Annotated in this window: 44 protein-coding genes, 1 tRNA gene and 1 pseudogene; 15 read left to right on the top strand and 31 right to left on the bottom strand. The window is 68.3% G+C overall.

From position 1 onward, the window contains the following. Nucleotides 1-176: 176 nt before the first annotated feature. The 3 genes from A5648_RS07210 to eccB form a co-directional block, all read right to left on the bottom strand. Nucleotides 177-476 carry a PE family protein gene (locus A5648_RS07210; protein WP_064854056.1) on the bottom strand — a complete coding sequence of 100 codons (300 nt, stop codon included), beginning with the start codon at nucleotides 474-476 and terminating at the stop codon, nucleotides 177-179. 361 nt (nucleotides 477-837) lie between these two features. Further along, nucleotides 838-5037, bottom strand: coding sequence for a type VII secretion protein EccCa (gene eccCa / locus A5648_RS07205; RefSeq protein ID WP_065023880.1), 4200 nt, complete (start codon nucleotides 5035-5037; stop codon nucleotides 838-840). Beyond that, entirely contained in the window at nucleotides 5034-6551 is a 1518-nt protein-coding gene (gene eccB, locus A5648_RS07200) for a type VII secretion protein EccB (protein WP_065023879.1), read from the bottom strand. Before eccB ends, eccCa begins: the two co-directional genes overlap by 4 nt. Nucleotides 6552-6992: 441 nt before the next feature. On the opposite strand from eccB, the gene A5648_RS07195 reads away from it, so the two are divergent. The 3 genes and pseudogenes from A5648_RS07195 (at nucleotide 6993) to A5648_RS07185 (ending at nucleotide 9856) form a co-directional block, all read left to right on the top strand. Then, a complete protein-coding gene (locus tag A5648_RS07195; protein ID WP_428844316.1) occupies nucleotides 6993-8882 on the top strand; it encodes a molybdopterin-dependent oxidoreductase in 1890 nt (629 codons plus the stop codon). 83 nt (nucleotides 8883-8965) lie between these two features. Then, nucleotides 8966-9403: pseudogene (locus A5648_RS22500) on the top strand (molybdopterin-dependent oxidoreductase); the annotation flags it as partial. 60 nt (nucleotides 9404-9463) lie between these two features. Next, entirely contained in the window at nucleotides 9464-9856 is a 393-nt protein-coding gene (locus tag A5648_RS07185; protein WP_131810533.1) for a hypothetical protein, read from the top strand. Nucleotides 9857-9883: 27 nt separating this feature from the next. On the opposite strand, the gene A5648_RS07180 is transcribed toward A5648_RS07185, so the two are convergent. Continuing rightward, nucleotides 9884-10447, bottom strand: coding sequence for a hypothetical protein (locus tag A5648_RS07180; protein WP_065023876.1), 564 nt, complete (start codon nucleotides 10445-10447; stop codon nucleotides 9884-9886). Nucleotides 10448-11089: 642 nt separating this feature from the next. Here A5648_RS07180 and A5648_RS25030 point away from each other — a divergent pair. Beyond that, nucleotides 11090-11743, top strand: coding sequence for a glycoside hydrolase (locus A5648_RS25030; RefSeq protein ID WP_065023892.1), 654 nt, complete (start codon nucleotides 11090-11092; stop codon nucleotides 11741-11743). Here the strand turns inward: A5648_RS25030 and A5648_RS07170 are convergent. Next, nucleotides 11740-12312, bottom strand: coding sequence for a class I SAM-dependent methyltransferase (locus A5648_RS07170; RefSeq protein WP_065023875.1), 573 nt, complete (start codon nucleotides 12310-12312; stop codon nucleotides 11740-11742). The genes A5648_RS25030 and A5648_RS07170 overlap by 4 nt on opposite strands. 22 nt (nucleotides 12313-12334) lie before the next feature. On the opposite strand from A5648_RS07170, the gene A5648_RS07165 reads away from it, so the two are divergent. Then, a complete protein-coding gene (locus tag A5648_RS07165) occupies nucleotides 12335-13993 on the top strand; it encodes a recombinase RecB (protein ID WP_065023891.1) in 1659 nt (552 codons plus the stop codon). Between the two features lie 6 nt (nucleotides 13994-13999). Here A5648_RS07165 and A5648_RS07160 read toward each other — a convergent pair whose 3' ends face one another. After that, nucleotides 14000-14395 (bottom strand): hypothetical protein, encoded by a 396-nt coding sequence (locus A5648_RS07160; protein WP_065023874.1) that lies wholly within the window; start codon nucleotides 14393-14395, stop codon nucleotides 14000-14002. A gap of 125 nt (nucleotides 14396-14520) precedes the next feature. Between A5648_RS07160 and A5648_RS07155 the strand changes: the two genes are divergently transcribed. The 5 genes from A5648_RS07155 to A5648_RS07135 all read left to right on the top strand — a co-directional run bounded on the left by A5648_RS07155 (nucleotide 14521) and on the right by A5648_RS07135 (nucleotide 18474). Then, complete coding sequence (locus tag A5648_RS07155; protein WP_065023873.1) at nucleotides 14521-14832, top strand: DUF732 domain-containing protein; 312 nt, start codon at nucleotides 14521-14523, stop codon at nucleotides 14830-14832. A gap of 44 nt (nucleotides 14833-14876) precedes the next feature. Continuing rightward, complete coding sequence (locus tag A5648_RS07150; protein WP_065023872.1) at nucleotides 14877-15890, top strand: DNA topoisomerase IB; 1014 nt, start codon at nucleotides 14877-14879, stop codon at nucleotides 15888-15890. 2 nt (nucleotides 15891-15892) lie between these two features. Then, nucleotides 15893-17152 (top strand): amidohydrolase family protein, encoded by a 1260-nt coding sequence (locus A5648_RS07145; RefSeq protein ID WP_165607303.1) that lies wholly within the window; start codon nucleotides 15893-15895, stop codon nucleotides 17150-17152. Between the two features lie 83 nt (nucleotides 17153-17235). After that, nucleotides 17236-17943 (top strand): glycoside hydrolase, encoded by a 708-nt coding sequence (locus A5648_RS07140; RefSeq protein WP_428844317.1) that lies wholly within the window; start codon nucleotides 17236-17238, stop codon nucleotides 17941-17943. A gap of 114 nt (nucleotides 17944-18057) precedes the next feature. Continuing rightward, nucleotides 18058-18474, top strand: a complete 417-nt coding sequence (locus A5648_RS07135) for a DUF6319 family protein (RefSeq protein ID WP_065023889.1) — start codon at nucleotides 18058-18060, stop codon at nucleotides 18472-18474. A gap of 27 nt (nucleotides 18475-18501) precedes the next feature. Here the strand turns inward: A5648_RS07135 and A5648_RS07130 are convergent, their stop codons facing one another. The 3 genes from A5648_RS07130 to A5648_RS07120 are packed head-to-tail and all read right to left on the bottom strand — an operon-like array spanning nucleotide 18502 to nucleotide 22651. Continuing rightward, a complete protein-coding gene (locus tag A5648_RS07130; RefSeq protein WP_234787339.1) occupies nucleotides 18502-20868 on the bottom strand; it encodes an AAA family ATPase in 2367 nt (788 codons plus the stop codon). Nucleotides 20869-20909: 41 nt separating this feature from the next. After that, nucleotides 20910-21599 (bottom strand): type 1 glutamine amidotransferase domain-containing protein, encoded by a 690-nt coding sequence (locus A5648_RS07125; protein WP_065023870.1) that lies wholly within the window; start codon nucleotides 21597-21599, stop codon nucleotides 20910-20912. Nucleotides 21600-21655: 56 nt separating this feature from the next. Then, nucleotides 21656-22651: an oxygenase MpaB family protein gene (locus A5648_RS07120; RefSeq protein WP_207511613.1), complete on the bottom strand. Its 996-nt coding sequence runs from the start codon at nucleotides 22649-22651 to the stop codon at nucleotides 21656-21658. A 267-nt stretch (nucleotides 22652-22918) separates the two neighbouring features. Here A5648_RS07120 and A5648_RS07115 point away from each other — a divergent pair, with 267 nt between their 5' ends. Beyond that, nucleotides 22919-24052 (top strand): TIGR03857 family LLM class F420-dependent oxidoreductase, encoded by a 1134-nt coding sequence (locus A5648_RS07115; RefSeq protein ID WP_065023868.1) that lies wholly within the window; start codon nucleotides 22919-22921, stop codon nucleotides 24050-24052. A 70-nt stretch (nucleotides 24053-24122) separates the two neighbouring features. Here A5648_RS07115 and A5648_RS07110 read toward each other — a convergent pair whose 3' ends face one another. Next, a complete protein-coding gene (locus tag A5648_RS07110) occupies nucleotides 24123-25487 on the bottom strand; it encodes an ATP-binding protein (RefSeq protein ID WP_065023867.1) in 1365 nt (454 codons plus the stop codon). Between the two features lie 230 nt (nucleotides 25488-25717). Then, nucleotides 25718-26089 (bottom strand): hypothetical protein, encoded by a 372-nt coding sequence (locus tag A5648_RS23670; protein WP_131810532.1) that lies wholly within the window; start codon nucleotides 26087-26089, stop codon nucleotides 25718-25720. A gap of 619 nt (nucleotides 26090-26708) precedes the next feature. Between A5648_RS23670 and A5648_RS07105 the strand changes: the two genes are divergently transcribed. Then, the gene (locus A5648_RS07105; protein WP_234787337.1) at nucleotides 26709-27383 is read left to right on the top strand and encodes a hypothetical protein; all 675 of its coding nucleotides are present in this window, start codon (nucleotides 26709-26711) and stop codon (nucleotides 27381-27383) included. A 164-nt stretch (nucleotides 27384-27547) separates the two neighbouring features. On the opposite strand, the gene A5648_RS07100 is transcribed toward A5648_RS07105, so the two are convergent. After that, a tRNA-Pro gene (locus A5648_RS07100) sits at nucleotides 27548-27621 on the bottom strand. A gap of 158 nt (nucleotides 27622-27779) precedes the next feature. Here A5648_RS07100 and A5648_RS07095 point away from each other — a divergent pair. After that, entirely contained in the window at nucleotides 27780-29456 is a 1677-nt protein-coding gene (locus tag A5648_RS07095) for a patatin-like phospholipase family protein (protein ID WP_065023866.1), read from the top strand. Between the two features lie 5 nt (nucleotides 29457-29461). Here the strand turns inward: A5648_RS07095 and A5648_RS07090 are convergent, their stop codons facing one another. Further along, complete coding sequence (locus A5648_RS07090) at nucleotides 29462-30244, bottom strand: sulfite exporter TauE/SafE family protein (RefSeq protein WP_082966359.1); 783 nt, start codon at nucleotides 30242-30244, stop codon at nucleotides 29462-29464. Between the two features lie 61 nt (nucleotides 30245-30305). On the opposite strand from A5648_RS07090, the gene A5648_RS07085 reads away from it, so the two are divergent. Further along, nucleotides 30306-30740: a hypothetical protein gene (locus A5648_RS07085; protein WP_131810531.1), complete on the top strand. Its 435-nt coding sequence runs from the start codon at nucleotides 30306-30308 to the stop codon at nucleotides 30738-30740. A gap of 6 nt (nucleotides 30741-30746) precedes the next feature. Here the strand turns inward: A5648_RS07085 and der are convergent, their stop codons facing one another. From der to A5648_RS07055, 6 genes are read right to left on the bottom strand one after another with little or no spacing between them, the layout of a single operon-like run. Then, on the bottom strand, nucleotides 30747-32159 hold the full coding sequence (der, locus tag A5648_RS07080; RefSeq protein ID WP_065023864.1) for a ribosome biogenesis GTPase Der: 1413 nt from the start codon (nucleotides 32157-32159) through the stop codon (nucleotides 30747-30749). Continuing rightward, nucleotides 32156-32827, bottom strand: a complete 672-nt coding sequence (gene cmk / locus A5648_RS07075; protein WP_065023885.1) for a (d)CMP kinase — start codon at nucleotides 32825-32827, stop codon at nucleotides 32156-32158. Before cmk ends, der begins: the two co-directional genes overlap by 4 nt. 17 nt (nucleotides 32828-32844) lie before the next feature. Further along, entirely contained in the window at nucleotides 32845-33594 is a 750-nt protein-coding gene (locus A5648_RS07070; RefSeq protein WP_065023863.1) for a pseudouridine synthase, read from the bottom strand. After that, complete coding sequence (gene scpB, locus A5648_RS07065; RefSeq protein ID WP_082966358.1) at nucleotides 33594-34322, bottom strand: SMC-Scp complex subunit ScpB; 729 nt, start codon at nucleotides 34320-34322, stop codon at nucleotides 33594-33596. Before scpB ends, A5648_RS07070 begins: the two co-directional genes overlap by 1 nt. Before the next feature lie 14 nt (nucleotides 34323-34336). Continuing rightward, the gene (locus A5648_RS07060; RefSeq protein WP_065023862.1) at nucleotides 34337-35158 is read right to left on the bottom strand and encodes a segregation/condensation protein A; all 822 of its coding nucleotides are present in this window, start codon (nucleotides 35156-35158) and stop codon (nucleotides 34337-34339) included. Next, the gene (locus A5648_RS07055) at nucleotides 35155-36012 is read right to left on the bottom strand and encodes a ParA family protein (protein ID WP_065023861.1); all 858 of its coding nucleotides are present in this window, start codon (nucleotides 36010-36012) and stop codon (nucleotides 35155-35157) included. The genes A5648_RS07060 and A5648_RS07055 overlap by 4 nt, the downstream gene beginning before the upstream one ends. Nucleotides 36013-36125: 113 nt before the next feature. Here A5648_RS07055 and A5648_RS07050 point away from each other — a divergent pair, with 113 nt between their 5' ends. Continuing rightward, complete coding sequence (locus A5648_RS07050; protein WP_065023860.1) at nucleotides 36126-36878, top strand: O-methyltransferase; 753 nt, start codon at nucleotides 36126-36128, stop codon at nucleotides 36876-36878. Nucleotides 36879-36882: 4 nt separating this feature from the next. Here A5648_RS07050 and A5648_RS07045 read toward each other — a convergent pair whose 3' ends face one another. The 12 genes from A5648_RS07045 to A5648_RS25070 all read right to left on the bottom strand — a co-directional run bounded on the left by A5648_RS07045 (nucleotide 36883) and on the right by A5648_RS25070 (nucleotide 50708). Further along, nucleotides 36883-37701: an alpha/beta hydrolase gene (locus A5648_RS07045; protein ID WP_065023859.1), complete on the bottom strand. Its 819-nt coding sequence runs from the start codon at nucleotides 37699-37701 to the stop codon at nucleotides 36883-36885. Continuing rightward, nucleotides 37694-39073, bottom strand: coding sequence for an FAD-dependent oxidoreductase (locus A5648_RS07040; RefSeq protein ID WP_065023858.1), 1380 nt, complete (start codon nucleotides 39071-39073; stop codon nucleotides 37694-37696). Before A5648_RS07040 ends, A5648_RS07045 begins: the two co-directional genes overlap by 8 nt. A gap of 190 nt (nucleotides 39074-39263) precedes the next feature. Continuing rightward, nucleotides 39264-40220, bottom strand: coding sequence for a site-specific tyrosine recombinase XerD (gene xerD / locus A5648_RS07035; RefSeq protein WP_065023883.1), 957 nt, complete (start codon nucleotides 40218-40220; stop codon nucleotides 39264-39266). After that, complete coding sequence (locus A5648_RS07030; protein ID WP_065023857.1) at nucleotides 40217-40840, bottom strand: NUDIX domain-containing protein; 624 nt, start codon at nucleotides 40838-40840, stop codon at nucleotides 40217-40219. Before A5648_RS07030 ends, xerD begins: the two co-directional genes overlap by 4 nt. Beyond that, on the bottom strand, nucleotides 40833-42635 hold the full coding sequence (locus A5648_RS07025) for a CTP synthase (RefSeq protein WP_065023856.1): 1803 nt from the start codon (nucleotides 42633-42635) through the stop codon (nucleotides 40833-40835). The genes A5648_RS07030 and A5648_RS07025 overlap by 8 nt, the downstream gene beginning before the upstream one ends. A 155-nt stretch (nucleotides 42636-42790) precedes the next feature. Then, nucleotides 42791-43732 (bottom strand): copper transporter, encoded by a 942-nt coding sequence (locus A5648_RS07020; protein WP_065023855.1) that lies wholly within the window; start codon nucleotides 43730-43732, stop codon nucleotides 42791-42793. A gap of 21 nt (nucleotides 43733-43753) precedes the next feature. After that, nucleotides 43754-44935: a putative cytokinetic ring protein SteA gene (steA, locus tag A5648_RS07015; RefSeq protein ID WP_065023854.1), complete on the bottom strand. Its 1182-nt coding sequence runs from the start codon at nucleotides 44933-44935 to the stop codon at nucleotides 43754-43756. Between the two features lie 101 nt (nucleotides 44936-45036). Continuing rightward, on the bottom strand, nucleotides 45037-46827 hold the full coding sequence (gene recN, locus A5648_RS07010) for a DNA repair protein RecN (protein ID WP_065023853.1): 1791 nt from the start codon (nucleotides 46825-46827) through the stop codon (nucleotides 45037-45039). Nucleotides 46828-46831: 4 nt separating this feature from the next. After that, nucleotides 46832-47758 (bottom strand): NAD kinase, encoded by a 927-nt coding sequence (locus A5648_RS07005; protein WP_065023882.1) that lies wholly within the window; start codon nucleotides 47756-47758, stop codon nucleotides 46832-46834. Nucleotides 47759-47760: 2 nt separating this feature from the next. Continuing rightward, nucleotides 47761-48567 carry a TlyA family RNA methyltransferase gene (locus tag A5648_RS07000; protein ID WP_065023852.1) on the bottom strand — a complete coding sequence of 269 codons (807 nt, stop codon included), beginning with the start codon at nucleotides 48565-48567 and terminating at the stop codon, nucleotides 47761-47763. Nucleotides 48568-48573: 6 nt separating this feature from the next. Then, the gene (locus A5648_RS23945; protein WP_165606148.1) at nucleotides 48574-48750 is read right to left on the bottom strand and encodes a hypothetical protein; all 177 of its coding nucleotides are present in this window, start codon (nucleotides 48748-48750) and stop codon (nucleotides 48574-48576) included. A 14-nt stretch (nucleotides 48751-48764) separates the two neighbouring features. Then, nucleotides 48765-50708 (bottom strand): HAD-IIA family hydrolase, encoded by a 1944-nt coding sequence (locus A5648_RS25070; RefSeq protein ID WP_428844315.1) that lies wholly within the window; start codon nucleotides 50706-50708, stop codon nucleotides 48765-48767. Nucleotides 50709-51076: the final 368 nt, after the last annotated feature.

Genomic DNA, 51076 nt, shown 5'->3' with positions numbered 1-51076 from the left:
ACATCGAAACGCCCCGCCATGCTGCGCATCGCGTCCGGATCGGTCATAAAACGTGTTGCCACTGTTGTCTCTCCTTGTCTTGAAGTTCGTTGGTTGTTGTTTCTCGTAGTTACCTGGTCACCGGATAGAGCCGCCGGTCATGTCCGGCTGTGCACAAAAGAACGGCTCTCCTCCCATCAGCCCGCCGAAGCCGCGTTGGCGGCCTCGGTGGCGGCGTAGGAGGTGGCACTGCTGTTGAGGGTGGCTACGAACATCTCGTGGATCGCCGCGGCCTGCGCGCTCACCTGCTGGTACATCGTCGCGTGGGCGGCGAACTGTGCGGCGGTCAACGCGGAGACCTCATCGGCGGCAGCCGGAACCACGCCGGTGGTCGGGGCGGCGGCCGCGGCGTTCTGCGCGTTCAGCGCCGCACCGATTCCGCTCAAGTTCCCGGCCGCGGCGGCCAGCGCTTCCGGTTGCGCGTTCACGAACGACATTGGATTTCCTCCTCGGATCGCCGTCAGCAATCGTTCTGCCACTGAGCGTAAGCGCTGAAAACGGCCGATACGGCCCATGATGCCTACTGTTCATCTGGCCGAAGCAACTGTTCACCTGGGGTAACGAAGGGGTAACCCGGGGCCGGTGTCGCCACCCCTGAAACGAAGCGGACCTGCTGAAACACAATCTTGCAATTCCGCGCCGCAGGCGCCCGCGCCACGCCGCGCCGGCGCGCCCGCAACGGCCCCCGCGATTTAAATCTGGTCGCGGCGAAATGCCGCCGGCCGCGCCGCGCGTGACCCCGCCAGCAACTGCTCGACGCTGTTACAGGCGTCACAGCGGTGACTGGCGGGACACGGCTCAGCGAACCGGGGTGGCCGTTCGTTCCTGCGCCGGCGCGCGCCGCAGCTCGGTCGCGGCGACCTGCACGAACACCCCGGTGTCCTCGGCCATCAGCAGGCCGCGGCCGCGGGGCAGCGGGCCGCCCTTCATCTTGCCGCGGATAAAGCCTTCGTCCGGGTCGGCGTCCATCACCAGCAGTGGCGCGTTGGCCTGGTGCAGGGCCCGCAGCAGCGGGTCGCTGCCCGCCGAGGACCAACCGCCGAAAGTCCGGGTGGCGATCACGTGCAGGCCCACATCCGCCGACCGGGTCACCCAGGGGGCGGCCTTCTGGAACGGCGAGTCGAACCCGGGCGGGAACTGCTGGATGTCGTCGATGATCAAGAAGATCTCCGGTCCGCTCCACCAGGTGCGGGACAGCAACTCCTCGGCCGACAGGCCCGGCGGTGGCTCACGGTTGGCCAGCGTGGCCGCCAACTCGTTGATCAACGCGACCGCCCCGTCCATGTTGTAGGCGAACTTCTCCACGTAGTCCGAGCCCAGGGTGGTCAACAGCTGCCGACGGGGGTCGATCAGCCACACCTGCGCAGACGGCTGCCCGGTGGGCGGCGCGGTGCTGGAACCGGGTGCGTACAGCCGCTCGATCTCGCTCATGATGGTGGCCAGCGTGGTGGTGCGACCGCTTTCCCGGCGACCGGTCACCATCAGGTGCCCGTTCTCGGCGAAGTTCAGATAGACCGGCTGCAGGTCGAGTTCGGAGATCGCCCACGCGATGCCCCCGGCGCCCACACCTTCGCGCTTGTCGTTGGCCGCGACCGCCCGCACCTCGTCCAGCCCGAACCGCGCCGGCAGGCGCCGCACCGGGCGCACCCGGCCCACCGCGACCTGGCTGACCGCGGCGCCGACGCTGTCGGATTCGAAGACCCGCTCGTCGGTGCCGGCCATCGCCGGCCGGGCGATGAGCGTGTGCAGACCGGACTGGGGATCGCTGTCCAGTCGCACGTAGTTGACCGCGACCATGCCCCGGCCCGGCTTGACCGGGACATCCTTGGCGAACCGGGAACGCACCAGCTTGGCGTCCTCCACCGCGGCCAGGCGCAGCTCGACCCGGGATCCGAAGCCGCTGCGGACCGGCGGGCGCAACTCCGACTCGCGGTCGGCGGTCACCACCACGTGCACGCCGAACGACGGTCCCTGGTTGATGATCTGGTTGACCTGCTCGACGAGCACCTCGTTGTCTTCGGACAGCGCCCGGTAATTGTCGACCACCAGGTAGACGTCGCCGAACCCGTCGTTGGGCACTTTGCCGGGGGCACCGGCGAACTTGCGCCGGCGGAAGACGTCCATCGAGGCCACGTCGTTCTCCAGGAAGCTGCGCTTGCGGGTCCGCACCAGCGCCAGCAGTTCGGCGACCGTGCGGCGCACGCCGTCGGGGTCGGTCGGCCCGCAGACGCTGCCCACGTGAGGCAGGCTGGCGACCGTGGTCAGCGAGGTACCGCTGTAGGCCAGGCAGTAGAACTGGACCTGTTCGGGGGTGTGCGTCAACGCCGCCGAGGAGATCAGCGTCTGAAGCGCAGTCGTCTTGCCGGCACCGCCAGCGCCCAGGATCAGCACGTTGGCGCCCGGCCCGGAGGTGTCCACCGTCCACGGCGGCTGGTCGTGCTTGTACGGCCGGTCGATGACACCGATCGGGAACACCAGGTCCCGGCGGGTGCCGTAGTCCTGCTGCCACGGGTGCCCGAGGTAGCGGTTCACCAACTCGTCGACGGCCACCGGGACGTCCAACGGGGGCTGCCACAGCCGGTAGGGCTCGAAGTCGATCTGGCGCAGCTGGTCGATGATGACCGTGCCGACCTTGGGCGTCCGGATGAAGTCCTCGTCCTCGGCGGGGGGCTCCTCGGCCGGGGTGGCGGTGATGGCCGGGGTCTCCTCGGCCGCCTCGAGCTCAGTCCCGCTGACGCTGACCTCCAGCGGAGTGAAGGCGGTGGTGAACAGCTGCGGCCGGATGTAGTCGATGGAGTGCACCTGCGGCAACGCCTCGTCGTCGAGGATCCCGCCGCGGTGGTAGTCGCGCCACAGGAACTCGGCCTGGAAACGGATGACCTCTTCGCCGCTCTTGCGGAAGTAGCCCAGGCCGGCCTTGCCCGGCAGGTTCACCGCGTTCGGCACGCCGGCAGCCTGTGCCGCACCGGCCGTCTGCGCCTTGAGCACCAGCCGGTAGCCCATGTTCTCCATCAGCTTCTCGGCGCGGCTCTCGATGGTCTGCGACGCCATCATCAGGTGCACCCAGTAGGCGCGGCCCTGCCGGCCGATCGAGTCGAGCACCTCTACCGCCGTCGGCATGATGCGGAACCACTCGTAGAACTCGTCGATCACCACGACCAGCATCGGCAGCGGCGGCAGGCTGTGGTCGCCGCGCGCCCGCATCCGGGACCGAATCTCGTTGTACTCCTTGGCGCCGTCGACGCCCGCGCTGTCGCACATCGACTTGCGGCGCGCGATCTCGCCCCACATCGCCTCCAGGAAGCGTTCCATCAGCGCCTGGTCGTCTTCCAGGTCGGTGATGATGCGCGACACGTGCGGTACCCCGGAGAACGGCTTGACCGCCGACCCGCCCTTGAGGTCGGCCAGCACGAACTGCAGCTCGTCCGGCGGGTGGGCCAGCAGCAGCGATTCGATCACCGTGCGCACCAGCGTCGACTTACCCGAGCCGGTGGTTCCGGACATGACGCCGTGCGGGCCGTCGCCGCCCTCGTCCAGCGACTTCATGTCGAGGAACAACAGCTCACCGTTGTCGGAGCGGTTGCCGAACGGCACCCGCAACCGGGCCCGGGTGCCCTCCTGCTGCCGGCTGGTCCACAGCTGGGCGAAGTCGATCCGCCCGGCGTCCTCGATGCCGTAGTAGGACAGGATGTCGCGGGCCCCGATGTGGTGGGTCACCCGCTGACCGATCTCCTCGTAGGCCTCGGCCAGCCGCCAGTGCGCCATCCGCTGCGCGAACTGCTCGGCGTCGGTCGGACTGACCTGGTCGGCCAGGGCGAAGAACCACTCGTTGTCGTCGATGACCATCCAGGTGTCCCGGTCGCGCGGCAGCGCGTTGATGATGCCCCTGTCGTCGAAGCGCAGCACCCGCTGCGAAACGCCCCGCCACTCGGGTGCGCCGGTCAAGTCGAAGAACGTCACCCCGTCGATGCCCTCGGTGGTGTTGACGTACTCCCACTGCGGATCATCGCCGTCGACGATGATCAGGTGGTGCGGCGTCGGCGTCTCCGCCGACGAGCTGGCGTGCCGCGGCATGAACGATCCGCGCCCGGAGAACAGCTCGGCGTGTTCGGTGGCGAAGTCGCGCACCGAGCCGTACACCATGCGGGCGTTACCGGCGGCGTCTTGGCGGCGCGGGTCGCCGAAGTGCGGCAGCCACTTCACCCAATCCCATTGCTCCACATCGGAAGTGACGACAACCATGCGGAGGTGGTCAGGTCCGTGCGAGAACGCCAACTGGCAGATGATCGCGCGCATCAGCCCGAGCACGTGCTCGCGATCGCCGACCAGCGAATACCACGGCTCGACCAGCAGCGAGACCATCTTGGGCAGGTTGTAGACCACACTCTGATAGCGCCCGAACTCCTGCAGCGCCTTGCCGGTCACCGGTTCGAGCTCGATGTCGGTGGGCATGTTCTGCGGCTCGCCCCAGGTGACCTCGGGCCGCGTCATGCCGACCCCGACCCGAGCCAGCCCGAAGTTGAGGTCCTTGCCGTTGGGCTGGCGCTCCCACATCCGCGATGATCCGACCGCGGCGGCCAGCGTGGACGGCGCCGGGTGGTACCACCGGTAGTTGGCGTCCATGCTGTCGGCGGACTCCGCGGCCGACTCCCGCAGCCGGTCCAGCATGAGCATGAACTGGGCACGCATCGCGTCGAGTTTGGGCCGGCTCAACTGCTGGGCGCCGCCGCCGAAGCGGCCGCCGAACATCATCATCGCGATGCCGCCGATCATGAAGATCGGGAAGATGGCGCCGGCGCCCAGGAACATCCGGGAGCCGTTGGCCACCGTCATCGACACCATGCCGACCAGCAGGCCGACGACCAGCACGCCGACCACCACCAGCCACCACGGCTTGCCCTCCGGCGGCGGGACGCTCAGCGGCGTCGGCAAGACGATGTTCTCCGGCTTGACCACCGGAGCGCGTTCCGGCGTCGGCCGGGCGTATCCACGTTTCACTTGGGCACCGCCAATTCTGCAGGGTTCATATCGGTTGGCAGGGTGTCGTGGCGTACCAGCGCATCCTGGCGGGACAGCGTCGGGCCATGCGCGAGCAGCCGCAATGCCACCGACGGTGCCAATGCGGGCTCACCGACCAGCCCCAGTGCCTTGCGCTCGTCGTCGCCGGGGACGCCGAATCGCACACCGGAGGCGGACAACCACCACAACGATTCCCGGGTGGAGGCGTCCGGGTCGTTGCCGGTCACCGCGACGAAGTTGCCGTAGCCCGGACCGAAGTAGACCCGGTCGGCCTGCGGCATGCTTTTATCGTTGGTCTTCACCAGTGACACCACGCGGCTGATCTGCTTCTGCGGCACCGGGATCGTGGGGCCGGACACCACCTGCACCCGGGCCCGGCTTTCGCCGTTGGAACGCTCCCACCACCAGCAGGTGGACGGGTTCTCCTTCATGTCCACGACCTTGAGCGGCCCCTCCGGGTAGGCCGACAGGTCCAGCCCGGTGACCACCGGCATCTTGGCCAGCGCCGGCGGTGCCACCACGGCCGGCGCACCGCCCGCGGTCGCCCCGGCGTTCTGCAGAATGCGGGCCACCACCGACGACACCGTCTGCACACCGTTCATCAGGACCACCGAATACTGTTGCGGCCCAGCCAATTGTGGAGTGGTGAAGACGGTTCCCACCGGCCCAGGCGCGTTGGGGAAGGCCGGCGGACGACCGGCGTCGGGCACGAACGGCACCGCCAGCTCCGGCCCCACCGGCAAAGCGTCGAACAGCGCCTGGCTCATCGGCCGGGCATGCTCGACCTGTTCGGGCGTGAGACCCAGCGGCAACAGCACCGCCCGGTCGGCGGCGTCGATGCGCGAGCGCCGGCCCTGCCGCACGACCCACGATTCGTCGCCGTAGCGCAGCACCACGGAGTCCGGGCCGTCGAGCACCCGGCGCCGGGAATCGCGGTCGAGGTCGGGGCTGCCGTCGATCACGGTGACCGTCACCGGTGACGTCACTCCGACACCCTGGACATTGGCGACGGTGTCGCAGATCAGCCACGACGAGGACGTCGGTGAGGTCGGCTGAATGTCCGAGGGCGCCCCGGGGATGCCGACGAGCGGGCCGTGCGGCTGTTCGGCGATCTGCGTGGCGCGCACTTTGTGGGGATTGTCGGCCCGACCGGCAATCAGCCGGGCCGAGGCCAAATTCAGCGCCGGATATAAGGTGCCGCCGACCCGCACGTAGAGGGCACCCGAATCACGGTCGGCGATTATCGGCGATTCGTTCAGCTGGCCCGACGGGCTCAGAAACGACCACAGCAGCGCTCCGAGGCAGATGACCGAGGCCGCCGAGACCGAGGCGACCACGGCCAGCGCCTGCCGCCGGCCCGGTTCCACCTCCATCCGAACCTGCCAGCGGGTCAAGGCCATCGCGGTGCGTCGCGCCAGGAATTGGTACCCGGTCATCTGGGTGCGCGTCGACAACCCCAGGCCGTAGCCGGGCCCCCGCTGTTCGTCAGCCACGGTGTGTCCCAACCCCCGCCCGTTGCACTGCTTTATTGGTGGTCATCTACCCCTGCCTGATCACACGTTTCTCCTCTGCGCATGCTAGCCCTGTTGCGCAGCGGCCGCCTGTTGCGCAGATTGCAATCCGGCAGCGATGGCGAATTCGGTTCGCCGGTTCTCCCCCGAATTATGGACGCATCAGGTAAACGGTCAGTTACGCGCGAGATTCGCACGAGTGCGCCGGCGCGCCGGCCAGGGTCAACCCCGGTGCTCGCCGGGAAAAAATCGCGCCGATCACAAGGCCGTCGCGGCCCGAAACACGCCGACGGCTCGAGACCGCAATGACGGCAGCCGTTAGGGTCACGATCCGCATCTGCGATATCTGAACTTCCTGCCAGAAGCCTGTGCATTTGGTGTCAGACCGGCAGAGCGAGAGGTTCCCGGCTGTACTGTCGCGGCGTGACAACGATCGACGGACAGGGCGCTGAAGGGCAGCTCGACCCACGGGGTCCTGCCACCTCACCAGCAGCGGAAGAGACAACCCACCACGTCAAGTACTCCACCGACGTCGTCGACGTCGAGTTGGAGCTGGAACAGGGCTACCGCACCGAGATTCATAAGAATCACGACGACACCGTCGACGTCGAGACCTATGGCGGCGGCTTCGACCTTTCCCGTCGCGCGGTTGCCCCGCATCTGCGCGTCGGCAAAGACAGGTGGTTAAACCTGCTGTGGCTGATCCCGATCGGTTTCGTCGGGATGATAGCGATGATCGCGATCGGCAAAGGGGTCCGCAATATCCCCGGCGTCGAAGACTTCATCGCTCAATACCCGGGCAGCACTCCCTCGTCTGCGGTCGAAGAGGGCCTGCCCGCGTGGGCCGGCTGGACGCACTTCTTCAACCTGTTCATGATGATCTTCATCATCCGGGCAGGCATCCAGATCCTCTGTGACCACCCGCGCCTGTACTTCAGCCGCAACTCCACCCCCGGTAAAGACGAATGGCTGCGGGTCGGGCCGCCGGTTCCCGACGACCCGTACTGGACCGCCAACGCCGACACCGTGGCGCTGCCGGCACAGTTCGGCCTGCCCGGCTTCCGGCACTCGATCGGCCTGGCCCGGTGGTGGCACATGGGCACCGGCGTGCTGTGGCTGCTCAACGGCGCGATCTTCTACGTGCTGCTGTTCACCACCGGGCAGTGGCGGCGCATCGTGCCGACCAGCTGGGACATCTTCCCGCACGCCGCCTCGGTGATGATCCAGTACGCATCGCTGGACTGGCCCGACGACCACACCTGGACCAACTACAACGCGCTGCAGTTGATCTCGTACTTCGTCACGGTGTTCATCGCCGCCCCGGCCGCGTTGATCACCGCGCTGGGCATGTCCCCGGCGCTGTCACAGCGACTCGGGCTGATCAGCAAGCACATGCGGCTGAACCTGCAGATCGCCCGGTCCCTGCACTTCGTGGTGCTGGTCTACTTCCTGATGTTCATCCTGGTGCACGTCACGATGGTGTTCGCCACCGACGCCTTCGACAACCTCAACCACATGTTCGCCGCTCGCGGTTGCGCCCCGGGCGCCGGGCCCGAATGCCACAGCGCCACCGGGTTCTATGTGTTCTGCGTGGCCGCGGTGGTGTGCACCATCGGCTGGGTCGCCGCCACCCCGCTGACGCTCCGCTACCCGCGGGTCGTCCAGAAGGTCGGCTACGCCCTGATCGGACCGTTCCAGCGGGCGCTGGAAAAGCTCAACCCGCAGCCCGGCACCTTCACCGAGGACGACATCTCGCCGTTCCACTGGCGCAACGGCCGGTTGCCGGAGACCGTGGAGTACAAGGAGTTGGAGGCCGGCGACTTCAAAGACTGGCGGCTGAAAGTCTATGGCCTGGTAGAGAATCCGATGGAGTTCTCGTTGGAGGACCTCAAGGCACTGCCCTACCACGACCAGATCACCCAGCATATGTGTGTGCAGGCTTGGTCCGGTGTGGCCAAGTGGGGCGGCGTGCAGATGTCGACGATCATGAACATCGTCAAGCCCCTGCCGGAGGCCAAGTGGGCCATCTTCTACTCGATGGGCCTGGGCGCCACCGGCGGCATCTTCTACAACGCGCACCCGGTCGACCAGATGTGGCATCACATGTCGATGCTGGCCTACAACATGAACGACCAGCCGCTGCCCTACATGCACGGCCGGCCGCTGCGGCTGCGTAACGAGTTGCAGCACGGCTACAAGCTGGTCAAGTGGATCAAGGGCATCGAGTTCGTCGCCTCGTACAAGGAGATCGGCAGCGGGCACGGCGGCTACAGCGAAGACCACAAGTTCTTCGGTCGCCACCAGACCATCTGACGCACGCTCGACGCAGTGAGGGGCCGGCCATCAAGGCCGGCCCCTTGCTGCGTTGCAGGTCGTTGCGGAGATGTCCAGGTGCTTCCCTCGATGAGCTGAAAGCCCTGCCTTACCACGAGCAGATCACCCAGCACTTCTGCATTCAGGGTTGGTCCGGGGTGGCCAAGTGGGGCGGCGTCGCGATGACCACGATCCTCGACATCGTCAAACCACTGCCCGAGGCCAAGTGGGTGGTGTTCTACTCGATGGCGCCCGGGTCCGACGGCGGTCTCTACTACGACGCCCACGACATCGCGCAGATGGACCACCATCTGACGATGCTGGCTTACCGGATGAACGACGAACCGCTCAGCTACGGCCACGGAGCGCCGCTGCGACTGCGCAACGAACTGCAGCACGGTTTCAAAATGGTCAAGTGGCTCAAGGGAATCGAGTTCGTCGCGCACTTCCGCGAAGTCGGCGGAGGCTACGGCGGCTACAACGAGGATCACGAGTTCTTCGGGCATCGCCAGACGCTGTAACCGACCCGTCCGCCGGGCCATCGTAGGGTAGGTCCGAGCAACCGAGCGACGGGAGAATCCATGCGGAATCGCGGTATCGGAAAGTCAGTCCTGTCCATGGTGGTGGCCGGGCTCGCCGTCGGCGCGGTCGCGACCGCCTGCGGTGACTGCGACGGCGATACCGAGGAAGGCGCGGTCGGCGAGGCCACCGATGCCCCGGCCGCCCCACTGGCGCCGATCGCCCCCGGTGAAGCCGCCACCGTGCCGGATCTGACCACCGGCCCCGACGCCCCGCTCACCAGTGCCGCACCCGCCGTCGAGCGCCCCGCACCTCAGGGTGAAGCCCAGACCGCGCCGGCGCCGGCGGCGCCCCGGGTTCCATCAGCCCCCGCTATCCCCGCCATTCCGGCGATCCCGGCGATTCCGGCCATCCCGGCGATCCCCGCTATTCCGGCGATCCCCGCCATCCCGTAGCCGCGCGCGGGTTCTTGCGGCGCTCGGTCAGATCCCCGTCCAGGCCGCGTCCAGTCGCTCGGCCACATCGATGATCTGGGCCTGCTGAGACTGCGGGCTCTCGATCTCGTCGGCCACGTAGCTCGCGATGAACCGTCGGATCTCCCCGTCGACACCGGCGAAGATCCGCAGCAGCTCACCGCGAATGGACGTCGACGACACCTCCACGGTGATGTCGGACGACCGCGGTTTAGGCACATCGATGATCAGCAGCAACGGCTCGGCGGCCCGCGCCGTGGCCCGCAGCGCGATGTCGCCGGCGACGGTGAACCGCTGCTTGTCCAGCCGCAGGTCGATGAGCAGGTCGATCTCCAGCGGAATGTTGATGGCGAACGTGAGCAGGTCGCCGAGGCCGCGCGCCACCCGGGGCTGCTGGATGCGCACCTTGGCGCTGACCCGGGCGATCCGGCCCGGGCCCTGACGCATCGGGGGCATCTCGAACTCATCGCCGGCGATCGCGGCGAACGCGGCTGCCACGCGCTCTTCGGTGACCGCGATCTCGAAGAACTTCCGCCCGAACTCTTCGTAAGTCAGGTAGCTGAGGTTCTGCATAGCTTGATACCGTCTCACGTCCGCATCGGTAACGGCCGCTGATCGGCGTGCGCGTCGCCGCCATCTTCTCACTTTCTGCTCTGACCAGGTGGTGCGGTGTTCAGTCGTCGGCGCCCCCGGGCCGGGAGCCGCAGGGCTCCGGCCGGCGCGGTCTGCCCCCGCGCCGGTGAGCATGGACCGGTGTCAACCGCGCTACACCGCCGGAATAGGTCACCGGCTCGAGTGCGGCGCACCTGCTGCAACATCGGTCCGAATCGGTAGGTCCTCGGTGCGCCATATGCCGAAACCGGTGACACCCCAACGGGAATCGCTGATGTTGTCGACCACCGCAGCGATAGCCGATGCGCATCAGCAGTTCTCGGCGGTGATCCCGGCATCGCACGTCCAGTTATTCCATTTGCCAGGCCTTTTCGCTTGCAATTGAAATAGGTTCCGTTTCAAGCACTCTCAAATAACGCCGCGACAACGTCTACCTGCGCTTCTCGGTGTTCTCGACGGTCGAAATGCGGTCCAGGCGGCCCATTTTCATCGCTCTACCTGGTGTTTTCTGTTGCGGCGTAATGCCTAACATGTTTCACTTCAAACGTGATGCCTGCCACAGATTTTGGTGGGCGCAGAAAGCCATTGTTAATGTGCCTGGTCATGTTTGGTCTCGACGCGCTGATGGCGCTCATCCAGCAGGTTTCGGGCACGCCGTACATCACCGGTGGGGACAGCCCCGCCGGAACGGACTGCTCGGGCCTGGCCTCGTGGGTGTCCAATGTGGCCACCGGCCGGCCGGCCTTCGGCGACCGGTTTCACACCGCCAACGAAGAGTCGGCGCTGCTGGCCCGCGGCTTCCAGTACGGCACCGCTCCCGGCGCCCTGGTAGTGGGCTGGAACAGCCACCACACCGCGGTCACGCTGCCCGACGGCACCCCGGTGGCCAGTGGCGAGCCCGGCGGCGTGCGGATCGGCGGCGGCGGCGCCTACCAGCCCCAGTTCACCCACCACATGTACCTGCCGATGGCTACTGACGCGCCAGAGGCGCCCCCGATGGAAGCCCCCGTGCAGTTCGCCGCCCTGGTAGAGCCTCCCGCTCCCGAACCGCCCGCCGAGCCGATGGGCTTCGAGATGGCCCCGCCGCCGGAGGCCCCGCCCGCCGAGGCCCCGCCATTCGATGCGCCGCCGCCGTTCGACGCCCCGATGGACCTGCCGCCCGGTGAGGCCCCGCCGATGGACGGCCCGTTGGCGGGCGAGCCGCCGGCCGAGCCGGGTCCCGCGCCGATCGACCAGAACGCGCCCGCGCCGGCTTAACCCGCCGACGCCGTTGCCTCGCTGCGGCGTTGTGCCAGCAGCCACGCCAGCCCCTGCCCTTCGCCGTCCGCGATCAGCTCAAGATCGGCGAACGCCGCGCGGAGCTCACCGGGTGCGACCCGGAACCGCCCGGCGGCACCGCCGAGCTGGCTGAGCGCGGTGATGGCCAACAGTCCGCCCGGCGCCAGGCGCGCGATCATCGGCGCGTCCAGCCGCCGGTCGCGGAACCGGGCACAGTAGATGACGTCGGCGGGCGGCCCGTCGGGCAAGCCGTCATCGAGGTCAGCGACCTCGAAGCGGCACCGGTCGCCGAGACCGCTGCGGGCCGCCAGAGCGCGGGCCTGCTCGATCGCCACCGGGGATACGTCGAATCCCCAGACCTGCAACCCCCGCCCGGCCAGCCAGACCGCACCGGTCCCCTGCCCGCAAGCGACGTCGAGCGCATGGCCCGTGGTCGGAAACTCGTCCCAGTAGGCCTCGAACACCGCCGCCCCACCGGTTGCGTTCGGCTCCGGCACGCCCCGGTCGGCGTATTTGGCGTCCCAGCGGGCACGGTCGTCGTCACTCATCGCCGTGGACGATACTGCGGTGGTGGAACTACCGGTCACGCTCGGCGGATATCACGCCAAGCGGTGCGCCCGCGTCACCCATAACCTGTTCGCTCCCGGTGTCGCGGAACCGACCGTTGCCTCGCCGGAGCTGGTGGCGTTGCGCGAGGCCGGTGTCGCCTTCGAGACCGAGATCCTCGAGGAGTTGCGCGATAGCTACGGCGATTCCGGACGGCTGGTGGTGCTCGACGCCGATACCGGCCGAGCCGAGCAGCGGCGGCGCACCCTGGCGGCGTTGGACGCCGGCGTCGACGTGATCGCCGGTGGGCTCCTGCCACCGGTGAACGGCCGCACCGGCCTGCCCGACGTGCTGATCCGATACCAAGGCGGCTATCTGCCGGTCGACATCAAGAACCACCGCACCGTAAGCACGTCGAAACGCTCCGAGGTGGTGGTGTCGACCCTGTCGGCGCCGGATCAACCCCTGACCTGTCCCGGCTACAGCGATCACGGGGCACGCTGGCGTGACGATGTCATGCAGCTGGCGCACTACACCCGGATGCTGCAGGAGCTGGGGTATCACCCCGGCGTGCACCTGGGCGGCATCATCGGCAGCTCGGACCTCACCGAACTCATCGGCGAAACGCACGGGATCACCTGGTATGACCTGCAAGCCGAGACCATCATCACCTACTCCGCCAGCGACCCGAGCCACCGCAAGAAGCGTTCCGCCCTGCAGCGCTACGACCACGAGTTCGCCTTTCGCCTCCAAGTCGCCCAGGCAGCGGCGGCCGGACGTGAATTGGTGCGGCCCTACCGGATCGGTGACTGCCACACCTGCGATTGGTTCGACCACTGCGCCACGGTGGCCGGTGACGAGGACGCATCCTTCGCGATCGAGACCGGCCACCTCAACGTCCGAGAATGGCAGTATCTGTACCGGCAGTGCGGCGACGGCACGACCTTGACCGTCGCGCAGTTGGCCGAGGTCGACCCGGACGCCCACGCCGAGGCGTTCGGTATCCAATCGGTCGGCACCCAGAAGCCGGCGGACCGGCTGGCAAAGGCGGTCCGGCGCGCCCGGATGAGCTGTGCCGAAGTCGATTACGAGCAGCGCGGGCCAGACCTCCCCGCGGTGCCGTCCGCCGATATCGAGGTCGACTTCGACATCGAGTGGGACAGCGACGCCAGGATCTACCAGTGGGGTCTGCGCATCCGCGACGGCCAGGACGACACCACCGCCTGCTACGACCCGGTGGTCTCTTTCGCACCGCTCGATGACGGCGGCGAAGCCGAGCTCGCCGACGAATTCGCCTTGCGCATGCGGCGATTGCGCGACCGCGCCGAGCGGGAGGGCAAATCCCTACGCGTCTTTCACTGGCATCATCCCGAGCTGTCGAGCACCCGCAGATTCACCGCCGTCGCTGAAGCCCTCGACGGGCTCACCTGCGATCTGCGCCAGTGGTTCGACGCGGAGTACTTCGCCCGCACCTCGTCGTCGATCAAATGCGTCGCCGGGTACTTCGACTTTCAGTGGGAGGTCGATGACCCCGGCGGCCTGGCGTCTCAGCTGGCGATCGACGTCGCCCGCGGCCACGGGCCGGAGGCCGACGCGGCTCGGCAATGGTGCCTGCGCTACAACGAGTGCGATGTCGCCGCACAGGCTGCGATCCGCGACGGGCTGCGCGCCGACGGCGGGTGAGCCGGTTCAGCCCTGGGGCTGCGCCGACGGGCAGATGTTGGCGTGGGCCGAGTCCACCACCTGGCCGGCGGTCGGCTTGGGGATCTGCAGGTAGACCGAGACCTGCTCGACGATCAGACTGGTCGGATGCTTGGGGAACTCCAGGCAGGCGGTGCGCCCGGCGGCCAGCCGCGGCGCTTCGCTGCCGGGCGGGAACTGCGGACGGATGGCGTTGAGGTAGGCCATCTCCCCCGCATTCGGGTAGGTCGACTTCTGAGCGGAGCACAGCAGGATGTCCGGGCTGTTGCCGCAGTAATCGGGGTCCCGGGGATTGAGTGGGTCGGCGTGAGCCGCTGACGCAGCACCGATCAGCGCGGCCAGCGCACTCGCGGCCAGGGTTGTCGCCAAGGCGGTTGATTTCACGTCCAGCGCCTTTCTGTTCTCGGCGCTGACGCTAGCAGTATCCGGCCTGCGTCGAGGGCGCTTGCCGTCCTCGGATCGCCGACCGGTCATCCCGGCCCGGCCGTGCTCGCCGTAGCATCGCCGTTATGAGTTGGGTCGCCCGGTTCACCGCAGCGCTGGCTGCCGCCGGCTTCTCGGTGGGTGCCGTTCTGTGCGCTGTCCCAGCCCGCGCCGACGACGCCGGCTTCATGAACTACCTCAATGCCCACGGCTACACCGCCCGCTACGCAGGCGACGAGCCGATAACCGAGCCCAGTGTGCGGGCGCTCGGGCACATGATCTGCGAGAACCTGCGCGTGGGCCGCAGCGTGGAAATTCAGCAACCGCATTATCCGGCGTGGCCGCAGTTCCCCCTCATCGCGGAGGCCGCACAACACGAGCTGTGCCCCGGCGCGTAGCAGCACCGTGTGTCGGCGGGGTGCCCCGCGGGTAACTCCGTGCCATGAGGCTGCGCAGGAGCAACATCGGGGCCAGCGGGTTCCGCCGGATCGGACGGGGCCGCGGCTTCTCCTACACCGACGGACAACGCCCGGTCGACGACCCCGAGGTGCTCGCCCGGATCAAGGAGCTGGCCATCCCGCCGGCGTGGCGCAACGTGTGGATCTGCCCCTATCCCAACGGACACGTCCAGGCCGTCGGAACCGACGCCGCCGGACGTCGGCAGTATCTGTACCACCAGCAGTGGCAGGACGAACGAGCCGAGGAGAAATACGACCGGGTGCTGACCCTGGCCAAGATGCTGCCGCAGTGGCGCGCCGACGTCCTGGTCGACCTACGCGGCCGCGGGCTGAAACGCGACCGGGTGCTGGCGGTCGCCCAGCAGCTGATCGACCGGGGCTATTTCCGGGCCGGCGGCGAGGAGTACGCCCAGGAGAACGGCAGCTTCGGGCTGGCGACCCTGCTGCGTGACCACGTCCGGATCCGCAGCGACTGCGTGGACTTCGACTATCCGGCCAAAAGCGGCGTGCGGCGGACGGTTTCGGTGGACGATCCGCTGGTGGTCCGGGCGGTGCGGTCGCTGTTGCGTGCGCCGACCGATATCCCCCGTCTGCTGGTGTACCGCACACCCGAGGGCTGGTGCGAGGTGCGCGCCGACGATCTCAACGAGCGGTTCCGGGAACTGACCGGTGAACAGTTCAGCGTCAAGGACCTACGCACCTGGCACGGCACCGTGCTGGCGGCCGAGAGTTTCGCCGCCGCCCGCGAGCCGACCTCGAAAACCGTTCGGCGCCGGGAGATCGCCGCGGTAATGCGTGCTGTCTCTGAGGAATTGGGCAACACACCGGCGGTGGCCCGCAGTTCCTACGTGGATCCACGGGTAGTGGAAGCCTACGAGCAGGGGGTCACCATCCGCGCGGCGCTGAACCGGGCGAAAAAGCACGCGAAGACCGCGGGGCTCGTCGCCGAGGAGGCGACGGCGCGGTTGATCAGGCGCATCGACCGGGCGCGGCGCTGAGCGTGCGCATCCACCGCGGCAACATCGTCTTCACCCCGACGCCGCAAGACTTCGTCACCCTCGCCGACGGCTATGTCGTCGTCGACAACGACGGTGTCATCGTCGAGTGCCTCGCCGAGCTACCGGACCGGTACGACGGTGCGCCGGTCACCGACCATGGCGATCGGCTGCTGCTGCCCGGTTTCACCGACGCGCACGCGCACGCCTCCCAACTGCCGATCACCGGATTGCAGTCCAGCACCGAGCTGATCGACTGGCTGAATACGCTGGCCCTGCCCCAAGAGGCCGCCCTGGCCGACACGGCCTACGCCGACTCGATCTACCGCCAGTTCGCCGACTCCCTGTTGCGCAACGGCATCACCGGTTCGATCGTCATGGGCACCATCCATGCCGAGGGCACCGCGATCCTGGTCGACAAACTCATCGCGGCCGGACTGAGGTCCTGTGTGGCCAAGGTGTCCCGGGACCGCAACGCACCCGCCGATGCACGCCAGGACACCGCCCACGCGATCGCCGACTCCCGGCGTTTTCTCGCCCACACGGTGTCCAAGTCGGCGCTGGTGACACCGGCGGTCGGGCCGAGTACGGCCGCGCTCTGCACGCGCGAGCTGATGGCCGGGCTCGCCGAGCAGGCCGCCGAGTTCGACATCGCGTGCCACGCCCATCTGGCGGAGAACCGCTCCGAGGTCGAGAAGACATTGCAGATGCACCCGGACTGCGCCGACTTCCTCGAGACTTATCAACGTGCGGGTTTGATGGAGAACGCCAACACCGTTGTGGCCCATGCCATTTATCTCGACGATCGCGAGAAGAAGACGATCCGTGACACCGGCATGCTGGTCGCGCACTGTCCGCACTCAAATCTGAACCTGCTCAGCGGTGTGATGCCCCTCGCGCAGTACCACGACATGGGCATCCGCGTCGGTCTCGGCAGCGACATCGGGGCCGGCCACACACTCAACATGTTCGACAATATCGTCGGCGCAATCGAATCCGGCGCGATGAGCTACCTGACCGGCCAGGCGTCGCGCCCGGTGCCGGCAGCCGAGGCGTACTACTGCGCCACCAAGGGCGGCGGCAGCTTCTTCGGCAAGACCGGCAGTTTCGAACCGGGCTATAGGTTCGACGCGCTCGTCATCGACGACTCGAGGTGGACGCAGCACCGGCAGACGACCCTGCCGCAGCGCGTCGAAAAGCTCATCTACTGCGGCGATGACCGCAACATCGAACACGTCTACCTCAACGGCCGGCGGTTGAGATGACACAGGTGAGGCGGTAACGCAACGGTCCGCGCTCGCGCTGTCCCATCCGACGCGTTAGCCGTCCTGGGCCACTGTCCTGCGATATCCGAGGTCAATTCACTAAAGTGCAGGTGGTGGACAGAGGGAAGATCGCCCGGCGCTGCGGCCGCGGCGTCGCCATCGCGGCGTCGCTGGCCGTCTCCGCCGCCCTGATCTACGCCCAGAGCACCCACCCGCCGGCGCCGGCGCCCACCGAGACGGCTGACGCGGCAGCATCGCCCGCACCGCCCCCCGCCGGAAAGATTCGCATGGCCGACCCCGCCGAGGCCGCCGCGCTGGCCGCCAATGTGCCGATACCGAGCGAAGGCCAGCAATTCACCTTCCCGCTGCCGGCCGGGGTAGCACCCGAGAACGGCCTGCAGGTCAAGACCATCTGGGCGGCCCGCACCATCGGCGTGCTGTTTCAGGAGATCAAGACGATCTACGGGTACCGCCAAGATCCGTTGCGTTGGCATCCGGACGGGCTGGCGATCGACGTGATGATTCCGGATTACCACAGCGAGGCCGGCATCCTGCTCGGCGACCAGATCGCGGGTTATGCGCTGGCCAACGCCAAGCGCTGGGGCGTCAACCACGTGATCTGGCGGCAGAAGATCTACCCCGGCGTCGGTGGGGGCAATTGGACGTCCGACTACGGCAACGAGACCGCCAACCACTACGACCACGTCCACATCGCCACCAATGGCGGCGGCTACCCGACCGGCCACGAGACGTACTTCGTCACCTCGATGACCCCGGCGCCCCCGGACTGAGCGACGCGGCGCGGCTCACCCGGCCACCCCGCACGTCGAACGTGTGTTCTAATGGGGGTCCAGGTCCGGCCCGCTCGTCGCGCGGGCGACGATGAGAAGGAGTTCGCCGCAATCATGACCGCATCGACTTTCGCCGTAGCCGCCCCGACCGTGGCCGACTACGCCCCCCGGGTGGATCTACCTGCCGAGAGCACACCGACCCCGGACGCTCCTGTCGTGGCTTCCGAAGCAAAAGCCCCGAGCAGGAAGACGGCCGGCAAGAAGGCCAAGACGTTCGAGTTGACCCTCACCGTGACCGGTACCGCCGACGGCGAGTGGCGCGCCGAGATCAAGCAGGGCAGCACCTACTTGGTCCGCAATGTGCCGGTTGCGGCGGCCGCCGTCTCCCGCGCCGCCAAGGAACTGCACGAGGAGCTGTTCACGCCGATCGAGGCGTTGATGGACGAGGCGCGCTGCCAGCAGGCCGCCAAAGTCGCCGCCCTGGAGGCCGAGCTCGAAGCCGCGCGCAAAGCCCTCGCCGACTTGGACTGAGCGCCAAGGCCGGCTTAACCCTCCAGGTCACCGGGTCGCGAGCCAGCCGAAGAATTCGTCGACGGTGAATACCGGTTTGCCGTATTCCTGGGCCTTGCGGGCCTTTCCGGACTGAGTGCCGGCTTCTGCGATGACCAGCACCTCGCACCGCGTCTTGGTCACCGAGCGCACCGGCGCCAGTCCGGCCGAGGCGGCCAGGCGCTCCATCTCGTCGCGATCCATCACCCGGCCTTGGCCGTCGACGGCGGTGCCGGTGAAACAGATACGCGCACCGGGAACCAGCACCGCGCCGATGTCGCTGTTCAGCGGTGACGTCGGAGCCAGCTCGGCGGGCAGGTCACCGGCGCCCAGCGCCTCCAACGCGCCGCGTAACCGCGCGAGCACCTCGTCCGGTAACCGAGTCCGTGATGCCGCCAGCAACAGTTGGTCGGCGGCCGACCGGCGGGCGGCGTGTTCCCAGCTTGTCTCCCCCGCCACCGGTACCTCGCCTGCCGCGGTGGTGCCCAGCAGAATAGCGCCGAGGCCGCGGCTGATCCGCAGCAACGCCGACAGGGCCGGAAGGTGCTCTGCGGTCGGCGTTTCGGCGTCATGGTCGCGGCTGACCAGGGTTCCCGACAGTGCCTCGGTCTCGTCGGGTTCCTCGAACGGCGACGAGCCGGTCTCCGGGTCGACAGCACCGAGATTGTCGAGCGCGGACCGGGCCCGCTGCAAAGCCGTTGGGGCGGAAGCGGTTGCGCCCGGCACGTCGATGCCCAGCGGCATGGGAACGACGTGACCCAGCCGTTTCAGTTCGAAGTCGATCAACCCCAGCGTCTCGTCGATCTTCGCTCCCACCGGCGTGCAGCCGGCCAGCATCGGCTCGATCACTGCCCAGGCCTCCCGCAATGTGGGCGCCAGCAGCACATCCGCCACCCCGATCCGGTAGGCCTGTCGGGCGTCGGCCAGGTCGCGTTGCGGATTGATCAGCGTCGACACCGCGGTACCGTCGTCGAACGCCACCGCCAGTTCCACCGGACGCGGTCGCGACATCCGGCCCTCATCGCCGACGGTGAGCAGACCGATCGCACAGAAGCGGCGAGACCGGTCGCTGGTGGACGAGGCGCGTAGGAACCGGGCGATTCGGCGGTCCACCTTCAGATCCTTCGGCAGCACAGGGCGTTTCAGCACCAGACCCGCCAACGAGGTGCACCGGCTCAGGGCCACGTAGAGCTGACCGGTGGAAAACATCCCGCCGGACAGGTCCACCACCAGGCGGTCCAAGGTCTGGCCCTGACTCTTGTGAATCGTGATCGCCCAGGCCAGCTTGAACGGCAACTGGGTGAACGTGCCAACCACCTCTCGGCGCAGACTTCCACCCTCGACCACCGGACGGGTTGCCTCCCAGGTGAACGGGGCGACCTCGGCGATGTCACCGTCAGGGAATTCGACTTCGACGACCGCCCCGTGACGGTCATATCCCACGCCCACCACGCGTCCGATCGAGCCGTTCACCCAGCGCTCCGACTGATCGTTGTTGAGCATCATCACCTGCGCGCCGACCTTGAACCGCAAGTCGTCGTCAAGTGGCTTGTCGAACAGGGCCAGGTCGCCGGATTCGGTGGCGCGGTGCAGCATTTCCTCGCCGGGTAACCGTTCGAGCTGCTGCCTGTTTCGCGCCGTCACCAGCCTGTTGGTCGGCGCCAAGGTCAACCAGAATTCGTCGTCCGGGGGTACGAAGTCGCGGTCCACCCGGGCGTCGAGGTGCGCCCTCGCGTGACCGAGTAGTACACCTTCACGAATCTCGTTGAGAATCGCGGTCATCCGATCATCTCCGAGCTGACGGAACACCGTCGTCAGCGAGACGCTCGGGAAGTCGTCACGACTGAAGGCGTTCGCCGAAAAGAAGTACGGGGTGTCATAGGTCGTCGAAAAGTAGTGCTGCTCACCCTCGGTGACCACCGGCGGCAACTGGTACAGGTCGCCGACCAACACGACCTGCACGCCACCGAACGCGGTTCCGGGTTCCGGGCCGAACCGCTGTAACGCCGCCGCGATCATGTCGAACACGTCGGCGCGCACCATGGACGCCTCGTCGATGATCAGCGTCTGCAGCTTGCCGAGCGTTTTGGCGAAACGTCCGGGCCGGTAATCCCCACCGCTGACATCGGACAGCGTGGTGGTGGGCCGGAATCCGAACAGGCGGTGGATGGTGTGGCCGTCGACGTTGAGGGCAGCGATCCCCGTCGGCGCGACGACCACGACGTTGCGGTCGGTGTCGGCCATGAAGTGGCGGATGAGCGTCGACTTACCGGTGCCGGCCTTACCTGTCAGGAACAGGTTTCGGCCCGCTGCGAGCAGTCCCAATGCGTCCCGGAACTCGTCGGTCAACACCACCGTGTTGCGCGCTGCCGCCACGGTCGCACCCTACCGACATTGCGGTCCGGCGGGTGACCGGCTCAGCCGCCGAGCACCGAGACGACCTTTTTGGCCGTGGCCTTGGCCGACCCGGGATTCTGGCCCGTCACCAACCGTCCGTCGACGACGACGTGGGAGACAAACGGAAGTAGGCCCTTGCCGTACCGGGCGCCGCGCTTCTTGATCTCCGCTTCGACGTTGTAGGGCACCAGCTTGTCGACTCGGGCCACGACCTCCTCCGTCCAGGAGAACCCGGTGAGCCTGCGATCGGCGACCAGCAGGGATCCGTCCGACAGTGTGGTGTTGAGCAGGCCGCAGTAGCCGTGACAGACCGAGGACACGACTCCCCCGCGCTCAAAGATCTCCCGGGTGATGCGTTGCAGGCCTTCGCTGTCGGGGAAGTCGAACATGACCGCGTGGCCGCCGGTGAAGTAGATCGCGTCATAGTCCGCCGAGTCGATTTCATCGGGTGAGGCGGTGTCGGCCAGCAGCGCCATCTTCGCGTCGTCGGCCTTCCACGCTTTGGCGCTCTTGTTGTAGTTCGGAAACTTCAGGGACCGCGGCTCCAGTGGTGAGGGTCCGCCTTTCGGGCTGGCGATCGTCTGGCCGTAACCGGCGTCGGCGAAGACGTCGTAGGCGTGCGTCAGCTCCGAGAGCCACAGCCCGGTCGGCTCGGACGGATCCTCGTAGTGGGCGACGTTGGAGACGACGTTGAGGATGCGCTTGGTCATCTTCCAAGGATTCCGCGCAATGCCCGATGACGCCAGGGGCAATGCCAGCTGGCGATTCAGCCGACTTTCGGGCAGTAGAAGTGCGGGCTGTCGCGGTACTCGACCGGCGGCAGGTTGCGCGCCGGGGTCTGCACCAGCGGTGCGTCCACCGGAAGGCGGCCCGAGGCGCGGTCGAGCGCCGAACGCTTGCGCGGATGCATCAGCGCACGCTTGGGGCCGTACTTCGAGGCGAACGTGATCACCTTGCAGAGGTAGCCGTGCACCCGCTCCTGGCGGGCCGACCAGGTGTAGCCCATGAGTTCACGCACCGGCGGGTCGTAGAGTGCCACCGTCATGAACGTCAGGAAGCGCTGCATGACCTTGAGGTTCAGCGCCCACAACCAATCCGGAATCCACTCCAGGGAGGGGTGTTTGGGCATCGTCGATAAGTCCATGACCTCACGGGCCGCCCAGGTGTTCTCCAAGACGTTGCGGCACATGTGATCCCAGTACTCCTGGAAGTCTTCCCAGGTTTTGGGCACCGGGCGCATGCTCATCCCGTACATGCGATACCAGGTGATGTGCTCGTCGAAGAGTTGTCGCTTGTCGTCCTCGCTCAGTCCGCCGGCGAATTTCTCGGCGGCCAGCAGGGTGGACTTGAAGAACGTCGCGTGCGCCCAGTAGAAGACGTCGGGGTTCAGCGCGCTGTAGCGGCGTCCCTGGTCGTCGACGCCGTTGAGGCCGATGTGGTAGTCGCGGACCTCGGCGCCGGTCTGCGGGGCGCGGTAGCCGTCGAACACCACGCCGCCGATCGGGTAGATCGAGCGCATCAGCCGCGGGATGCGCTCCATGAAGAAGATCGAGTGATCTTTGACCGCGGCGCCCAGCTGCGGGTGCATGTTCTGCATCGAGCCCGCCCAGGTCCCCTGGAACCGCCCCGTCCATTGACCGAAGTATTTCCAGGTCAGCGAGTCCGGACCGAGCGGAACCGGGGGCGCGTCGTAGCCACCGCTGCTCACGGGACAGCCCGACGCCATCTCCGCATCGCTGGCCGCCGGGCAGCTATCCGACATTTCTTGAGTCACGAGGGCGCACTCCCAGTCACTGTTAGAGGTTTGGACAACATGCGTTGTCAATATGGGCCAGCTTAGGAGCACTCGGGGTTGGGCGTCAACGGCGGGGCGGGCAGTGCAAGGGCATCCGGCTCTACGGCAACAACAACGGACTGCTCGGCGCCACCGGCAATCGAGCCAACGGCGCGAAAGCGTCATCGACAACGGTCGCCAAGTCTGTTTATATAACGCTACTCACCGTAGTGTAATTGCATTGGGAGGCCCGTGATGAAGCGCGTTGCACCGCAGGTCGCCGACCATTCGACCGCGGGGAACGCCGACGTTCAATTGAACGAACTGGGCTACTACGCGGTGACCAGGCACCCCGCCGACGCTCGCGTGGTCCTGCCCGAAGCCCGGGCGGCCGAGGCGCTCGGCCTGGGCTCCTGCCACATCGGCGAACGCTTCACCGTTAAAGACCCGGCGGTTCTCAGCGGCGCCGTGGCGGGGTGCAGCTCCAAGTTGGGGATCGCCCCGTCGACCAATCACCACACCCGGCACCCCACCGTGACCGCGACCGTGGGCTCAACAATGCACGCGCTGACCGAGGGCCGCTTCGCCATGGCGTTCGGCCGCGGAATGGCCGGGTATTGGCCGGCGATCGGCCTGCCGGTGGTGACCGCGGCGCGGCTGCGTGACTTCTTCGGGATCCTGCGCCGGCTCTGGGCGGGCGAGATGATCCTCAACCACGACGGCCCGGCCGGGAAGTGGCCGATGCTGCGCCACGCGAACGGCTTGGCCGACGGCCCACCGATCGGCCTGGTGGGCGTCGGCCCCAAAACGATGGAACTTGCCGGTGAGATCGCCGATTTCGTTGTGCTCCACACCTTCTTCTCCGACGAGGCGACAACGGCATCGATCGCAGCCGTGCGGCGCGGAGCCGAACGCGCGGGCCGCGATCCGGACAGCATCCGTATCTGGGCTTGCCTGGCGACGGTGTGCGACTCGTTGTCGCCGGACGATCAACTGCGCCGTGGAGTCGGCCGACTGGCGACCTATTTGCAGGCCTATCCCGATGTGCTGGTCTCCGCCAACGGCTGGGATCGCGTCGTGTGGGAGCAGATCCGCCAGTCCGACCTGTTTACCGATGCCGCCACCGCCGGGCCCATCGATGCCAGTGCCTCGTTTGAAACGTTGCAACGGCTCGCCGACCTCGTTCCCGCCGAATGGTTGACCTCGGTGGCATCAGGATCGGCTCGGGACTGCGCGAGCACCATCGCCCGGCAGTTCCAGCTGGGGGTGCACTCCGTCATCATGCATGGGGCGAGTCCGCAGGAGCTCGAGCCCGTCGTACAGGCCTACCGGGCGAACCGACCGACGCTACGCAGAGCCGTCGCGGCGAACCCGGGCAAATTCGCCTGAGGCTTCGCGGGTTCGACGAGGGTAAGGCATCGACCACTCTGCCGATGCTGCAGCGGGCTTCACCGAGGCGCTATAGGTAGTGCCCCACTGCCGGCTCGGCTCGATACCTACCGCTGCCGACCTCAGCTAGCAGCGCGGCGGTGGAGATTTCGCCGTCGTCCGGAGTAGAAAGTACCGCCCGCCGCACGATCTCACGCAGATCACTGCCGCTCGTCATTTCGGGCAACCGGGCCACCACGGCAGCCGTGTCCACGCCAGCCCGACCGGGTAGGCCAGCGATCAGCGCGGAGAGAATGCGGCCCGCCGCCGCGCGGTCGGGGTAGGCCACCTCGACAATCGAGTCGAATCGGCCGGTGCGGATGGCGGCGGCATCGAGCGTCTGCGCATCGTTTGTCGACGCGAGAGTCAGGATGCGGGCATCCGGGTCAACGTCCATGGCCATAAGCAACTCAGAGAGGCCACCGGAGCCGCCAGTGCGGCGGTCGCGGCACCACAAGTCCACGTCTTCGAGAATCATCAACACCGGGCCGCCCAAATGCTGCGCTTCTTCAACGACCGCGGTCAACAGTTCCGCGCCGGCCCGCGCCTCCACGTAAATGACCGTGAAGACTCCGACGAGCTCGTTGGCGATCACCGCCGAAACCGCCGACTTCCCGGTGCCGGGCGGGCCGACCAGAAGGACGCCACGGCGCGCGCCGAGACCGTGGCGGTTCAAAAGCTCGTGTCGGTCCCGCACCGCGGTGACCCCGAGATCGATTTCGTACCACACTGATTCGTCGACTACCACCGTCTCGCGGGTGAGCGAGTCAGGAAGTTCAATTACCTGCAGCCGCAGGCCGTGGTCCAAGCTCGCCCGGCACGCCTTCCCGCGGTATGGGTGGAGCGCATTACCCCGTTCCATCAGCCGGTCCAGCACAGCGCGGGCACCTGCCTGGTGCTCACGGGCGACGAAGGCCGTGACTTCGGGGGAATTGAGGGCGCTCGCGCGGGTGACAATCCTGACTACGCAAGGAGTACCGGGCAGCAAGGTTCCGGCGGGGAAGGCCGCCCGCAGGTGCTGCGGGTGGTGATATGTGTGATCGCCGATCTCGGTCTGTGTCCAGGCGGGCGCATCGGCGTACTCGCCCGGACCCAGTTCCACTACGTCAGCGTGCTCGTCGATCAGCTCCGCGACGGCGAGAGCGACGGTTACGCGAGTCACCCCATTGAGCTCACGGTCCTCGTCGATGACGGCGCCGTAACCCCGCACGCCAAGGCACCGGGTGGTGAAGCGTTCCGCGTTCTCATTTTTCGGCGGTCGATCGGCGACGCCGACGAGCAACTCGCCGAGCGCGCGCAGCGCCCTGTCCGCGGGACTCGGTAGATCGTCCAGCCAGCCGGTCACGTCGGTGATCGGCTGGCGCGCGGTGATCGGTGATTCGTTGCCTTTAGTCATCGCTTCTGGGGTCGTCGGGGCGGAGGCAAGTCCTACAGACTCGCACTCGGTCGCATGCTGGGCAACCGGTTTTATCTGAGGGTAGGACCAGCCACCGACACTCGGCGTTCCCCGCGGCGTGCGAACCCAGGCCTGGCCCCCAAAAGCATGGCTTCCGAGGTACTGAAGGGTGACCTTGCCGCGGCGCTTGTGGATTCTGTGCGGGTGGCTGCGCTCCTAGATCCTTTTAGTCAGGGGCTTGGAATGCCTGCCGGCGGTTCCCCTTTCACCGCTCCGTCGCATCCGCCGACCGGGGCGGGAGCTCCGTTCAGAAGACACTCCGGCGTCGATCCCCACCCACTGCCGGACAACTGATGCCAATAAGTGCCGTCGGCGTAGTGCTCACCATCGCAGAAGCCGACGATGAAGCCGCCCATGCCGCCCGCGCAGCTGTGGTGCATCGGGTCGGGGAAATGCGGATCTGACCAGGGGGCAGCGGGCTCGGCATGGCTCGGTGGTGCCACCAGCAGCGCGAGCGCCGCCAGCGCGGCAGTGACAGTGTCTCCCTGGCGGTGGAGTCGCCCCTTGCCGTCCAGGCCGCGGGCTAATCGGCGCTTCGTCATCGTGGCTTCTTACAGGCTGCCGGGTGTCCCTTCCGGAACTTTGGGACCGTTCGGCATCCAGTTACACGGCATCCAGTGTTGCCAGGCCTGGAGGGCGCACTGCTGCTCCGGTGTGAGCGGACCTGGGCCAGCGCAAGGCGGCAATCCTGGCCCGTCGCATGTCGGTGCGGGATCGGCGTGCGCGGACGGCGCGACAATCAGTGCACCGGCGGCGACGACGAGGCCCCCGAGCGCTAAGGCGACTCGTTGCATGTCAGCTCCTTCCTAACTGAAGCGGCACCGTCGGTAACGTCGGCGGTCATCGAGCCCGCAGCAGAGACAGGTGTGAGTCGTCGGTTTTTACTCTTTCGTTCAGGAAACTACGCCGCAGTTCCGACAACCGTGACGGTTATCGCTGGACATCTCTGCCGTTCACCCCTAGCCCCGGGCGCCGACGCGCGTCGTCGTTCATCGCCCTCGATCGCCCTCCAAGGGACCTTCCCTATGCAGCGACGAATCGCGGCTTCCAGTTCCAGTTCGGCGATGTCACCCGCCCGGTGGTAGTCACCGCCGTGTCCATTCGCAGCGCACGCGGAGACGGGCCGGCCATCTCCACCTACGCCGGAGCATCATGAAGGCCATGGCAGACGGGACGGCGCGGACCAACTTTGATCACAGTGCGTGCTACCGCGACGGTCTGCACCCACCCACCAAGGCGGGTCGCCAACAGTGCCGCACCAGCGGACCGGCGAGTCGCGTGGGCACCGAGACCAATCGGCCGACTGCGGATGCGTCACCGCCGGCAGCACTGCGAGATGAGGTCGCCGCCGCCGAGGTTCGCCAAAGACGTGCGGCCGCCGCCGAGCGGTATCGGCCCGAGACGGTTCGACTTCTGCTCGTCGCCCAGGCGCCACCGGCTGCCGACGACCGCTACTTCTACTTCCCCGACGTGGCGACGCAGGACACACTCTTTCGGTCGGTGGCTCGGATCATCCTGCCGCACACCGCGCCTACCCGTTCCAACAAGGCGTCCCTGCTGGAGCAGCTCCGTGACCGCGGTGTCTTCCTGATCGACCTCAAGCCTGATCCCGTCGACGGGACCGTGCTGTCGCCGTACGTGCCGGAGCTGCTGGCCCGGATCGCCGAGCTGGCACCCGAACGCATCATCCTGATCAAGGCCGACGTGTACGACGAGGCATATCCCGCGCTGGCGCGCGCTGGTCTCCCCGTCAGCAGCGTCCGTGTCCCGTTCCCCGCGTTCGGGCAGCAAAGCGCGTTCAAAGCCGCGTTTAGTCGGGCACTGGCTGGCGAGTGACGGCCCGTCGCGCACTCGCGATACCGGATCTCCGGCCGAGCTGACCGCGACCGGCCTAACTAGGGAGGAACCGCGCTCGGTGTCGTCCAGGACCAATCGGCGCGACCCCATTCGCGTCTGCCTGGTCATCGGCACTGTCGGCCGTTTGACCTGCGAAAACTCTGTCGGGCTGACAGGATTTGAACCTGCGACCACTTGACCCCCAGTCAAGTGCGCTACCAAACTGCGCCACAGCCCGCCACCGCCGGACAAGCCGGGCAGCAGGTCGAAAGCCTACCGCAAGCAACCGGGCGCCCCGAACCCGCGTGAGGGCATCGGCCACCGGAGGAGAAACGCGTAGGCTCGCCGCGAGCCTGTCCCCCTCCGGCAGCGCCCCAACCCCAGGAACCGCGACTGATGCAGATCCCCTTTGTCGAAGCCTTGCTCGGCATGGTCGATCGCCGCCCGGACCCGATGCACATCCCCGGGACCACCGAAGACTCCGTGACCGACGACGTCGTCGACGCCGTCGACATCGGCGATACCCTGCTGCTCCTGGAGAAGATGGAGAACCGGCTGGTCCGGCACACCTTGCGCCATCCAGACGTGCTGAGCAGCGAACAGCTGCGGCGGCTGCGCTACCTGCTCAATTTCGCCCGGCTCGAAGACTTCGAGCCCGGCGCGGCGGGCCCGGGCGGCACTCGGGGCCGCGGCGACGTCTCCGTCGGCGCGGAGCTGGCCCCGTGGCGAGCCAAGGTGGCCGATGCGCTGTACGGCCCGCTGCGCGAGGAACGCGACCCGGTGATCGCACTGACCGCGGCCCGCGATGCGCTGGGCGGCCTCGCCGCCGGCCAGGACGAGCAGCGCAGCCTGCTGATCGAGCACCACGGCAAAGACTTCTCCCAAGCCGAGCTCGACGCCGAGGTGGGCCACAAGAAGCTGGTCACCGTCCTCGGCGGCGGCGGGGGCGCGGGCTTCGTCTATATCGGCGGCATGAATGCGCTGTTGGAGGCCGGACCGGTCCCTGACTACCTGATCGGCTCGTCGTTCGGTTCGATCCTGGGATCGGTGGTCAGCCGCGCACTGCCGATCCCCATCGAGGAATACGTCGCATGGGCCAAGACGGTGTCGTTCCGCGCCATCCTGGGGCCCGAGCGGCTGCGCCGCCGCCACGGCCTGACCGGCGTGTTCTCGCTGAACTTCGACCAGTTCGCCGACGCCATGTTCCGCCGCGAGGACGGCGAGCCGATGCGGATGTCGGATCTGGCCATCCCCTTCGATGCGGTGGTGGCCGGGGTGCGCCGCCAGCCCTTCGCGGCCCTGCCGGCGCGGTATCGCAATCAGCGACTCGCCGCCCTGCAGCTGCGGTCTTTCCCCCATCTTCCGATCGGGCTCGGCCCGCAGGTAGCGGCCCGACTGTGGCGGACGGCCGCCTTCATCGACCCGCGGGTGGTGAAACCGCTCATCATCAGTGGCGATAATCCGGACTACGACGTCAACGTCGTCGACGCGGCGTCGTTCTCGTCGGCGATCCCCGGGGTGCTGCACCATGAGACCAAGGACCCGGCCATGCAACCGCTGTTCGACGCGCTGCTGGCCGACAACGACGTCGGGGCGCTGGTGGACGGCGGTGCGGCCAGCAACGTTCCGGTCGAGCTGGCCTGGAAGCGGGTGCGCGACGGCCGGCTGGGCACCCGCAACGCTTGTTACTTGGCCTTCGACTGCTTCCATCCGCAGTGGGATCCGCGCAACCTGTGGCTGGTGCCGATCACCCAGGCCATCCAGTTGCAGATGGTGCGCAACGCCCCCTACGCCGACCATCTGGTCCGGTTCTCCCCGACGCTGTCGCCGGTGAACCTGGCGCCCTCGGCGGCCACCATCGAGCGGGCCTGCCAGTGGGGGCGCAAGAGCGTCCAACGCGCGATCCCGGTGATCTCGGCACTGTTGGAGCCCATCTGGTGGGAAGGCGAGAAGCCCGCGGTGGCGCCCGCCGCGGCGGTGCACCAGCAGGCCGCGCCGATGAGCACCGTCATGTCCGCGCTCCGCACACCGCGGAGCCGCTGGGAGCGGTGGCGCAACCGCGACGCGATCTGATCCGCTCAGACCGCCATCAGCCGATACAGCCCGATCAGTCCGACCACGATGATCACCGCCCGCAGGGCATTCGGTGACAGCCGGCGCCCGTAGTGCCCGCCCAGATATCCCCCGATCAATGAGCCGACCGCGATCAAACCGGCTGCAGGCCAACTGATCCGGTCGAACGCGGTGAGGATGTAGGCCAGTGCGGCGACGACGTTGACCAACAGCGTCAGCAGCACCTTCGCCGCGTTCATCCGCTGCATCGACTCGGGCAGCAGCACCCCCATCACGCCGATCAGCAGAATGCCCTGTGCGGCAGAGAAATAGCCGCCGTAGACCGCGACCGCAAACGTCCCGATCGTCAGCGCCGCCAACCGGCCGCGGCTCAGCTGCTCCACCGATCGGCCGGCCTCCTGCGCGCGGCGCTGGGCCACGTTCTGGATCTTCGGGCCGACCACCACCAAGACCAGCGCCGCGATCAGCAGCACCGGAACCACCCGGTTGAACACGCTTTCGGGCAGGTGCAACAACAAATAGGCGCCGCAGATCGCACCGATCACCGACCCGGGGATCTGCCAGCGCAGCCGATCCCACTGCCCGCGCAGTTCCCGACGGTAGGCCCAGGTGCCCGATACCCCGCCGGCCACCAACCCGATCGAGTTGGAGATCGTCGCGGTCAACGGCGGGAACCCCAGCGTCACCAGTGTCGGGAAGGTGATCAGTGTCCCGGAGCCGACCAGGGAGTTGATCGCCCCCGCCCCCACCCCGGCCAGCATGATCAACACCATCTGCGAGACCGACACCCGCAGCACCCTACGCTGATCGTGCGAAGGATTTCGGGCAGCCGCGGTGGAAGGTGAGGCGATGACGCGCAGGTGGGGAAAGCTGGCCGCCGGTGCGGCCTGCGGGATGCTGGTCGCTATCGGGGCGACGCCGGCGGCCCAAGCCGAGCCGGAGGTGCCGTCGGGCCAGTACGCTTTCAGCGCCCAGCACGGGCCGTCGCAGCGGTCGGCAACCTGGACGTTCACCCCATGCGGGCCGACCTGCACCACCGTCGACGGGGAACGCTGGCTGCAGAACGCGGACTTTCATCTCAACGGTGGCCGCTGGGAGTACAGCGGCCGGGGCAGTATGGACTGCCCGGTGGATCACACTCCCCTGCCGGTGTCGAAAACCGTCAGCTTCGATGCGGTGACCCTCGCCGGCCAATGGACCACCGCCACGCTGGAGCAGTGCGGTCGAGGGCCGGCCGGCGGCGTGGTCGGGCAGTGGGATTTCCAGCTCACCAAGACCGGATGATCCCCGTCAGCGAGAACGCTTGGCGCCCCGCTTCTCTCGCACCCGTACGTTGACCCGGATCGGGCTGCCCTCGAACCCGAAGGTCTCCCGCAGCCGTCGTTCCAGGAACCGGCGGTAACCGGCCTCCAAGAACCCTGAGGTGAACAACACGAATGTCGGCGGACGCGCGGTGGCCTGAGTGGCGAACAGGATCCGCGGCGCGCGGCCGCCCCGCGCCGGCGGCGGTGTCGCCGCGACCACTTCCTTGAGCCAGGTGTTGAGCTGTCCGGTCGAGATCCGGGTGTCCCAGGACGCCAGCGCGGTCTCTAACGCCGGCACCAGCTTCTGCACGGCCCGACCGGTTTTCGCCGAGATGTTCACCCGCGGCGCCCACGCCAGCCGGGCCATGTCCCGGTCGATCTCCTTGTCCAGCAGGTAACGGCGATCCTCGTCGACCAGGTCCCACTTGTTGTAGGCCAGCACCACCGCCCGGCCGGCCTCGACCACCATCGAGATCACCCGCTGGTCCTGCTCGGTCAGCGGCAACGACGAATCGACCAGCACGATCACCACTTCGGCGGCGTCGATGGCGCCGTGGGTGCGTACCGAGGCGTAGAACTCGTGTCCGCTGGCCTGCCCCACCTTGCGGCGCAACCCGGCGGTATCGACGAAACGCCAGATCTTGCCGTCCATTTCGATCAGCGAGTCGACCGGGTCGACGGTGGTTCCGGCGACATCGTGCACCACTGAGCGCTCGTCGCCGGCCAGCCGGTTCAGCAGCGAACTCTTGCCGACGTTGGGCTTGCCCACCAGCGCCACCCGGCGCGGGCCACCCCCGCCGCCGGCGGTCTCGGCGACCTCGGGCAGCTTGGCGATCACCTCGTCGAGCAGGTCGGCGACGCCGCGCCCGTGCAGGGCGCTGACCGCGTACGGTTCGCCCAGCCCCAGCGACCACAGTGCCGCCGCGTCGGCCTCGCCGCGCTCACCGTCAACCTTGTTGGCGGCCAAGAACACCGGCTTGCCGGAGCGCCGCAGGATCCTCGCGGCGGCCTCGTCGCCGGCGGTGGCGCCCACCACCGAATCCACCACCAGGATCACCGCGTCGGCGGTGCGCATCGCCACCGCGGCCTGCTCGGCCACCAACTGCTGCAAGCCTTTGGCATCGGGTTCCCAGCCGCCGGTGTCCTGCACCACGAAGCGGCGCCCGGTCCACAGCGCGTCGTAGGACACCCGGTCGCGGGTCACCCCGGGCAGGTCCTGCACCACCGCCTCGCGCCGGCCCAGGATGCGGTTGACCAGCGTCGACTTGCCGACGTTCGGCCGGCCCACCACGGCCACCACCGGCGGAGGGCCGGCGTCCTCGACGAGATCGTCGAAGCCCCCGTCTTCGCCGATCTCCCAGTCGCTTTCGTCGGACCAGGTGCCGTCGGATTCACTCATCGGATCGCCCCGCAGCGCTGCTCGACCAATTCCCGCAGGTGGTCGACCACCTGCGCCTGCGTCATCTCCCCGGTGTCGACGATCACCGCATCCTCGGCGGGCCGCAGCGGCGACACCGCCCGGGTCGAATCCAGTTCATCGCGACGAAGCACGTCGGCCAGTACGGCCGCATAGTCATCGCCGAGCCCGGCCGCCACGTTCTGGTCGTTGCGTCGCCGGGCCCGCGTCTCGGCGGAGGCGGTGAGGAAGATCTTGACGTCGGCGTCGGGCAGCACCACGGTGCCGATGTCACGGCCTTCGACCACCACACCGCCGGCTTCGCCGGCCAACTGCCGTTGCAGGTCGACCAGCCGGGAGCGCACCGCGGGAATTGCCGAGACTCCCGAGACCGCCCGCGTCACCTCGTCACCGCGAATCTCACGCGAAACGTCTTCTCCACCAAGGTAAGCGCGGTCACCATCGGGGTGAGAGTCCACCGCGACCTCGACGCCGTCGGCAACCCGGGAAACCCCTTCGGTGTCGTCCAGGGCGACCCCGGAGCGCAACACCGCCAGCGTGACGACGCGGTACATCGCACCGGTGTCCAGGTAGCTTTCCCCCAGTGCTCGCGCCAATCCGCGTGACACCGAGGACTTTCCGGTTCCGGCCGGGCCGTCGATGGCCACCACGACGCCGCTGCCCGTGCTCACAGTCCGACCGCCTTGTACAGTTCGCCGATCTCTTTGCGGCCCAATTTCCGGATGGTGCCGGGCCGCTGCTCCCCCAGCGCAACCGCACCGATATCGGTGCGCACCAACTCCTGTACCGGGAATCCGACGGCCGCCAGCATCCGGCGGACGATGCGTTTGCGGCCCTCGTGCAGGGTCACCCGCACCAGTGTCTTGCCGGGAACGGCGTCGACCACCGCGAAGTCGTCGACCTTCGCCGGCCCGTCGTCGAGTTCGACCCCTTCGCGCAGTTTCTTGCCGAGCCCGCGCGGCACCGTCCCGAGCACGGTGGCCACATAGGTTTTGGGGATTTCGTAGGACGGGTGCATCAGCCGGTGCGCCAGCTCGCCGTCGTTGGTCAGCAACATCAGTCCCTCGGTGTCGGCGTCGAGCCGCCCGACGTGAAACAGCTTGGCATCACCGCGAACCCGGTGCTCGACGTAGTCACCGATGCACGGCCTGCCGCGGTCGTCCGACATCGTCGAATGCACGCCGCGCGGCTTGTTCAGCGCCAGGTACACCCGGGTGTCGTCGACGGTCACCCGCGCCCCGTCGACCCGGATCACCGCCGCGCCCGGATCCACTCGGGTACCGAGCTCGGTCACGATCTGGCCGTCCACCTCGACCCGGCCGTCGCGGATCATCTTCTCGGCGACCCGGCGCGAGGCGACACCGGCCTGCGACAGGACTTTCTGCAGGCGCACACCTTCTTCATCAGGCCAGGCCATCAGTCGTGGTCCACATCGAAAGTCAGCGGCTGATCAGCCGCCGGCGCACCGCCGAGCTTCATGAAACGCGGTTCACTGTCCAAAGTTTCGCTCAGATCGTCGATCACGTCGACGTCGGGCAGCAGCGGCGCGATGTCGGGCAGGTCGGACAGCGAGGACAGGCCCAGCCGCTCCAAGAACAGCTCGGTGGTCGCGAACGTCACCGCGCCGGTGTCGGCGTCCGCGCCGGCTTCGGTGATCAGGCCGCGGGCCAACAGCGTCCGCATCACCGCGTCCACATTGACGCCGCGCACCGCACTGACCCGGGCCCGCGTCACCGGTTGCCGGTAGGCGACCACCGCCAGCGTCTCCAGGGCGGCGCGGGTCAGTTTGGATCGGGCGCCGTCGAGCAGCAGGCGCTCCACGTACGGGGCGAATCGGGCGCGGGTGTAAAGCCGCCAGCCGCCGCCGGCCTCGCGCAGGTCGATGCCGCTGTCACGTTCGGCGAGCTCGTCGGCCATCGCCCGCAGCTTGTCGGTGATCCGGTACACCGGCTGTTCGGTGGCGGCCGCCAACGACTCGACGGTCACCGGGGTGTCCACCACCAGCAGCAAGGCCTCGAGCACCGCGCCCAGCTCGGAGTCCTCGAGTTCGGGTGCCAGCGCGACATCGATCCCCAGGTCCGAGCCGGCGGGACCGGCAGGTTCGGACGGCTCCGAGATCTCGGGTTCGGGCAGGTGGTCAGTCATCAATTCGTCTCGCACTACTCGGCCGATTCTGCTTTCACCAGGTCTTCATTGGTCGGACGCTCACCGGTCCACGACACCTGGAGCACACCAAGTGGTTCTGACTGCTCGAATGCTACCGCCCGCGCCCGATACAGTTCGAGCAGCGCCAGGAAGCGGCCGACGATTTCGATCGGCGCCCGGCAGTCGGCCACCAGTTCGGCGAATGACGCCCACTGACCGGTGCCGCGTGCCTCCAGCAGTCTCAGCAGCACTCCCGCCTGCTCGGGCACCGACACCATCACCTGATGCAGGTGCTCGGTTCCCACCGTGGGGACCGGCCGCGGTGTGAAGGCGGCCGCCGCGATCTGGGCGAACGACTCGGCGTCGACGCCCAGCATCACCTCGGGCAGCAGGTTGGCGAAGCCGTCCTCCAGCGACACCGCGCGCGGATAGCTGCGCAGCGCGGCGGCTTCGAGCTCGGCGAACATCTGCGCGACGTGCTTGAACGCCCGGTACTGCAGCAGCCGCGCGAACAGCAGGTCACGGACCTCCAGCAGGGCCAGGTCCTCTTCGTCGTCGACCTGGCCGGCGGGCAGCAGCCGGGCCGCCTTGAGGTCGAGCAGGGTGGCCGCGATGACCAGAAACGCCGTCGTCTCCTCCAGGCCCAGCTGCGGGCCGACGTCGCGGGTGTAGGCAATGAAATCATCGGTGACCTGGTGCAACGCCACCTCGGTGACGTCCAGGCGGTGGGCGAAGATCAGCTGCAGCAGCAGGTCAAACGGACCCTCGAAGTTGGTCAGTCGAACGCGAAAACCGCTGGCAGCCGTTTCGGTGTCGGTCTCGGTGTCGGTACTCACGCGCCGAATCGGTCGATGACTTCGCGGGCCAGCGCGCGGTAAGCCAGCGCACCGCTGGATTTCGGGGCCCAGCTGGTGATGGGCTCGCCCGCGACGGTGGTCTCGGGAAAACGGACGGTGCGGGTGATCACCGTGTCGAACACCAGGTCGCCGAAGCGCTCCACCACCCGCGCCATCACCTCGCGGGAGTTGACCGTGCGCGGGTCATAGCGGGTCAGCAGGATGCCGCTGATCTCCAGTTTCGGATTCAGCCGGTCGCGGACCTTCTCGACGGTGTCGGTCAGCAACGCCAGGCCGCGCAGCGAGAAGTACTCGCATTCGGTCGGGATCACCACCCCATCGGCACAGGCGAGGCCGTTGACGGTGAGCAGTCCCAGCGACGGCTGGCAGTCCACCAGCAGGTAGTCGTAGCGGTCGAGCACCGGACGCAGCGCACGGGCCAGCGAATGCTCCCGGCCCACCTCGTTGACGAGCTGGATCTCGGCCGCCGACAGATCGATATTGGAGGGCACCAGGTCCAGGTTCTCGACGCGGGTCTGCATCAGCACGTCGTCGATGTCGACCCGCGGCTCCACCAGCAGGTTGTGGACGGTGTGCGCCAGTTCGTAGTGCGGCACGCCGAGCCCGGCCGACAGCGCGCCCTGCGGGTCCAAATCGACCAGCAGTACCTTGCGGCCGTATTCGGCCAGCGCCGCGCCGAGATTGATGGTCGAGGTGGTCTTGCCGACGCCGCCCTTCTGGTTGCACATCGCGATGACCTTGGCGGGGCCGTGTGTCGAGCGGGGCTGCGGCTCGGGGATGTTCCGCGGTGGACGCCCGGTCAAGCCGACGGCGGAGCTGTCGTCGTCGCTCATGGCCGGTACGGCGAGGTGGTGGCGGACATCCGCAGAAGTCTAACGGGTGACCGGCGCCCATACCTGCTACATGAGCAGTCCTCAGGCGTGCCGATCGCCATAGGATCGCACTCATGAGCCTCAAACGACGCATCCCCTTCCTGCGGTGGTCGTTCCTGCGGATGGCGACCGGTGCCCGCAACATCACCACGACCGGCCAGATCGGCGACGGCCGCGAAGCTGCCGCCGTGGACTACGTGCTGTCGAAGGCCCGGCCCGGCGACATCGACGACGTGCTGGCCCGCATCGACGAGTTCGCCTACGAGAAGTCGCTGCTGATCAATGTCGGCGACGAGAAGGGCGGCCTGCTCGATGCCGCGGTGCAGCGGGTCAACCCCGCACTGGCCCTGGAGCTGGGCACCTACTGCGGCTACAGCGCCCTCCGCATCGCGCGCGCCGCACCGGCGGCCCGGATCTATTCGATCGAGCTGGCCGAGGCCAACGCCGACAACGCCCGCCAGATCTGGGCGCACGCCGGGGTCGCCGACCGGATCACCTGTGTGGTGGGCACCCTCGGCGACGGCGGGCGCACCCTGGATGCCTTGACCGCACGGCACGGCTTCACCGCCGGTGCGTTGGATTTCTTGTTCCTCGACCACGACAAGGACGCCTACCTGCCGGACCTGCAGAGCATTCTGGACCGGGGCTGGCTGCACCCGGGCTCGGTGGTGGTCGCCGACAACGTCAAAGTGCCGGGCGCGCCGCGCTACCGCGAATACATGCGGGCCCAGCAGGGGTCGCACTGGGACACCACCGAGCACAAGACGCATGTCGAGTATCAGCGTCTGCTGCACGATCTGGTGCTGGAGTCGACGTATCTGGGGTAAGGCGTCACCCGTACCGAGTTTTTTGGTGGCTGTATTGCGCCAGCCGCGAACCGAGCCAACTGTGGATTCGTGCGGCCACCGCATACCAGCCCGGCTCGAGCATCATGTCGTGGCCCATATCCGGGAAGAATTCGGCATCGGTGCCATAGGCGCGCGCTGTTGCGTGTACGTCCTTGGCCAGTATCAGGCCATCGTTTTGTGCGCCCAACACCAGCATGGGGGCCGTCACCCGCTGCGGCCGTGGAGGTTCCTGAAACATCAGACCCAGAAACAACGCGTGGGCACTTTCCTCCCGTAGTCGCGCCGCGCAGGCAGTGACCACCTGTTCGGGAGTCCGTGCGCAGAAAAAGTGTTCGCGGGCAAGCCTGGGCGTGTTGACATTCGAAACGGTCCTGCCGGTGACCATGCCGCGCGCCGTGAGCCAGGGATGGTGCTGAATCGCTTTCCCCACCGTTCCGATGGCTCCGCGCGGAGGGACGGAGGCCAACAGCACCCCGGCAGGCGCAGCACGCGATTCGAGGTACTTCTGCACGACGAAGCCGCCCATCGAGTGGCCGATCAGCACGGGTCGGGTGGGCATCGCGTCGGCCACCGCCGCGACGTCGTCGACGTAATCGGCGATCGAACACCGGCTCAGCGGCTGAGAAAGTGTGCTTGCTCCATGTCCCCGCAGGCTGACGCCGACGGCCCGGTAGCCGTTGTTGGCAAAGAAGTCCAGGAAGTGGTCGTGCCAGCACCACGTCGCATGCCAGGCGCCGTGCACGAAAAGCAGCGGTATCGGATGGGCGTCGCCGCGCGGTCGCCGCTCGACTACCTCAAGCATGGGTCGGCTCCTGCGCTGTCGGGACAGCGGCGGCGGGTCTACGGCGTCGCTGGGCAGCTACGGTTCGGAACATGACCTTGGGGCGTAGCAGCCGGCTCGGCGGGTCGACGAGGTTCATGGCCCGGAAGAATGCCTCGGTGATGACGATGTCGGATTCTGCTGCGGCAAGCAGTCGTTGGGTATAGCGGTTCGCCAGCCGGGTCCGCACCGACCGTCGGCCCTGGACTTGGGGCAACGCGAGGTCAGCACCCGACGCCATCTGCCATGCCGCATCGACCGCCTTGGCGGAAGCTTGAAAGAACCGGTGGGCTAGGTTATCGCTGCCGTGCGAAAGGCAGGCGCGCAACGCGATCGCCTCCAGCGCGGCCACCGACATGCCTTGCCCGTAAACCGGGTTGAAACTGCACATGGCATCACCGCACACCAACAGACCGGCCGGTAACCGGGCCATCGTGTCGTAGCGGCGACGCACACTGGCCGGATAGCGGTAGCGCGACACCTCGGTCAGCGGTTCGCCGGCTTGCATTGCGGCGATCATCGGAGGCGGCGCGAATTCCGCTGCATAACAGAGCATTCCGGCGCGGTCAGTGGGCGGTTCGTGGCCGGCCAGTCCGGCCAGCGTGAGCATCCAGGTGTCGTGCTCGCAGGCGAACAACGCCCCACCGGTCGGCCGCTCCGGCACCGCACCGACCAGTATCAGTTTCTCGGTGAGGGTGCCCGCCGGTATTCGCAACAACTGGCTGGCATAGGCGACCGCCACAGTGATGTGTTCCTCCGCTGGGCGCCCATAGCCGTGGGCGTCCAGAAATGCCGGCGTGCGCCCGGCGCGGCCCATCGCGTCGATCACCAGGTCCGCGGCCAGCTCCCGTTCACTACGTGTAGCACGATCCGCGACCCGCACGCCGGTGACCCGGTCGGTGGTGGGCGCAACCAGTTCCACCACATCGTGGCCGTCCAGAACGGACACATTGTCCACAGAACGCACCCGCTGGCGAACGTGGGCCTCCAGAAACGGCCTGCTGGCCAGATAGGACCCGATCGGCGTGTCGAACGCGCCCGACCGGTTCAGGTCGTGTCCGCCGAGCCGCAGCCAAACCTGGGACAGGTCACTGCCGTCGAGCAAATGCCCGCCGGCAGCGACAAGCTCGTCGAGCATGCCGGGAAACAGTGTGTTCAAGGCGGCCGCGCCGCCGGCCAGCAGGCCGTGCACATGCCGCCCCTGCGGCACGCCGCGCCGTTGTGCGGATTCGTCGGGCAACTCGTCTCGTTCGACCACGACCACGCTGCGGTAGAAGTCGGCCAGGACGCGAGCCGCCAACAGTCCGCCCATACTGGCGCCTAACACGACGGCGCGCTCACCCACGGGTTCCATCTCGAATCCTCCACGACCCGGCCCGGCAGCCAATGCCGGGCTGTCCTGAGGATTACGTCGCGGAGATCGCGCAGCCTAGAGTAGGCGGCTACTCCATTTCTCCGCCGAGCAGTCGCGAAAGCCCCCTGCACGAGGCGTTTTTGGGGGCTTAAGTGTCTGCTCGCGCATAAGGGCCCGCGGCTATAAGGAACTACCGGGCGCGGGGGTGGGCGCCGGCCCACACCTCGCGCAGCGCGTTCACCGTGACCAGCGTGTAGATCTGGGTGGTCGACACCGAGGCATGCCCGAGCAACTCCTGCACCACCCGCACGTCGGCGCCGCCGTCGAGCAGATGCGTCGCAAACGAATGCCGCAGGGTGTGCGGTGACACCTTCGCGGTGATCCCGGCCCGCTCGGCGGCGTCCTGCAGCACCTGCCAGGCGCTTTGCCGCGACAGCCGGCCCCCGCGGGCATTGAGGAACACCGCCGCAGTGCCCCGGCCGCGCCCCGCCAGGCCCGGGCGGCCCCGCACCAGGTAGGCGTCCAGCGCCGCCACCGCGGGCCGCCCCACCGGCACCAGCCGCTGCTTGCCGCCCTTGCCCCGCAACAACACCGACCGGTCGCGCACGTCGATGTCGTCGAGATCCAGCCCGACCGCCTCCGAGATACGGGATCCGGTGGAGTACAGCATTTCCAGCAGCGCCCGGTTGCGCAGCGTCAGCGGTCCGTCCGAGGCGCTGTCGCCGCCGGCCCCGGCCAGCAGCGCCAGCACCTCGTCGATGCTCAGACTTTTGGGCAGTCGCCGTCCCGGCGTCGGCGGCTTGACGCCGCGGGCCACGTCCACCGGCGCCATGCCCTCCGCGGCGGCGAACCGGTGCAGGCCGCGTACCGCGATCAGCGCGCGCCCGGCCGAGACCGCCGACAGCGCCGGCACGCCGTTCTCCGGGTCACCGCGCTGCAGCGCCACCAAGAATTCGGTGACGTCGCCCTCCCGCACGTCGGCCAGGTCGTCGATGCCGCGGGCCAGCAGGTGCTCGCTGTAGCGCCGCAGGTCGCGCCGATAGGAACTCAAGGTGTTGGCCGCGACCCCGCGCTCGATCGTCAGATGATCCAGGTACCCCTGAAGCTGCCCGGTCAGCGGGCCTACCGGCCGGGCCGCCGCGGTCATGACCGGCTCTGCCTGGCGGCGAACGCGGTCGGCCGGTCGATCCATTCGGCATCCACCGGACGTGGGGTTCCGAAACCCTGGCGGTGCGCGTAAGCGGCCAGAATTCCCGCCACCGCAATCGCATTGACGATTTCGCCGCTGAACACCATCGCGGCCGCCTCGGCGATCGGATACCAGCGCAGCGTCAGATCGGCCTCCTCGTCGTGCGCTTCCGGGCGCTCGACCTCGGTGAGGCCGGTGGCCAGATACACCCGCACCGACTCGTCGGAAAAGCCTGGCGTGGAGTCCAAATCGACCAGCACCTGCCAGGTCGCCGCCGTCAAACCGGCCTCCTCGACGAGTTCGCGCCCGGCGGTCAGGTGCGCGGGCTCACCGCTGACGTCGAGCAGCCCCGCGGGCAACTCCCACAGCCGCCGGCCGAAGGCGTGGCGGTATTGGCAGATCAGCGGGATATTGCCGGACTCGTCCATGGCGACCACCCCGACGGCGCCGTAGTGCTCCACCACATCGCGGGTGGCCGTCTTTCCGCCCGGCATCCGCACCTCGTCGCGGCGCAGCGCGAAGATCTTGCCGCTGTGCAGCAGTTGCGACGACGCGGTCTCGAAGACGTGCTCAGCCACGGGTTACGTGTTCCGGCAGGGGTTCTTGCCGCGGATCGGTCAACGGCTGAGCACTGCCGCCGTGCGTGTCGGCTCCGTTCTGCGCATCGGGGGTGTCGTGATGTTCGTGATGGTGCTCGGGGATCTCCACCGGCAGCCGCTCGGCGGCCTTGTAGTCGATGGCCGCCCCGACGAACGCGGCGAACAGCGGATGGGCCCGGGTGGGCCTGCTCTTGAGCTCCGGGTGCGCCTGGGTGCCCACCAGGAACGGGTGCATCTCGCGCGGGTACTCGACGAACTCCACCAGCTTGCCGTCCGGGGAGGTACCGGAGAACCGCAGCCCGCTTTCGGCGATCCGGTCCCGGTAGGCGTTGTTGACCTCGAAGCGGTGCCGGTGCCGTTCGGAGACCTCGGTGGCCTGGTAGGCCCCGGCCACAATCGAATCGGCTTCCAGCACAGCAGGATAGGCGCCGAGCCGCATGGTGCCGCCGAGGTCGGCGGTTCCGGCGACCGCATCCTGCTGGTCGGCCATGGTCGCGATCACCGGATCGGGCGTGTCCGGATCGAACTCCGCCGAGCTGGCCTCGGTGATCCCTGCGGTGCGGGCCGCGTCGATCACGATGCACTGCAGCCCCAGACACAATCCCAGCACCGGCAACGCGTGAGTGCGGGCATAGGCGATGGCGCCGATCTTGCCTTCGATGCCCCGGATCCCGAATCCGCCCGGGATCAGCACCCCGTGCATCTCCCCGAGCGCGGCGGCCGCCCCGGCGGGGGTTTCGCACGCATCGGAGGCGACCCAGTTGATCTCGACCCGCGCGTAATGGCTGAAGCCACCGGCCCGCAGCGCCTCGGTCACCGACAGGTAAGCGTCGGACAGGTCGATGTACTTGCCCACCAGCGCGATTCGCACCGTCTCGTGAGGTTCGTGGACCCGGCGCAGCAGCTCATCCCACTCGGTCCAGTCGACATCCTTGAACGGCAGGTTGAGCCGGCGCACCACGTAGGCGTCCAGTTCCTCGCGGTGCAGCACCTTGGGGATGTCGTAGATCGACGCCGCGTCCGGCGTGGAGATCACCCCGTCGACGTCGACGTCGCACATCAGCGCGATCTTGTTCTTCAGCGGCTCGGGTACCTCACGGTCGCAGCGCAGGATCAGCGCGTCCGGGGTGATACCGATGCTGCGCAGTGCGGCCACCGAGTGCTGGGTCGGCTTGGTCTTGAGCTCGCCCGACGGCGCCAGGTAGGGCACCAGCGACACGTGCAGGAAGAACACGTTGTCCCGGCCGACGTCGTGGCGGACCTGGCGGGCGGCTTCCAGGAACGGTTGCGACTCGATGTCGCCGACGGTGCCACCGATCTCGGTGATGACCACGTCGGGGCGCCGGCCGTCGGCGTCCGGCTCGGACATGGCCAGGATGCGGCGCTTGATCTCGTCGGTGATGTGCGGGATCACCTGCACGGTGTCACCGAGGTACTCGCCGCGGCGCTCCTTGGCGATGACCGTCGAATACACCTGCCCGGTGGTCACATTCGCCGACCCGGACAGGTCGCGGTCCAAGAATCGCTCGTAGTGGCCGACGTCGAGGTCGGTCTCGGCGCCGTCTTCGGTGACGAAGACCTCCCCGTGCTGGAACGGATTCATCGTTCCGGGGTCGACGTTGAGGTAGGGGTCCAGCTTCTGCATGGTGACCTGCAGACCCCGGGCGATCAGCAACTGGCCCAGGCTGCTTGCGGTCAAACCCTTACCGAGCGAGGATGCAACTCCACCGGTGACGAAGAGGTGCTTCGGCTCGGTTTGGGGATGCTTTCGCAATGGTGGCAAAACCAACCTCCGTGACGACGGCGCAGGATTGAGGGCCTGCCGACCCACGGAATCTCACCCTAACATCGTCGGGCGATTCCGGCCTTGGACACGCCCAGTCACGCTTAGTCACGCCCAGTCACGCCGCCCGGCAGCGGTCACCGGGCCTATTGCGCGAGGGTGACCGACCCGGCCCCGTGACCGATGCCGTACTGCCCCGGATGCCCGCCGTTGATCAGGCTGCTCACCGCCATGACGGTGGTGATCCGCCCCGCCTCGAGGTCGACGTCATCGACCGTGCTCACGGCGTCGGCGACCGCGGAATCGGTGCGGGCCATCGCCACAGCCGCGGTGCCCGAGGCGCAGCCGTCCCGGCCGGCCAGCACCGTCGCCGAACCGTGCGGGGCCAGGGCCGCCGCGAACCGGGCGACGCTCACCCCGCTGCTGCCGGCGTCCTCGGGCAGCGCTCCGCCGGTGATGACCACCGCCGAGTTGGCCGCTGCGAACCGTTGTTCGCGGTAGGTGATGAAGCCGGTATCGCGCAGCGCCGCCAGTACGGTGTCGCGCTGGGTGTCATCCGCGGGTTGGACGGCCGGGTTGCGGTTGATCAGCAGCGCGATGCCGAGCAGGTCGCCGGCCTGGGCGCCCTGGTCGATCAGGTGGGTGCTCAGTTGGGCACCGGCGGGCACGATCCCGGACTCCACCACGGCACGCAGCTTCTCCTCGGCGTTGCCCTCGACGAACTGGGTCGTCAGCGCGACCGTTGCGGTGACGGCCCCGCCGGCCTGGCCGATGATCCGCGCTACCGCCTCGACGTCGTCGTCAGCGGCGTCCGGAGTCCGGAAGATCACCGTGGACTTGCCGTTGAGCGCGTCGCGCACGATCCGGGGCGCCATCTGGGCGTCGAAATCGTTTGCGTTGCCCAGTCGCTCGCTCAGTGCGTTGTGCTGTTCGCGCTGCGCGTCGATCTGCGCGCGCAGCTCCTGCTTATCGGACTGCAGGCTGCCCAGCACCGGTCCCGACAGCAGCCCAGAGCCCAGCACCACGCCGAACACCAATGCCAGCAGCACCGCGGTCAGCGACATCGCGTGGTATCGAGGGGTGATCATCGCCGTGTCGGCCCGGTTCTCTTAGGTCACCCAGTGCTGCAGCCACTGGGTCAGGTGATGCCAGTAGTTGCTGAGCCAGTCGAGGACCACGGCGTCGGTCTGCGAGACCCACAGCGCGACGATGATCGCGACCAGCATGCTGAGCACCAGCAGCGCGATCGCGCCCGCAGAGACCCGGCTGCGGTACAGCGTGGCGACGGCCCGGGCGTCCACCAGCTTCTCGCCGACCTTGAGCCGGGTCAAAAACATCGACGGGTTCGTCAGCTGACGGGTCCGGTCGAAGAACGTCTCGATGTTGGCGGTGTGCCCGGCCGTCACCAGCAGGGCCGCACCGTGGTGGTCGGCCAGCAGCAGTGCCAGGTCCATCGGGGAACCTGCGGCCGGGAACGTCATCGCCCCCACACCGAGGTCCTGGATGCGCTCCAGGCCGGGCGCGTGGCCGTCGGCGTCGGCGGGCAGCACCACCTGCGATCCGCACCGCAGCACCTCGGCGCTCATCTGGTCGGGGTCGCCGATGATCAGCTGCGGGCGGTAGCCCGCCTTGCGCAGCACGTCAGCGCCGGCGCCGATCCCGATCAGCACGGGCTGGTATTCCTTGATGAACGGCTTGAGGCACTTCAGGTCGTCGGCGGCGTCGGGTTCGTCACCGACCAACACCACATGCCGGCGGCGCAGGTCGACGTCGATCTCGGGGATCCCGATCCCGTCGATCAGCAGCGGGCTCTCGCTGCGGATGAACTCAATGGTGTTGCCGGCGAAGGACTCCAGGTGCGCCACCAACCCGCTCTTGGCCTCGAGCATCAGGTCGGCGATCTCGACGTCGCTGCGTTCGACGCCGAGGGCCAGGCGCCGATCGCCGGAGTAGACGCCGCCGTTGTGCAGCCGGATCTTGGCGCCGTCGCGGATCTTCTTGAACACCGTGGGCCCGGCCTCGTCGATCAGCGTGACGCCGTTGGCGACCAGCACCTCGGGACCGAGGTTGGGGTAGCGCCCGGAGATGGACGCCGAGGCATTGACGACGCCGGCGATCTGGGCTTCCACCAGTGCGTCGGCGGTGATCCGGTCCAGGTCGAGAATGTCGAGAACGACGATGTCGCCGGGACCGACCCGCCGCAGCAACCGGTCGATGTCGTGGTCGACTCGGGCCGTACCGATGACGCCGGGCCGGGAGGTGTTACGAGACAACAGCGCAGACATCTTCATGGGCGCGATTGTGTCGGGGAAAGCGCGGGAAAGCAGGGAGGCGCGCCGTAACACTGGCCTCACAAGTTCTGTTACGTCACACCAGTCACAGGATTTGTGGGCTACTCGTGGGTGTCTGCACCCCGGTCATCCTGCGCGGCGTCCAGCAGTTCTCGGGCGTGCGCGCGGGCGGTGTCGGTCTCCCCCAGCCCGGCCAGCATCCGGGCCAGTTCGGCCACCCGGTCCTCGCCGTCCAGGCGCCGTACCCCGCTGGCACCGTTACGTCCGGTGGCCTCCACCATCAGGTGCACATCCGCGTAAGCCGCCACCTGCGGCAGGTGGGTCACCACGATGACCTGGTGGGTGCGGGCCAGCCGCGCCAGCCGCCGCCCGATCTGCACCGCGGCGCGGCCGCCCACCCCGGCGTCGACCTCGTCGAACACCATCGTGGTGCCGGCCGAGCTCCGCACCGACGACAACGACGAGGTGGCCAGCACCACCTCCAGCGCCAGCATCACCCGGGACAGCTCGCCGCCCGAGGCGCTCTTGGCCAGCGGCAGCACCGTCATACCCCGGTGCGCGGCCAGCCCGAACTCGACCTCGTCGATGCCGTCGGCGCCGGCGTGCACGATCTGCCCCGAGGGCAACCGCAGGGCGGCCGGGTCGTCGTCGGCGGCCGGGCTGTGGCTGACACCGATGCTGAACTCGGCGTCGGCCATCGCCAGCCCGGACAGCTCCGCGCTCACCGCCTTGGCCAGGCCGCGAGCCGCCTTGCCGCGCGCGGCGCTGAGATCGGTGGCGGTCTTCACCACCTGCTCGGCGAGCTCCTCGACGCGAGCGGACAGCGCCACCATCGTTTCTTCGGAGACGTCGAGCTGGGCCAGCCGGTCGCGGGACTGCGCCGCCCAGGCCAGCACCCCGTCGATGTCCGCGGCGTACTTGCGGGTCAGGGAACGCAGCTCGGCCTGCCGCGCCAGCTTGGCGTCCAGCGCGTCGGCGCCGGTGGGCAGCTCGTCGAGGTAGCCGCCGAGTTCGCGGCCCACATCGTCGACCACCGTGAGCGCCTCGGCGAGTTGTTCACCGAAGGCCCGAAGGGCGGTGTCGTCGGTGGCGGTCAGCGTCGCCTTCGCCTGCCCGAGCCGGTAGGTGGCCGACGTCGCCGCGTCGGCCGCGTCCTCCAAGCCGCCGGCCAGCGCCGCGCGCGCCCCGGACGCCGCGGCGCGCAGTGCGTCGAGTTCGGAGAGCCGGCGGATCTCGACCGTCAGCGCGTCGTCCTCCCCGGCCTGCGGGTCGACGGCATCGATCTCGCGCAGCGCGAAGGTGAGCCGGTCGGCTTCCTGGGCCAGTTCCCGGGCCCGGTTGTTGCGGTCGAGCAGTTCGCGTCGTGCCGACAGCCAGGCCTCTCGTGCGCTGCGGTAGCGCTGCAGCCGGGTGTCGACCGCGGCGAATCGGTCCAGTGCCCCGCGCTGTTCGTCCGGGCGCATCAACCGCAACTGGTCGTTCTGACCGTGCAGGGTCAGCAGCCCGCCGGTGAAACCGCTCAGCGACTTGGCGGGCACCCCGCGGCCCCCGAGGTAGGCCCGCGACGGCCCGTCGGCGCTGACCGAGCGGGCCGCGATCACGCTCCCGTCTTCGTCGCGCTCGGCGCCGGAGACCTCCAGGATCTCGTCGATCTGCCCGGCCGCCGCCGGTGCCAGGTCGGCGGTGCAGAACCTGCCCTCGACCACCGCGCGCGCCGCACCCGAGCGCACCCGGGTGGCGTCGGCGCGAGCGCCGCCGAGCAGGTGCAGCCCGGTGACCACCATCGTCTTGCCGGTCCCGGTCTCCCCGGTCAACACGGTCAGGCCACGGTCGAATTCGGCGGTCGCCGCGTGGATCGCGCCCAGCGACTCGATGCGGATCTCAGTGAGCACTCGACTACTGTCCGCGCCAGCCGGTCACCGGCAGCCGGAACTTGCGCACCAACCGGTCGGTGAACGGGGAGCTGCCCAGCCGCGCCCACTTGACCGGCGTGACGCCGCGTTGCACCTCGAGCCGCCCGCCGGCCGGCACCAGCATCTTGCGCCGGCCGTCGCAGAACACCAGCGCATTGTGTCCCTCGCTCTCGACTTCGATCGCGATCGTCGAGTCGGGGCTGGTCACCATCGGCCGGGCGAACAGGGCGTGAGCGTTGTTGGTCACCACCAGAATTGCGTCCAGGTCGGGCCAGAGCACCGGCCCGCCCGCGGAGAACGCGTAGGCGGTCGATCCGGTCGGTGTCGACACCAGCACGCCGTCGCAGCCGAACGTCGACACCGGCCTGCCGTCCACCTCCACGACGACGCCCAGGACCCCCAACCTCGGGCCCTTCTCCATGCTGGCCTCGTTGAGCGCCCAACCGCGGTCGATGATCTCCCCGTCGGCCCGCACCACCACATCCAGCGTCATCCGGTCCTCCACCCGGTAGTCGCGGGCGATGATGTGGTCGAGGACCCGGTCGATGTGGTCGGCTTCGGCCTCGGCCAGAAATCCGATCCGGCCCAGGTTGACCCCCAGCACCGGAATGTCGGCGGCGCGGGCCAGTTCGGCGGCCCGCAGGAAGGTGCCGTCACCACCGAGGACCAGCACCAGTTCGCAGCCCTCGGCGGCCTGGGTGTCGGGATCCACCACGTCGATCTCGACACCGAGCTCACGCATGTCGTCGGGCGCCAGGTGCAGCGAGCCCTTGTCGACGGCCTCGGCGGTCAGCACCCGCATCGTGATGCCGTGGTCGCCCAACACCTTCTCGACGCGGCGCGCGGTGTCGGTGGCCTCTTCACGCCCGGTGTGCACCACCAGCAAAACGGTGCGCTCTCGGTGCCCGATATTCACTGGGGTCCCTTCGCAACGGCATCCTGGACGGCTGCATCCAACGCCTCACCGGTCAGCGGTGCGGCGGCGGCACGCAGATGCAGAAAGTACTCGACGTTGCCCGACGGGCCCGGCAGCGGACTGGCGGTCACCGCGACGGTGCCCCACCCGAATTCGGCCGCGCGGTGCGCCACCGACCGCACCGCGTCGGCGCGCAGGCCCGGGTCTGAAACCACCCCGCCGGCGCCAACCTGTTCTCGGCCCACCTCGAACTGCGGCTTCACCATCGGAACGATATCGGCGTCGGGTGACGCGCAACCAGTCAGCGCGGGCAGCACGGTGGCCAGCGAGATGAACGACAAGTCGGCGACGATCAGCTCGGCGGGCTCGCCGACGACCTCGAGGGTCAACCCGCGGACGTTGGTGCGTTCGACGACGACGACGCGCGGGTCGGTGCGCAGCGACCAGGCCAACTGGCCGTAGCCGACGTCGACGGCGACCACCCGGGCCGCGCCCCGGTCGAGCAGCACCTCGGTGAAACCGCCGGTCGAGGCCCCGGCATCCAGACACGCTCGGTCGGCGACGGTGATCCCGAAGGTGTCCAGTGCGCCGATCAACTTGTGCGCTCCGCGCGACACCCAGGTGCGTTCACCGTCTTCGGCGACGGCCAGCGCGGCGGTGAGGGTCACGGCGGTGGCCGGTTTGACGGCCGGGATGCCGTCGATGGTGACTTTGCCGGCGCCGATCAACTCCGCGGCCTGCTGGCGGGAACGCGCCAGTCCGCGCCGGACCAGCTCGGCGTCAACGCGAGTGCGCCGCGACATGTGCCCTCAGCCCTTCTCCACCGACTCCAGTGCCCGCACCAGGACCTCGTGGGCTTCTTCGAGCCGCTGCGCCAACGCATTGAGATCGCTGTGCGCGGGCAGTTCGGCCAGCTCGGCTTCCCCGGGCAGCGCGGCCAGCAACGCCGCGATGCGCTCCCGGACATCATCAATCTCACTGTTCATGGGTGCCACCAACGCTAGACCATGCCAGTTGGGGCCCCTTCGGGCCAGGCCCCGAGCAGGGACCAACGTTGCAGAGCCTGCCCGGCGGTGTCGTCGGCGGACTCGACGGTGAACGGGCGCCCGGCCAGGTCGGCGTCGGCCACCGCGCAGGCGAGCGCACGCACGATCGACAGGCCGTCCGCGTCGTCCTCGTCGGGCTGCGCCGTGGCGACGGTGACCGTGGCGCCGTCCAGGGTGATCTGCCACTGCGGCTGCGGGCCGATCGCCAGCCGGTCGGCGTCGAGATGCAGCGCCCGCAGGTCGTGGCCGATGTAGGTCGGTCGCTGGTCGGCGACGGCGCCGACGGCGTCGCGTGCCGAGTTGACGCCCGTGAGCACCATCAGGCTCGGCAGCGCGGCGGCGTTGGCCGCGGCGATGTCGGTGTCCAGCCGGTCACCGACGACCAGCGGCGCGTAGAACTCACCGCGGGTCAGCGCCTCGGTGAGCAAACCCGGGCCCGGCTTGCCGGCCACCTGCGGTTCGGCGTCGGTCGCGGCCCGCAGCGCGGCCACCATCGACCCGTTGCCGGGCAGCAGGCCGCGCTCCGACGGCAGGGTCTTGTCGACGTTGGTCGTCATCCACTTCGCGCCGGCCCGGATGGCCAGCGCCGCCTCGGCCAGGTCGGCCCAGCCGGTCTCGGTGGACAGGCCCTGCACCACTGCGGCCGGCTCGTCGGCCGCCAGTCGCACCGGTTCCAGACCGGCGGAAGCGATTTCGGCGGCCAGCGATTCGGTGCCGACCACCAGCACCCGGGAACCGGCGGGCAGTTGCTCGGCCAGCAGGTGCGCCGCGATCTGGGCGCTGGTGGCCACGTCCTCGCCGGCGGCGGTGAAGCCCAGCTCACGCAGGTGCGCCGCGACCTCGTCCGCGCTGCGCGAGGAGTTGTTGGTGATGAACAGGCCGCGACTCTGGATCTCGGCCAGCGTTTCGACGGCTCCAGCGGTGGGTTCGCCACCGCGGAATACCGTGCCGTCGAGATCGAGCAGCAGACAGTCGTATTCGTCTGCCAGCGAGCCGGCGCCGCCCAGTTCGGCGATCCGCTCCTCGACGTCGGTGACACCTTCGGTGTCAGCGGCCGCGGCCTTGAGGAACCATTCCAGGGCTTCGTCGCCGCGGCCCAGCGCCACCAGCGTTTCGGCGTGCGCGTAGTGCAGCCGGGCCACCGTCGACCCGGTGCGCTCGGGATCGGCCGGCGCGGCCGACAGCACCGTCAGCGCCTGCTCCAGTTGGCCCAGGTCGGCGCGGGCGCCGGCGACCACGATCCGCAGTTCGTCGGCCTCGTCACCCTCCAGTTGGGCGGCTTCGGGGCTGGCGGCCAGTTCGATCGCCCGTTGTGGGCGGCCCAGGCCGCGTTCGCAGTCGGCGATCAACGGCAATAGCGCGGACTTGCTGCCCATCCGGCGCGCCGCGCGCAGCTCGGCCAGGGCCTGCGTCCAGTCGCCGCAGTGGTAGGCCGCGATCCCGACCGCTTCACGGATCGCGGTGATCCGCGTCGAGCGGGACCGGGCCGCCTTGGCGTGCTTGAGCGCGGCTTGCGGGTCCTCGTCGAGCAGCATGCCGGCGGCCACCAGATGACAGGCCACACCGTCGGCGGTGGCCTTGCTCAGGGTGCTCAGTTCCCGGCGCACTTCCGGCGCCAGCTGCTTGGGTTCGATCCCCTCCGGCAGCGACGGATCGTCGTAGCGCCGGGTGGATTCTTCGCCGGCCGGCCGCGGGGGCCGCGAGCCGCCGTCATGGTCGCGCCGGGGCGGGGTACGACGATCCCGGTCCGGTCCCGAACCCCTGGGCGTCCGGCGCTGATCGCCGGTGGGCGTGCGCCGCTGGTCGCCGGCCGCCCGTCTTTGGTGCGGACCGCGTGGGCCACTTCCGGTGCCCCCGCGCGACTGACCACGCCCGCCACTTGCTCTGTTGTCGACCACTGAAACCTTTCGCGTGAATCCTCGTGTAAGGATACGGGCCGCCGCGAATTGTCCGGCCAGCGCACCGACCCGCCAAACCGGGCATTCTTGCCGGCGTTCGCGGTGTCGCGTAAATAACCGAACCGGCTACGGAACGACGGCGGTACCTCCACGTTTTTGCCTCACCCGGGCCGGGGTGCCCAGTGAGCTGCACCCGCACCGCAATGCCTGGAGCAGGCCCAACGCGGTTCGCGCTGTCCGACCAGCCCGGCCCGGTGATCCGATTGTGCAAGAACGCCTGATATCCGCGGTGGGGAATTGGAAACGCCCCCCGATTTCTCGGGGGGCGTTTCACTATGTTGTGTTCGGCGGTGTCCTACTTTTCCACC

This window comes from Mycolicibacter sinensis (assembly GCF_001673565.1).
In the GTDB taxonomy this organism is placed as follows: domain Bacteria; phylum Actinomycetota; class Actinomycetes; order Mycobacteriales; family Mycobacteriaceae; genus Mycobacterium; species Mycobacterium sinense_C.
This window is presented reverse-complemented; position numbering and strand designations above follow the sequence as displayed.

What these genes read in the sequence shown, in the direction of transcription:
- A5648_RS07185 (WP_131810533.1), top strand. Translation starts at nt 9,464, where the DNA reads ATGCGGAATCGCGGTATCGGAAAGTCAGTCCTGTCCATGGTGGTGGCC.
- steA (WP_065023854.1), bottom strand. Translation starts at nt 44,935, where the DNA reads ATGAAGATGTCTGCGCTGTTGTCTCGTAACACCTCCCGGCCCGGCGTC.
- A5648_RS07095 (WP_065023866.1), top strand. Translation starts at nt 27,780, where the DNA reads ATGCAGATCCCCTTTGTCGAAGCCTTGCTCGGCATGGTCGATCGCCGC.
- A5648_RS23670 (WP_131810532.1), bottom strand. Translation starts at nt 26,089, where the DNA reads ATGACGAAGCGCCGATTAGCCCGCGGCCTGGACGGCAAGGGGCGACTC.
- A5648_RS07110 (WP_065023867.1), bottom strand. Translation starts at nt 25,487, where the DNA reads ATGACTAAAGGCAACGAATCACCGATCACCGCGCGCCAGCCGATCACC.
- A5648_RS23945 (WP_165606148.1), bottom strand. Translation starts at nt 48,750, where the DNA reads ATGAACAGTGAGATTGATGATGTCCGGGAGCGCATCGCGGCGTTGCTG.
- A5648_RS25030 (WP_065023892.1), top strand. Translation starts at nt 11,090, where the DNA reads ATGTTTGGTCTCGACGCGCTGATGGCGCTCATCCAGCAGGTTTCGGGC.
- A5648_RS07135 (WP_065023889.1), top strand. Translation starts at nt 18,058, where the DNA reads ATGACCGCATCGACTTTCGCCGTAGCCGCCCCGACCGTGGCCGACTAC.
- A5648_RS07020 (WP_065023855.1), bottom strand. Translation starts at nt 43,732, where the DNA reads ATGATCACCCCTCGATACCACGCGATGTCGCTGACCGCGGTGCTGCTG.
- scpB (WP_082966358.1), bottom strand. Translation starts at nt 34,322, where the DNA reads ATGACTGACCACCTGCCCGAACCCGAGATCTCGGAGCCGTCCGAACCT.
- A5648_RS07040 (WP_065023858.1), bottom strand. Translation starts at nt 39,073, where the DNA reads ATGGAACCCGTGGGTGAGCGCGCCGTCGTGTTAGGCGCCAGTATGGGC.
- A5648_RS07150 (WP_065023872.1), top strand. Translation starts at nt 14,877, where the DNA reads ATGAGGCTGCGCAGGAGCAACATCGGGGCCAGCGGGTTCCGCCGGATC.
- xerD (WP_065023883.1), bottom strand. Translation starts at nt 40,220, where the DNA reads ATGACCGCGGCGGCCCGGCCGGTAGGCCCGCTGACCGGGCAGCTTCAG.
- A5648_RS07210 (WP_064854056.1), bottom strand. Translation starts at nt 476, where the DNA reads ATGTCGTTCGTGAACGCGCAACCGGAAGCGCTGGCCGCCGCGGCCGGG.
- A5648_RS07120 (WP_207511613.1), bottom strand. Translation starts at nt 22,651, where the DNA reads ATGTCGGATAGCTGCCCGGCGGCCAGCGATGCGGAGATGGCGTCGGGC.
- A5648_RS07170 (WP_065023875.1), bottom strand. Translation starts at nt 12,312, where the DNA reads ATGAGTGACGACGACCGTGCCCGCTGGGACGCCAAATACGCCGACCGG.
- A5648_RS07155 (WP_065023873.1), top strand. Translation starts at nt 14,521, where the DNA reads ATGAGTTGGGTCGCCCGGTTCACCGCAGCGCTGGCTGCCGCCGGCTTC.
- A5648_RS07085 (WP_131810531.1), top strand. Translation starts at nt 30,306, where the DNA reads ATGACGCGCAGGTGGGGAAAGCTGGCCGCCGGTGCGGCCTGCGGGATG.
- A5648_RS07180 (WP_065023876.1), bottom strand. Translation starts at nt 10,447, where the DNA reads ATGCAGAACCTCAGCTACCTGACTTACGAAGAGTTCGGGCGGAAGTTC.
- A5648_RS07055 (WP_065023861.1), bottom strand. Translation starts at nt 36,012, where the DNA reads ATGAGCGACGACGACAGCTCCGCCGTCGGCTTGACCGGGCGTCCACCG.
- A5648_RS07045 (WP_065023859.1), bottom strand. Translation starts at nt 37,701, where the DNA reads ATGCTTGAGGTAGTCGAGCGGCGACCGCGCGGCGACGCCCATCCGATA.
- A5648_RS07115 (WP_065023868.1), top strand. Translation starts at nt 22,919, where the DNA reads ATGAAGCGCGTTGCACCGCAGGTCGCCGACCATTCGACCGCGGGGAAC.
- A5648_RS07105 (WP_234787337.1), top strand. Translation starts at nt 26,709, where the DNA reads ATGGCAGACGGGACGGCGCGGACCAACTTTGATCACAGTGCGTGCTAC.
- A5648_RS07000 (WP_065023852.1), bottom strand. Translation starts at nt 48,567, where the DNA reads ATGTCGCGGCGCACTCGCGTTGACGCCGAGCTGGTCCGGCGCGGACTG.
- A5648_RS07070 (WP_065023863.1), bottom strand. Translation starts at nt 33,594, where the DNA reads ATGGCCTGGCCTGATGAAGAAGGTGTGCGCCTGCAGAAAGTCCTGTCG.
- A5648_RS07125 (WP_065023870.1), bottom strand. Translation starts at nt 21,599, where the DNA reads ATGACCAAGCGCATCCTCAACGTCGTCTCCAACGTCGCCCACTACGAG.
- A5648_RS07050 (WP_065023860.1), top strand. Translation starts at nt 36,126, where the DNA reads ATGAGCCTCAAACGACGCATCCCCTTCCTGCGGTGGTCGTTCCTGCGG.
- der (WP_065023864.1), bottom strand. Translation starts at nt 32,159, where the DNA reads ATGAGTGAATCCGACGGCACCTGGTCCGACGAAAGCGACTGGGAGATC.